Consider the following 56006-nt stretch of genomic DNA (forward strand, 5'->3'; position numbering starts at 1 on the left):
GCAGAACCGCGATCGTCATGCCGCGGTCCAGCCGCCGTCGACCGACAAGTTCGCACCCGTGATCTGCGCCGCGGCATCGCTGCACAGGAACAGCGCGGTGGCGGCGACCTGTTCGGGGGTCACGAACTGCTTGGTCGGCTGGCCCGCCAGCAGCACGTCGTTGATGACCTGATCGCGCGTCAGCCCACGCGCCTTCATCGTGTCGGGAATCTGGTTCTCGACCAAAGGCGTCCAGACATAGCCGGGCGAGATGCAGTTGGCGGTGACGCCGAACGTCGCCAGTTCGAGCGCGACCGTCTTGGTGAAGCCGGCCAGGCCATGTTTGGCGGTGACATAGGCCGACTTGAACGGCGAGGCGACGAGGCTGTGCGCCGAGGCGGTCTGGACGATCCGCCCCCATTTCTTTTCCTTCATGTACGGCACCGCGAGGCGGGTCGTGTGGAAGGCCGCGTTGAGGTTCAGCGCGATGATGAGATCCCATTTGTCGAGCGGGAACTCCTCGACCGGCGCGACATGCTGCATGCCGGCGTTGTTGATCAGGATGTCGACGCCGCCGAACGCGTCGGCGGCCTCCCGCATCATCGCCTCGATCTGGTCGACCTTGGTGAGGTCATGGCCGGAATAGAGCGCCTTGCCACCGCTGGTCGCCTCCAGCGCGGCGCGCTCCTTCTCGACCGCGTCCGCATCGCCGAAACCGTTGATGACGATATTCGCGCCTTCGCCCGCCAGCGCCTTGGCGTAGGCCAGGCCGATGCCCGAGGTGGAGCCGGTGATGAGGGCGGTCTTGCCTTTCAAGAACATCGAGTGACTCCAGTTATACGAGATTGCAGGAATAGCCGCTCCCCGTTCGCCCTAAGCTTGTCGAAGGGCTGTCCTTTTCTTTGTGCCGCTTGGGATGGGGCACGAAAGAAGGGCAGTGCTTCGACAAGCTCAGCACGAACGGGGGAGGGGGCACATTTCACCTCACCCCCGCGTCAAATCGAACGCTGCCGTCCGCCCGTCGAGGATGTTGCTCGCCACCAACCGCGACTTGGCCATCGTTTCGGCCACCGCGGCACGGCCGGCGGTCCAGTGTTCGCGCATCGTGCGGGCGGAGAATTCGAAGTCGCGCGCGCCGCCTTCCCAAGCGTTGGCGCGGTAGATCAGGTGGACCAGGCTGACCGGCATCTCGTCCGCCGCGCTCGCCAGCGCCGCGACATCGGGATCGTCGCGCAGGTCGGGCGGCAGCTTCGCGATCAGCTTGCGGATCGCCTCGCGTTCCTGGCGCAGGCGCAGCCGTTCGGCCGACACCTGACGCGTCCGGCTGGAGAAGCGGATTTCCTTTTCGCGCGCCATCACGTCCATGATCGTCTTCGGCCGGTCGGCGCTGGCGGAGAATAGATCGACCTGAAAAACCAGCATTTCCGCGCTCTGGTGATCGAGCACATGCGTCAGCGGGGTGTTCGACACGATCCCGCCGTCCCAATACCAGCGCCCGTCGATCTCAACCGGGGGGAGGCCCGGCGGGAGTGCCCCCGACGCCATGATGTGGCGCGCGTCGATCCGGTCGGTCGTCGTATCGAAATAGCGGAAATTGCCGCTCTCGACATCGACCGCGCCGACCGACAGTCGCACCGGACCCGTGTTGAGCAGGTCCCAGTCGACGAGCAAGTCGAGCGTCTTCGCCAGCGGCGCAGAATCGTAGAAGCTGAGCGCGGCTGGCGATCCCGGCGCGGCGAGCGCGGGCGGCATGCCTCGGGGCGTGAAGAAACCGGGCACGCCGGTCATCATCACCGACATCGCCGACCATTCATGGACGAATTCGCGGACCTGATCCTGCGGGAAGATCGGGAAGCTGGGCAGCGCCGAAGTCGCGGTGTCCCAGAACGCCTTCAGCCGTTCCACGCGCCGCTCGGGCGGATTGCCGGCGACGATCGCGGCATTGACCGCCCCGATCGAGATGCCTGCGACCCAGTCGATCTCGATGCCGGTGTCCGCGAGCGCTTCGATCACGCCGGCCTGATAACTGCCGAGCGCACCGCCCCCTTGCAGGACCAGTGCGACGCACTCCGGCAACGGCAGCGCGGCGTCGCGCTGTCGCAAGGGGCGGCGGGGATCGGCATCAGCCATCGGCGCCCTCAATGGCTCCGCTGGCAGTTGGTTGCAACCTCCCGGGACCTTTACGCATTTACGTGACGCAAAAGTAATGAATGAAGGGGGCAGGCGTTATGCGTCTCGACGATCTCGATCCCAGCGATAACGTCCGCGATCTCGGGTCGGGCGGCGGCGGTGGCGGCGGCATTCCGATCCTGGGGATGCTCCTGCCCTTCCTGTTCCGCGGCAAGCTGGGCTGTGGGTCGCTTGTCCTCGTCGCCATCGTCGGCGCGTTTCTGCTGTTTTCCGGCGGGCTGGGCTCGCTGACCGGCGGCGGTGGCGGTGGTCAGCGCACCGGCGGGTCCGAAACCGCCGGAAAGGCAGGCGCGCAGGTCTGCAATACCGCCGATCGCCTGCTGTCGTGCCGCGTGCTCGAATCGACCGAACAGGTCTGGGAAAAGGTCTTCGCCGCGAACGGCCAGCGCTATCAGGCACCGACGCTCAGCTTCTACCAGGGCGGCGTCCAGTCGGGCTGCGGTGCCGCGTCCGCAACGGCGGGGCCATTCTATTGCCCGGCGGACAACAACCTGTACCTCGACACGACCTTCTTCGACGAATTGTCCAACCGCTTCGGCGCGAAGGGCGATGCCGCGCAGGCCTATGTCATCGCGCATGAGGTCGGCCACCATATCCAGAACCTGACCGGCGCCGCACAGCAGGTGTCGCAGATCCAGCGCAGCGGCGACCAGCGGGCAGGCAATGCGGCCTCGGTGCGCCTCGAACTTCAGGCCGACTGCTATGCCGGCGTCTGGGCCAAGCAGAGCGGCCGGCTGGAGCCGGGCGACATCGAAGAAGGCCTGACCGCCGCCAACGCGATCGGCGACGACACGCTGCAAAAGCAGAGCGGCGGTGCAGTCGTGCCCGACAGCTTCACGCACGGATCGTCCGCCGAACGCGTCCGCTGGCTGAAGCGCGGGCTCGACTCCGGCGACCCGGCGCAGTGCGATACGTTTTCGGGGGCGGTGTGAGGGCGGATCGCCGGGCTTGTCGCGGCCCGGCGGTCGGGTTTAGAAGCGGCTATCGACCGAGTGGCATCTAGGGTTCCGGGCGAGAGCCGCTGGACCGAGCGATGCAGAGACCGCGGGTGTTCCCCGGCTGCACCCAAGGGATAAAAGCCCAGGGGCGGAGACGTCGAGATCAACCGGTGCGTCCGCGCGCCAAAGGGGGGTCTTCATGTCGCTAGTCTCGTTTACGCTCGTCGTCCTCGCCGCCTTCGTCCACGCCGGATGGAACCTGCTTGCCAAGCGGGCCGCGTCGGTCGGACCGGTGTTCGTCTTCGCCTATAATTTCGTCGCCTGCGCAGTGTACGGTCCGTGGGCGATCTATCGCCTCGCCCATGACAGCAGCCATTGGAGCGGGGCGGGTTTAGCGCTGGTCGCACTAAGCGGGATATTGCACCTCGCCTACAGCCTATGCCTGCAGCGGGGCTATCATGTTGCGGACCTGTCGATCGTCTATCCGGTCGCACGGGGTACCGGGCCTTTGCTGTCAACTATCGGTGCCTTCCTGATCCTGAGCGAAGTCCCGAGTCTGCTCGGATTATCCGGGTTGGGGCTGGTCGTAGTCGGCATATTGATGATCGCGACCGGCGGCGACTGGCGCGCGTTTCGGCGGCCGGGCGGGCAGGCGGGTGTGCGCTGGGGAGCCGCGACCGGCGGGTTGATCGCATCCTACACCGTCGTCGATGCTTATGCGGTGAAGGCGATCGGTATCGCGCCGGTGGTGCTAGACTGGCTCGGTAATCTGATGCGCTTTACCCTGCTGGCGCCGGTTGCCGCGCGGAACCCCGGGCGTGCGGTCGCAGCGATGCGGGGGCATTGGGGAACCGCGATCGGTGTGGGGGTGCTGTCGCCGCTTTCCTACATCCTCGTTCTTGTCGCATTGAAGGACGGCGCGCCGCTCAGCCTGGTGGCCCCGATGCGAGAGATGTCGATGATGGTCGGCGCTCTGCTGGCGATGCTGGTGTTGAAGGAGCGGGTCGGGACCGGGCGGCTGATCGGTTGTGCGCTGGTTGTCGGCGGAGTCGCACTGCTGGCGACTCAGTAAAGCTCTTGACCCGCTCGCCTGCTTAGGAAAAGATTGCTGTACGGGCCTTATCCGCGGACGCCCGTTCAGACGGCGACCGTCCAAGTTCCGCTCCACCGGTCGCGCCTGCGACCTTGGGAGCGTGTATGATGACTGAGACTAGCCCCGCCCGTCCCCCCGCCATCGGCCTGACGGCGCTTTTCCTGAAATTCCTGCGCTTCGGTGCCCTCGCTTTCGGTGGACCGGTCGCGCAGATCGCGATGGTGTGGGAAGCGCTGGTCGAGCGGGAAGGGTGGATCGATCGGGCGCGGTTCAACCGGTTGCTGGCGGTACTTCAGGTGTTGCCGGGGCCGGAGGCGCATGAGTTGTGCGTCCATCTGGGCATGGTCGCACGCGGGCGGATGGGCGGGTTGCTCGCGGGGCTGGGGTTCATGCTGCCGGGCTTTGTCCTGATGCTGCTGGCCGGCTGGGCCTATACCGCGTTCGTCGCCGGGCATGTCGCGCTGGGCAGTGCGCTGCTCGGCGTGCAGATCGCGGTATTGGCGATCATCGCGCGAGCGGTGGTGCGGATCGGCGGGCATATTTTGGAGGATCGCTGGCTGTGGGGCATCGCCGGGGCGTGCCTCGCCGCGACGCTGGCGGGCGTGCCGTTCGCGATCCTGCTGGCGGCGGGCGGGGCGACCTATGCGCTGGCCGAGCGGCCGCTGTGGGTGGCGGGCGTCGTCGCGGCGGCGGTGCTGGCGGTGGTCCTGCTCGCGTCGATGCCTGCGCAGTCCGTTGCGGCGGCTGGACCGGCGGGGGCAGTCACCACAGCGATGCTGTTCGTCGCGGGGCTGAAGGGCGGGCTGTTGACCTTTGGCGGCGCGTACACCGCGATACCCTATGTTCGCGCCGATACCGTCGGGCGCGGGTGGCTGAGCGATGCGACCTTCCTCGACGGCATCGCGCTGGCCGGAGTATTGCCGGCGCCGCTGGTGATCTTCGCGACCTTCGTCGGCTATGTCGCCGGGGGCCTCGGCGGCGCGGTGGCGATCACGCTCGGGATGTTCCTGCCCGCCTTCGCCTTTTCGCTGATCTTCTTCGAACGACTGGAGGCGATCGTCGAGCGGCCGGCACTTCACCGGCTGCTGGCGGGCGTCGCGGCGGCGGTGGTCGGGATCATCGCAGCGACCTGGGTGCAGATCGGCGGGGCGACGGTAGCCCGGGTCAGTCAGGTGCCGGTCGCGATTGCGCTGTTCGGCGCGGCGCTGGCTGTTGTGTGGCGGGTGAAGGGGGCGTGGGTGACGCCCGTCGTGCTGGCGGTGGCGGGTGTCCTGGGCTGGGTGGTGGGAGTCTGACCCTTCTTCCCCTTGCAGGGGAGGATCCCAGCAAACAAAACGGCCCGGGCATCGCTGCCCGGGCCGCCTGCGTGACCCGTCCGGCTTGGGACGGACGGACCAACCCGATCGTCCGGCCTCAATAGGTGCCGGAGAAGCTCTTGTTCAGGTTCGTCTTGCCGCTGTCGTCGGTGTCACCGCTGCCGGTACGGTTGCTGGCCGTATTGGTATCCCCGAACATCGCGCCCGACTCTTCCTCGTCGCGCCACTGCTTCTTGGCCTCGTCCGACGACTTGGAGATCTTCACCTTGTCGTCGACTGACGAGATCCAGCTCGATGGGATCGAGTGGTGGCGGCCGCCCGCGTCGACGTCGGTCTTCGTCAGGATGATGCGGTCGCCGCGGACCTTGTCGACGGTGCCGACATGCGTGCCGTCCGAACCGACGACTTCCATATGCTCGGTCACCTTCGAGAGCGAATCGCGCTGGGTCTGGCGGTTGGAGCGCCAGCTGCTGAATTCGTTCTCGAACTTCTTGCCGTTCTCGCGGCGATATTCGCTGTAGTCGCGGTCGAGCGCGTCGATCTGGCCACGGCGCCAGTTGTGGTAATCGTCGTCGCGACCATAAGCGGTCGTGTTGCCCATGCGCTCGTCATAGCGCTGGTCATATTCGCGGCGACGCTCGGCGTCCTCGTCACCGAACCACGAGCGGACTTCGTCGCCGGCGCGCGCCATGAAGCCGCGGTCCTGATAGTCGTAGCCCTGCGGCGCCCGACCATAGTCGCGCTGGCCGCGGTTCTGGTTGCCCTGGCTCTGCTGACCGGTCCAGCTGTTGCCGCGGTCGTTGTGCTGGCGACCCCAGTCGCGGTCACGACCGTAGCTGTCGCGGCCATAGTCGCCGGTCTCGGTGAAACGGTGACCGTCATGGCCGTACGAGCCATGCCAATCACTGCTGCTGCCGCTATTGCCGGTGCTGCCGCCGCCGAAGCGCTGCTGGCCATAGCTGCCGCGGTTATAGTCGCGGCCCTGGTTCATATCGCGATTGCCGCCGTAATAGTCGCGGTTCTGCGAACCATAGCTTTCACGTCCGCCCGAACTGTTCGAGCGGTCGTCGCGGCTGCCATAGCCGGTGCCGCCGCCGCGGAAGTTGCGGTCCTCGCGCCCAGTCATATCGCCTGCGGCACGATAATCACGTGCGCTGGAATAGGTATAGTCGCGGCCCGATCCGTAATCGCGGCCGTAATCCTGCGGATCGCGATCGTAATTGTTCGGGGAATCATAGTTGCGGTCGTTCGCCATCTGACAAGCCTCCTGCACAAGCATACGGGACGCACGGATGAGCATCTTACCCTCTCCGGCGCCTGCTATCGTCAAAAGGGTCGACGAGGCGGATTTGTTCCTGATGCAAGGCAATCCGAACCGACGAGGCGAGGCGTAGCTGCGCCCATCGCCCGCGTACGAAAACACACGCGCAGGCGTTGCATCGCGACCAGCATGTGGCTAAGGGGGCGAGCCCGGCGGCGCTAACAGGTGCGGCCGGCTTCGAGAGTGCGGGGCTGTAGCTCAGATGGGAGAGCGCTGCAATCGCACTGCAGAGGTCAGGGGTTCGATTCCCCTCAGCTCCACCACCCGCTCTCGACACAGACGCACTCGCCCTGCCTGACGCTGCAAGCCCATTTGGAAACGGGTTCCCTGGCGCCTCGCACGCGCTTTTGATCCTTGTTCCAAATTAGGTTGCCCAAATGCCGTTCGAAAATCTGCCTACCGTCCTCGCCGACGCGCTGACCGCGCGTGGCTATGAAGCGCTCACCCCTGTCCAGGCCGAAGCCACCGCCGATGAAGCGGTCGGTCGCGACCTGATCGTCTCCGCCCAGACCGGATCGGGCAAGACCGTCGCCTTCGGCCTCGCCGCCGCGCCCGACCTGCTGGTCGACGGCAAGCTGCCGCTCGCCGGTGCGCCCCTCGCGCTCGTCATCGCGCCGACGCGCGAACTGGCGTTGCAGGTCAGCCGCGAACTCGGCTGGCTCTACGCCGGCGCGAACGCACGCATCGCGACCTGCGTCGGCGGCATGGACGCCAGCCGCGAGCGGCGTGCGCTGAACGGCGGCGCGCATATCGTCGTCGGCACGCCGGGGCGTCTGCGCGATCACCTGGAGCGTGGGGCGCTGGACCTCGGTTCCTTGCGCGTCGCGGTGCTCGACGAAGCGGACGAGATGCTCGACATGGGCTTCCGCGACGATCTGGAGGGCATCCTTGATACGACGCCGGAGGGGCGTCGGACGCTCCTGTTCTCGGCGACGATGCCTAAGCCGATCGTCGCGCTCGCCAAGCGTTACCAGCGCGACGCGCTGCGCATCTCGACGGTGGGGGAGAACCGCGGGCACGGCGACATCGCCTATGTCGCGGTGCCGGTCGCGCCGTCGGATATCGAACACGCCGTCATCAATCTGCTGCGCTTCTACGAAGCGGAAACGGCGATGCTGTTCTGCGCCACGCGCGACAATGTCCGGCACCTGCACGCCAGCCTGGTCGAGCGTGGCTTTGCCGCCGTCGCGCTGTCGGGCGAGCATAGCCAGAACGAGCGCAATTCCGCGCTGCAAGCCCTGCGCGATCGTCGTGCCCGCGTCTGCGTCGCGACCGACGTCGCCGCGCGCGGCATCGACCTGCCGACGCTCAGCCTCGTCGTCCATGTCGAAATGCCCCGCGATGCCGAGACGTTGCAGCACCGCTCCGGCCGCACCGGTCGCGCCGGCAAGAAGGGGACGGCGGTCCTGATCGTGCCCTATCCGCGCCGCCGCCGCGTCGACATGATGCTGAAGGGCGCGCGGATCAACGCCGAGTGGCGCGACCCGCCGACCGTCGAGGACATTCGCGCGCAGGACCGCGAACGGCTGCTCGCCGACCTGCTCGCGCCGGTCGAGGTGGACGAAGAGGATACGGCGCTGGCCGAGCGCCTGATGGCGGAAAAGACCCCGGCGGAAATCGCCGCCGCGCTGGTCCGCGCGCACCGCGCCGCACTGCCGGCGCCCGAGGAACTGGTCGATCGCACCGCGCTGTCGCCGCTGGAGCAGAAGGGTCACCGCGCCGGCTTTGACGACACGGTGTGGTTCCGCATGGACATCGGCCGTCGCCAGAACGCCGATGCGCGCTGGATCCTGCCGCTGATCTGCCGCCGCGGTCATGTGACCAAGGCGGAGGTCGGCGCGATCCGCATCGGCCAGATGGAAACGAGCTTCCAGATTCCCCGCAGCATCGCCGACCGTTTCTACGACGCGGTGAAGCGCAGTGCGGGCGAGGACGAAGTCACCATCATCCCCGGCGACGGCCCGCCTCCCCAGGGCGGCGGCAGCGCTCGCCAGCGCGGCGGCCCGAACCGCCCGCAGCAGCGTCCCGGCGGCGGCGCACCCTATCGCGCGAAGCCAGCCGGGCCGCGCGGCCCGCGGCGGGGCTGAGGACTGAACTAAGGAACGTATTCTCCCCGTTCGTGCTGAGCTTGTCGAAGCACCGTTCTTTGAGCCGCGAGCACTGACTTTGCGGCACGAAGAACGGTGCTTCGACAAGCTCAGCACGAACGGAATATGGAGCGTTGCATCTTTGACGGCCCGTCCAAATCCCCTATCGCCCCCGCCATGCTCCGTATCCTCGTCGACGCCGATGCCTGCCCGGTGAAGGAAGAAATCTACCGCGTCGCCTGGCGCACCGACGTTCCCGTCGCGATCGTCAGCAACAGCCGGATGCGCGTCCCCGACCATCCGCTGGTCAAGCAGGTGACCGTGTCGGACGGGTTCGACGCCGCCGACGACTGGATCGCGGACAACAGCGACGGTCGGGCGATCGTCGTCACCGCCGACATCCTGCTGGCCGACCGCTGCATCAAGGCCGGTGCGACCGTGTTGGCCCCGAACGGCAAGCCGTTCACCGCGAGTTCGATCGGTACGGCGGTCGCGACGCGGGCGATCATGGCCGACCTGCGGGCCGGGGCTATGGGCGATCCCATCGGCGGGCCCAAGCCCTTCGCGAAGGAAGATCGCTCGCGCTTCCTGTCCGCGCCTGACGCCGCCATCGTACGCTTGCGGCGCTGAATCCCGTTTCAACCGTTCGTGTCGAGTAGGCATCGAGCTTGTCGAGATGGCGTATCGAGACGCATTTCTCGATACGCGCTCTCGACAGGCTCGATCGCTACTCGAAACGAACGGAGTTTGCTTGACCGACCCGACCCCGATTCCCGCCGCGACGGTCGTGATCTTCCGCGACCGCGCCGGCGCGCCGCCGGAAATGTTGATGGTCGAACGATCGGCGGCGATGGTCTTTGCCGGAGGGGCGATGGTGTTTCCCGGCGGTCGGGTCGACCCCGGCGATCACGCCTTGGCGGTGGCGCTGGGGCTGGATGACGAAGAGGGTGTGGGCCGGATCGCGGCAGCCCGCGAATCGATCGAAGAGGCGGGTGTCGCGCCGGGCGTAATGCCGGGCGACTCGGACACGATCGCGCGGTTGCGGACGCTGCTGCACGGCGGTGCCACGATGGGCGCGGCGCTCGACGCGGTCGGCGCGACCTTCGACCCGCATGCGCTGTTGCCCTTCTCGCGCTGGCTGCCGCTCGGCATGCGGCACCGTATCTTCGATACGCATTTCTATCTCGCGCGACTGCCGGACGATGCGCCAGAGCCATCGGTCGACGCCACCGAGAACAGTCGCCTCGTCTGGACCACGGCCGCCGACATGCTGGCCGAGGCCGATGCGGGGCGAGCGACGATCATCTTCCCCACGCGCCGCAACCTCGAACGGCTGGCGCTGTTCGCCGATTTTGCCGCCGCCGCCGCCGATGCCCGCGCCCACGTCATCCGCCCGATCACGCCGTGGTTCGAGGATCGCGACGGCGTGCGGCACCTCTGCATTCCCGCAGACCTGGGCTACCCCGTCACCGCCGAGCCTGCCGACACGGTGCGCCGCGCGTGAAGGGTGTGCGCCAGTTCCTGATCGCGATGACGGTCGCGGCGGTCGCGCTGGCCGTGGTGTTCGGCATCTACGCCGTGGTGAAATCGCGGCCGCAGGACCTGCCGTGGACGCCCCTCGACCTCGCCGAAAAGCCGGGAATGTTCACCGGGCGCAAGCTGGCCGCGCTGGGCGATGATTTCCCCGAGTGCCGCGCGCTCCTCGACAGGGCGGGGGTGCGCTATACTGCGCTCGAACCGCTGCGACCGGCGGAGTCCGCGTGCGGCTATGCCGATGGCGTGCGGCCGACCGGCGGGGCGGCGGCGTTGCGCTATGCGCCGGCGGGGCTCGGCATGGCGTGCCCGGTCGCGGCGGCGATGGCGATGCTGGAATGGAACGTCGTCCAGCCCGCGGCAGAGAAGCATTTCGGGTCGCCGGTGCGGACGATCGAGCATTTCGGCAGCTATAACTGTCGCCGGATGTACGGGCGCAGCGCGGGCGACTTCAGCCAGCACGCGACGGCGGATGCGATCGATATTGCCGGCTTCGTGCTGGCGGACGGGACGCGGATCAGCGTGGTGCGCGACTGGGACGGATCGGGCGCGAAGGGCGCCCAAAAGGCGGCGTTCCTGCGCGAGGTGCGCGACGGTGCCTGCCAGCTGTTCGCGACCACGCTGTCGCCGGACTATAATGCGGCGCACCGGGACCACTTCCATCTCGACCAGGCTGACCGCGGCGCGATGGGTTTCAGGGCCTGTCGTTGACAGCCGGCGCTCCCGCGTAGGCGGGAGCCCAGGGCCGCGGGCCGGCTCGTTTGCGACTCTGGGCTCCCGCCTGCGCGGGAGCACGCCAAGTCATTCGACCGTCTGTTCGATCACCCCGAAGATCGGATGATGCTTGTCATCCTCCGCCCAGATTCGAACCGTGTCGCCCTTCTTCAGAAACGGCGTCTCCGCCTTTCCGCGCAAGATCGTCTCCACCGTGCGTACCTCAGCCAGGCAGGAATAGCCGACCCCGCCGTCCGCGATCGGCTTGCCGGGACCGCCGTCCGCGTCGCGGTTGCTGACGGTGCCCGAACCGATGATCGTCCCCGCGCCCAGTTTGCGCGTCCTGGCCGCATGCGCGATCAGCGTGCCGAAGTCGAAGGTCATGTCCTCGCCTGCCTCGGCGCGGCCGAATGGCTGGCCGTTCAGGTCAACCATCAGCTTGCGATGGAGCTTGCCGTCGCGCCACCAATCGCCCAGCGCGTCGGGGGTCACGAAGACCGGGGAAAAGGCGCTTGCCGGTTTGGACTGGAAGAAGCCGAAGCCCTTGGCCAGCTCGCCGGGGATCAGGTTCCGCAGACTGACGTCGTTGGTCAGCCCAACCAGCAGGATCGCATCCAACGCCTGTTCCCGGCTGGCGCCCTGCGGCACGTCGCCGGTCACGACGACCACTTCCGCCTCCAGATCGCAGCCCCACGCCTCGTCGGCCAGCGGGATCCCATCGCGCGGCCCCAGGAATCCGTCGGACCCGCCCTGATACATCAGCGGGTCGTGCCAGAAGCTTTCGGGCATCTCCGCCGAGCGCGCCTGCCGAACCAGCGCGACATGGTTCACATAGGCCGATCCGTCCGCCCATTGATAAGCGCGGGGCAGGGGGGCGGCAGCGTCGTGCTCGTGGAAGCGGATGCGCGGGATGACTTCGTGGTCGAGATCGGTCTGGAGATTGCGCAGGTCGGGCAACACCCGGTCCCAGTCGTCCAGCGCGGCTTGCAGCGTCGGGGCGATATGCGTCGCATCCGCGCACCACGCGAGATCGTTCGACACCACCACCAGTCGGCCGTCACGTCCGTGCTTCAGGCTCGCAACTTTCATGCATCGTCTCCCAGCTTTGCGCGTTTCATGCCTTCCGCAACGGCCGGTGTCGATGACCATGTTGACAGATGCACACGACTGACCGACCAGCCGATCGCATGGGGCTGCGCTTTCTCGATCATGGCGGGGAAATGGGACAGCGGATTCGTGACCGTGACTGGTCGCAGACTCCGCTGGGTGACCTCGTCGACTGGCCGCCGACGTTGCGCTCGGTACTGGGCGTCTGTTTGTCGTCGAACCATCCGACCTGCGTCTATTGGGGGCCGGAGATGCGGCTGCTCTACAATGACGCCTGGTCGGTCATCCCGGCCGAGCGGCATCCCGGTTGCCTCGGCGAGCCGGCGGCCGAGGTGTGGCACGACATCTGGGATGTGGTCGGGCCGGAATTCGCATCGGTCTACGCGACCGGCGAAAGCATCTCGAATTTCGATCAGCCGCTGACCTTCCTGCGCGACGGCGTGCCCGTGCAGACGTGGTTCAATTACACGCTGTCGCCGATCCGCGACGAGCATGGCGAGATCGTCGGCGTCTTCAACCAGGGCAATGAGACGACGCGGCTGGTCCTGGCCGAGCGCGAGACGAAGCGCGAACTGGGCCGGCTGCGCGAGCTGTTCCAACAGGGGCCGAGCGCGGTCGCGCTGCTCCACGGGCCTGACTTCACCTTCGACTTCGCGAACGAAGCCTATAGCGCCTTGGTCGGGCACCGCGACATCATCGGCAAGCCGCTGGTCGAGGCTTTGCCCGAGGTCGGCGAAACCGGCTTCGACGAGTTGCTGCGCGAGGTGTGGCGCACCGGACAGCCCTATCGCGCGGAGTCGGCGCCCGTGCCGATCTTCGCCGCCGGCGGCGGACTGGGCGAGGTGCGGCTGCTCGATTTCGTCTATCAGCCGATCCGCAACGTCGACGGGCAGGTCACCGACATCTTCGTCCAGGCCAACGACGTCACCGATCGCGCCCGTGCAGAGGAGGCGCTGCGCAAGAGCGAGGAACGGTTGCAGCTGGCGCTCAGCTCGTCGCTCAGCATCGGCACCTGGGACTGGGACGTCACGACCAATCGCGTGACCGCCGATGAACGCTTCGCCCGGTTGTACGGGGTCGATCCGGCAGTGGCGAAGGCGGGGGGCGAGATCGATCGCTTTTTTGCCGGCATCCACCCGGAGGATCTCCCGCGCGTACAGGCGGCGATCGACGCGACGCTGAAGACCGGCGCACCGTTCATCGAGGAATATCGCCTGGTCCGCACCGGCGCCGCCCCCCGCTGGGTGGTGGCGCAGGGGCGGGCACAGTTTGATGCGGAGGGCCGGGCGGTCCGCTTTCCGGGCGTCAGCTTCGACATCACGACGCGCCGGACCGCCGAAGAGGCGGCGCGCAATGCTGCCCGCGAATTGCGAGCGGCGACCGAAGCGCAGGATTTCCTCTATCGCCTGAACGACCAGATGCGCCGGCTTGGGCTGCCGGAGGACATCATGCGGATCGCGTCTGCGGCGCTGGGCCGACGCATGGGAGCGGATCGCGTCGGCTTCGCACGGATCGACGGCGGCATGTTGCGGTTCGAGAGCAGCTGGACCAGCGATGCCCTGTCGCCGCTGACCGGCGATCTGCCGCTCGATCGGCTGGGGGCGCGTGTCCTTGCGAACTACCGCGGTGGCGAGACGCGGATCGTCAACGACTATGAGCGCGAGGAACGCCAGCTTCATTCCGATGGCCCGACTCAGCACGGCGCGGGTGCCGGGGTCGGCGTGCCGTTGCTGCGGTACGGCCGCTGGGTCGCGGTCTTCTACGTCAACCAGGACCGTCCGCGGCAATGGAGCGCGGACGAGATTTCGCTGATCGAGGCGGTTGCGGAGGCCGCCTGGGACGCGGTTGATCGTGCGCAGGCGGTCACGGCACTTGCCGAAAGCGAAGCGAAGTTCCGCGCCATCGCCAATTCGATCGACCAGATGATCTGGTCGACCCGCGCCGACGGATTCCACGATTATTTCAACGAGCGCTGGTACGATTTTACCGGCGTGCCCCACGGATCGACCGATGGCGAGGGCTGGGCGGGCATCTTCCACGAAGAGGATCAGCCGCGGGCGTGGGAACAGTGGAACTACAGCCTGCAGACAGGCGACCCGTACCGCATCGAATATCGGCTGCGGCACCGGTCGGGGGTCTATCGCTGGGTGCTGGGCAGCGCGTTGCCGGTGCGCGATGCGAACGGGCGGATCACGCGCTGGTTCGGCACCTGCACCGACATCCAGGAGATCGTCGAGGCGCGCGACGTGCTGGCGCGGTCGCGCATCGATCTGGAAAAGGCGGTGGCCGAACGGACCGAGCAGTTGATGGCGGCCGAAGCGCAGCTGCGACAGGCGCAGAAGATGGAGGCGGTCGGCCAGCTGACCGGCGGCATCGCGCATGATTTCAACAATATGCTGGCGGTCGTGATCGGCGCGCTCGATCTGCTGGAGCGCCGCGTCGCGCAGGGCCGGTCGGATGTCGGCCGCTATGTCGAGGCGGCGCGCGATGGCGCGACGCGGGCGGCGGCGCTGACCCAGCGGTTGCTCAGCTTCTCGCGCCAGACCACGATCGACCCCGCGCCCACCGACCTCAATCAGCTGGTCGATGGGATGACCGAGCTGCTCGACCGGACGCTGGGCGAGGGCATCCAGGTCGAGACGCGGCTGGCGAGCGACGCCTGGTTCGCGCGCACCGACCGCGGACAGCTGGAAAATGCGCTGGTCAACCTGGCGGTCAACGCGCGCGATGCGATGCCGCGCGGCGGTCGGGTTACGATCGAAACCGCGAATCGCACGATCGATGCGACATTGGCTGCGGCGGCCGGCACCACGGCTGGCGACTATGTCATGATCGCGGTGTCGGATACCGGCGTCGGCATGGACGAAGCCACGGCGGCGCGCGCCTTCGACCCGTTCTTCACCACCAAGTCCGTCGGCAAGGGCACCGGCCTGGGCCTCAGTCAGGTCTTCGGCTTCGTCCGGCAATCGGGCGGGCACGTCACGCTCGATACCGCGCTTGGCGAGGGGACCCGCATCACCATCCTGCTGCCGCGCGATGCGAGCGGTGTGGCGCCGGCCGTGACCGTGCCGGCCACCGCCGACGCGCCACGCGCACGGCCGGGCGAATCGGTGCTGGTCGTCGAGGACGAGGACCGCGTCCGCAACTTCTCGATAGAGGCGCTGGAGGAACTCGGCTACCGGGTCGCCTCGGCGCCGGACGGGCCAAGCGCCTTGCGGCTGATCGATCAGGGACTGGCGCCCGACCTGCTCTTCACCGACATGGTGATGCCGGAGATGACCGGCCGCGAGCTCGCCGCCGCGGCGCTCGATCGCCGCGCGGATTTGTGCGTGCTGTTCACCAGCGGATACACGCGCGAAGAGGGCGAGGCGGCCGAGGCGGTCGGTCCGCAAGTGCTGCGCAAGCCGTTCGACGTGACGACATTGGCGATGCGCGTGCGCCAAACGCTCGACGCAGGCGCCCCCGTAAGCTAGGGGCACGCCGGTTTTCCAAGATCGGGGATACGGGATTTGGCCAACGTCGCGGTGATCGGCGCCCAATGGGGTGACGAGGGCAAGGGCAAGATCGTCGACTGGCTGGCGGAGCGCGCCGACATGGTCGTGCGGTTCCAGGGCGGTCATAACGCCGGCCACACATTGGTCGTCGGCGAGAAAGTCTACAAGCTGTCGCTGCTCCCCTCAGGCATCGTCCGCGGTACGCCCAGCGTCATCGGCAACGGTGTCGTGCTCGACCCCTGGCATCTGCGCGACGAGATCGCCAAACTGACGGGGCAGGGTGTCGCGATCTCGCCCGACACGCTGATCATCGCCGACACCTGCCCGCTGATCCTGCCGTTCCACCGCGATCTCGACGCGCTGCGCGAGGATGCCAGCGGCGCGGGCAAGATCGGCACGACTCGGCGCGGCATCGGCCCGGCCTATGAGGACAAGGTCGGGCGTCGCGCGATCCGCGTCTGCGACCTGGCACACCTCGACGCACTTGGACCTCAGCTTGACCGCCTGACCGCGCATCATGATGCGCTGCGGGCCGGTTTCGGTCAGCCGCCGATCGACCGCGAGCGATTGCTGAACGAATTGCGCGAGATCGCCGACTTCGTGCTGCCCTATGCCAAGCCCGCGTGGAAGCTGTTGGCGGAGGCCAAGGCCAAGGGGCGGCGGATGCTGTTCGAAGGCGCGCAGGGCGTGCTGCTCGACATCGATCACGGCACCTACCCGTTCGTCACTTCGTCCAACACCGTCGCCGGAACGGCCGCCGCTGGTTCCGGCCTGGGGCCGAGCGCGGTCGGCTTCGTGCTGGGCATCGCCAAGGCCTATACCACCCGCGTCGGATCCGGCCCGTTCCCGACCGAGCTGGAGGACGAAACCGGCGAGCGGCTGGGCGTGCGCGGCCATGAATTCGGCACGGTCACGGGCCGCAAGCGCCGTTGTGGCTGGTTCGACGCGGTGCTGGTGCGCCAGTCGGTGGCGGTGTCGGGCGTGACCGGCATTGCGCTGACCAAGCTCGACGTGCTCGACGGGTTCGAGGAAGTGCGGATCTGCACCGGCTACAAGCTGGGCGACCAGATGCTCGACCATTTCCCCGCACATGCCGCCGATCAGGCGCAGGTGGAGCCGGTGTGGGAAACCATGCCCGGCTGGGCGGAAACGACGGCCGGCGCGCGCAGTTGGGCCGAGCTGCCGGCGCAGGCGATCAAGTACATCCGCCGCGTCGAGGAACTGATCCAATGCCCGGTGGCGCTGGTGTCGACCAGCCCGGAACGCGACGACACGATCCTGGTGCGCGATCCGTTCGCGGATTGAGCCGCGGACCTATCGATCGTCATTCCCGCCCGCGCCGGAATCACGGATTCAGAGTGCAATGCGACTAGTTTTGTTCACCCTCGTTCGCCCTGAGCGAAGTCGAAGGGCGGCCCTCCACAAGGTGCTTCGACTGCGCTCAGCACGAACGGGTTGTTAAAGCCGATCGCCTTTCACGCCGAAACAAAACCGCCGCGCCGATCACCCGATCGACGCGGCGGTCCTGTTTTCACGCCTCAGCGCTTAGCGCGGACGCTTCTTGTCCTTCTTCGGCTTCTCGCCGTCAGTCGGCGTCATCGCCGGATCGTCGGTGGTCGTCGGCGTGCTGTTGGTGGTCGAATCCGTTGGTGCCGTCGTCGTCATCGGATCGGCAGGCGTCGCGGGTATTGCCGGATCGGCCGGAACCGCCGGCGACATCATGGGATCGGCTGGCGTCGCCGGGGTAGCGGGCGTCGCCGGATTGGCCGGCATCGTCTGTGTCGTGCCCGGCATCGGCGTGGTCTGCGGCGTCGTCGTCTGAGCGACGGCAGCGGTGGACAGGCCGGCGGCAATCACGCCGGCAATGAGCATCTTGGTCATGGCATTCTCTCCTCGAATTCCGTGACCTACCAACGCGCGGGATGGGAAAAGGAGAGTCCGCCTACCCCTGTTCAGCCACGCCCTACCCGCATTGTGCGCGGTGGAGCAGCTTCTGGTCGGCCAAAACCAGCGCCATCATCGCCTCGACCACCGGCACGCCACGAATGCCGACGCAAGGGTCGTGGCGGCCTTTCGTCGCGATTTCGGTCGCATCGCCCTCGCGCGTGATCGTTTCGACCGGGGTCAGGATCGAGCTGGTCGGCTTGAACGCGACGCGCAACCGCACCGGCTGGCCGGTTGAGATGCCGCCCGCGATGCCGCCCGCGTGGTTGGCGAGGAATTCCGGCCCCGCGGCGCCGGGGCGCATCGGATCGGCATTCGCCTCCCCCGACAAAGCGGCGGCGGCGAACCCGTCGCCGATCTCCACGCCCTTCACCGCATTGATCGACATGGCGGCGGCGGCGAGTTCAGAATCGAGCTTGGCATAGAGCGGTGCGCCCCAGCCTGCCGGCACGCCTGTAGCCTCGCACGCGACGACCGCACCCAGCGACGAGCCAGACTTGCGCGCGCCGTCGACCAGCGTTTCCCAGCGCGCGGCGGCGTTCGCATCGGCGGCGAAGAACGGGTTCTGATCGATCTGGCCGGCATCGAAGCCGGTCGCGACATCGCCGCCGATCGCCTCGACCCAGCCGGTGATCGTCACTTCGGGGATCACCAGCCGCGCGACCGCGCCCGCCGCGACCCGCGCCGCCGTCTCGCGCGCCGACGACCGTCCACCGCCGCGATGGTCGCGGAAGCCGTATTTCGCGTCATAGGCATAGTCGGCATGGCCGGGCCGATAGGCGAGCGCGACGTTCGAATAGTCCTTCGATCGCTGGTCGACATTGTCGATCATCAGGCTGATCGGCGTGCCGGTGGTCCGCCCCTCGAACACGCCCGACAGGATGCGGACCGCGTCGGGTTCGCGGCGCTGCGTCGTGAAGCGGCTCGTGCCCGGCCGGCGTTTGTCGAGCCACGGCTGGATGTCGCCTTCCGACAGCGTGATGCCCGGCGGGCAGCCGTCGATCACGACGCCCAGCGCCGGGCCGTGGCTCTCGCCCCATGTCGTGAAGCGAAACACGCGGCCGAATGTGTTGTAGCTCACGCCTCTTCCCCCAGGCTTGCAAACGCCTTTGCATGCACCGCGACGCCGCGCACGCCGCACGGCATCTTCCCGTCCTGCAACGGCAGCGCCATCAGATAATCGCCGGCATAGGGGCTGTCGAAACCCTTCGCCCAATCGACCGAAAAACCGTGGCGGCCGTAGAAGTCGGGCTCGCCCAGTACGAAACACAGCACGACGCCCGCCGCCGCCAGATCCCGCAGGCCCGTGCGGATCAACAGGTCGGCGATGCCGCGCCGGCGGTGTGCTGCGGCCGTCGCGATCGGCGCCAGCGCGACGGCGGGGACGGGCTTTCCGTCGACCTCCACCGCCATCCGGCTGAAAGCGATCATGCCGGCCAGCGCACCCGTCTCCTCGTCATCCGCGACGAGTGTCAGCACCATGTCGCCGTCGATGCACAGCCGGCGGACCAGCATCGCCTCGGCCGGTTCGGGAAAAGCGGCGGCGAGTAGCGCCTCGATCGCCGCGACGTCCCCACCGGTCGCGGCGCGGATCGTGTAGCTCACGCCAGCGCGATGTCCGGGGCGTCCTCCGCCTTCATGCCGATGACGTTGTAGCCGGCATCGACGTGGTGGATCTCGCCGGTCACGCCCGACGACAGGTCGCTGAGCATGTAAAGGCCGGCGCCGCCGACATCCTCGATGGTCACCGTCCGGCGCATCGGCGCGTTCAGTTCGTTCCATTTGAGAATATAGTTGAAATCACCGATCCCGCGCGCCGCCAGCGTCTGGATCGGGCCTGCCGAGATCGCGTTCACGCGGATGTTGTCGCGGCCCAGGTCGACCGCGAGATACTTCACGCTCGTCTCCAGCGCGGCCTTGGCGACGCCCATGACGTTGTAGTGGGGGATGACCTTTTCCGCGCCGTAATAGGTCAGCGTCAGGATCGACCCGCCGTTCGGCATCATCTCGCGTGCGCGCTTGGCCACCGCGACCAGCGAATAGGCGGAGATGTTCATGGTCATCAGGAAGTTGTCGAGCGTCGTGTCGTAATAGCGCCCACGAAGCTGCGACTTGTCGGAGAAACCGATCGCGTGGACGACGAAGTCGATCGTCGGCCATTCCGCCTTCAGCGCGTCGAAGGTCGCGTCGAGCGCGTCCATGTCGCTGACGTCGCAGTCGAACAGGCGCGCCACGCCCAGTTGTTCGGCGAGCGGTCGTACGCGCTTTTCCATCGCCGCGCCCTGATAGCTGAAGGCGAGCTCCGCGCCCGCGTCGCTCAACTGCTTGGCGATCCCCCAGGCCAGCGACTTGTCATTGGCCAGGCCCATGATCAGCCCGCGCTTCCCCTGCATCAATCCCGTCACGCCGCCGACCCTTCCACTTCCGTCCTTGTTTCGGGGGCGTCTACCGCAGGTACGGGCGGTTCCGCCAGTGCCGCGTTCAGATGCGCGCCGAAGACGATGCCCAGGCCGATCAGGAAGAAGAAGAGCAGCATGACCACGACCCCGGCAAGACTGCCATAGGTCAGGTCGTAGCCGCCAAGCAGCGACAGAATCTTGGGCAGGAGCGCCGTCATCGACACCCACCACACCGCGGTGAACAAGGCGCCTGGCCATTTCGGGCAGTTGGAATAGCGGTATTTCGACGGCGTGACGGAGTAGAACAGCATGTAGAGCGCGCCGAACATGACGACGCCGGGGATTGCGCGGCTGATCCCGATCCAGCCGGCGACACCTTCGGCAAAGGGCAGCAGCTGATAGATGAACTGCTCCGCCGCGGTCAGCAGGCCCTGCACGAGGAAGCTGACGAGCGCGAGCACGACCGAGCCGACGATCACCGCGACCGACCCCAGCCGGTATTTCCAGAAGGGGTTGGCGAAGACGGTGCCATAGGCGCGGCGGAAGATGTCGCGGATCGTCTCGATGAAGCTGCCGACGGTCCACAGGCCGATGAGTCCGCCCAGCAGCAGCAGATTGCCGGTGCGCGCCGTCAGCACGTCGGAGATGGGCTTGCGGAGCAGGTCGGCGACGTCGGGCGGCAGGACGTTGAGGAAGGAGACGACCGTCTGCCGCGCCTCCTCGCTCTGTCCGAAGATCGAGGCGATGGCGGCGGTCACGATGAAGAACGGGAACACCGTCATCAGCGAGAGATAGGCGAGGTTGCCGGCGTGGATGAAGCCGTCGTTGTAGACGCCGATCAGGACGCGTTTCAGCACCTCCCATGCACGGCTTCCGGGGCCGAGCTTCTTCCATTCGGCCTGCATGCGCGCGCGGGCGCGGTGGCTGTGGTGCGCGCGCGCCTCGGGCGTCTGGGGGGCGATGACGTCGGTCACGTAAGGGCTCAGACGCCCAGGCGCGCCCTCGGGTTCCCGCTGTTCCTGCCCGACCAGCTCTCGACGAAGGCGGTCAGTTCGGCGTCGTCGGCGGGTAGCTCGATCATCAGCGTGACCAGCTGATCGCCGCGCTCGCCGCCCTTCTTGTGGAACCCGCGGCCTTTGAGACGCAGCGTCTTGCCCGACGACGCGCCCTTGGGGACGGTCAGCATGACATTGCCCTCGACGGTCGGCACCGGCACCTTGGCGCCCAGCACCGCTTCGGCGAGGCTGACCGGCAAGTCGAGCCGCACATCGTCGCCGTCGCGGGTGAAGAAACGGTGCTGGCCGACCTCGATCGAGACGATCGCATCGCCATTGCCGCCGGGGCCGGGATCGCCCTTGCCCGACAGGCGCATCTGCGTGCCCGTCTCGACACCGGCGGGCAGCTTCAGGTCGATCGTCTTGCCGTCGCGCAGGGTAATCCGCTGGGTTGCGAGCGATGCTGCGTCCTCGAAGCTGACGACCAGGCGATAGGGCACGTTGGCGCCCTTGGGCTGCGGGCGCCGGCCGAAGCCGCCCTGAAAGCCGCCACCGCCGCCACGCGCGCCGCTGAAGATGCTTTCGAAGATGTCGGAGAAATCGCCCGAGTCGCCGCCGCCGAAATCGGCCGAGAACCCGCCGCCGCCCGGTCGCGCGCCGGCACCCGGGCGCGGGCCGTAGCCGAAGGGCGCGGTCGGGTTACCGTCGCCGTCGATCTCGCCACGGTCGAAGCGGGCGCGCTTGTCCTTGTCGGTCAGCAGGTCATAGGCCTGCGTCACTTGGCTGAACCGCTCCGACGCCTTCGGATTGTCCTTGTTGCGGTCGGGATGCAGCTCCTTGGCGAGCTTGCGATACGCCTTCTTGATCTCGTCTTCGCTGGCGCCGCGGGCGACGCCCAGGGTCTGGTAAGGATCGGCCATCGATATCCCTGTGTCGGTAGTTCGCGTCTATTTAGGGCAGAAGGCGAGAAGAAGAAGGGATTTTGGTGTGCCCTGCGGGCACAAGGCGCAAAGGCGCTAAGGTGTCTCGCCCGCGGTTGTCGATCGGAAGACACCAACAGCGCTCAATGAAGGGCTGCTTCGCAGCCAAGAGTCCAGCCCCCTTCGCGCCTTGTGCCCCGCAGGGGCACCCGAACCAATCTTCTTTCTTCTTCTACCGACCCCGCGCCGCCGTCGCCGCGATGGCGTCCGCGATGTCGTCGATCAGCGGCAGGGGCAGGTCGTGGCCCATGCCCGGCAGGATGACGAGTTCCGCACCCGGAATCGCCGCCGCCGTATCGCGACCGCCTTCGACGGGGACCAGAGGATCGGCGTCGCCGTGGATGATGGTCGTCGGCGCGGTGATACGGCGCAGCCGCTCGCGGCGGTCGCCGTCGGCCAGGATCGCCGACATCTGGCGCATGGCGCCGGCGGGCGCGAAGCTGCGGTCGATGTCGCGCTCCACGCGGGTGCGCAATCGGTCGAGATCGTAGGGATAGGCCGGGCTGCCGATGACCTGCGCTGTCCGCATCCCATGGGCGACGATCGTCTCGCGATCGGCGGACATCGGGCGCCCGGTCAGCACCGCCATCGCCTCGGGCCGGGCGGGGGGTAGCGAGGGGTTGCCGCTGGTCGACATGATCGAGGTCAGCGACCGGACGCGCGTCGGATGATCGGCGGCGACCAGCTGGGCGATCATGCCGCCCATCGACGCGCCGACGATATGCGCGCTGGGGACGCCGAGCGCATCGAGCAGCCCGACCGCGTCGGCGGCCATATCGCTCAGGGTATAGGGCGGCGCGAACCCCCGTCCGCTCATCATCGCCATCATCAGCTGCGCGAGGTCGGGCAGACCGGCGCGATCGAACTTCGTCGACAGGCCGACGTCACGGTTGTCGAACCGGATGACGCGAAAGCCGCGGGCGACCAGCGCGTCGATCAGCTCGTCCGGCCATAAGGTTAGCTGCGCGCCGAGACCCATGATGAGGAGGATCGGCTGGGCGGCGGGGTCGCCGGCGTCCTCATATTCGAGCGTGATGCCGTTGGCGATGATGGCGGTCATGCGGATCTTTCTTGGGGTGATTCCGCCCTCTGTAGGCGTCATCCCCGCGGAGGCGGGGATAAATTCTGGCTGACGGTGCGCATGGAGCCGAAGCGCCAGCCAGAATTGACCCCCGCTTGCGCGGGGGTGACGATCGTTCGTCGGTGAAGTTACTTCGCCCCGAACCCGCCATAGAGCAGGCCGAAGAAATCGCCTTTGTTCCACCGCGGCCGCTCCGCGCCATCGGCGATCTCGCGCGCGATGGCGTAGTTCACGTCGACGAAGCGGACGCCCTGGCTCCAGTCGAGTGCCGGCATCTGCCAGACCTCGTCGCTGGGCTTGTGATAATGGTTCTTGAAGAAGTCATCGACCGCGGCCTTGCCCGGACCCGCCTGGCCCGGCCATAGGAAGACGCTTGGGATTCCCTGCTGGACGAAGCGATAATGGTCGCTGCGGGTGAACAGGCCCTGTTCCGGCATCGGATCCGGCGAGAAGCCCACGCCGATCGAGGCGGCCGCCTTGCGCACGATCGGGCCGAGCGTCGAGCGGTCGGCACCGAAGGCGATCACATCCTCGAACTTGTAGGTGATGATCGGCATGTCGAGGTTGACGTCGGCAACCATCGCCCCCTTTGGCACGGTCGGGTTGTTGGCGAAATATTCCGCGCCGACCAGGCCCTTTTCCTCCGCCGTGACGGCCAGGAACAGGATCGAGCGCTTGGGCGGGGTGCCGCTCGCCTTGAACTTCTTGGCTTCCTCGATCAGCGAGGCGATGCCGACCGCATTGTCCTCGGCGCCGTTGTAGATGGTGTCGCCGTTGACCGCGCGGCCGACGCCGACGTGGTCGAGATGGGCGCTGAGGACGACATATTCGCCCTTCAATTTCGGATCGCCGCCCGGCAGCAGGCCGACGACGTTGGAGCTCGGAAGCGGCGTCCATTCGGTGTTGATGGCTGCGGCGATCCTGCCCGGCAGGACGGTCGCCTTGAAGCGCGTTTCGGCGGAGCCAGCGCCCTTCACGACGTCCGTCCATTTCAGCCTGGAGCCGGCGAACAGCGTCTGCGCGAAGGCCTGGCTGATCATGCCCAGACCGGGCGCGCGGGGTGCGGGGTCGAAGCCGACGCCGCCCTTTTCCCACGTCACGCGCGACCGCTGGTAGCCGGCAGCGGCCATGGTGATCATGCCGGCGGTCGGTTCGATCGTCAGCACGCCGACAGCGCCCTTGGCCATCGCGATCGCGCGCTTGGTCGCGGTGCTGCCGAAGTGGGCACGCAGTTCCGGGTGCAGGCTTTCGGGCGCGCCGCCGAACATCAGCACGATCTTTCCCTTCACATCGACGCCGGCATAGTCGTCGCGCTTGCTGCCGGGCTCGACGATGCCGAAGCCGACGAAGGCGAGCGACGCGTCGACGCTGGTCACCGGCTTCGACGGGTTGGTGCCGGGGACATAGTCCTTGCCGAACGCCATCGGCACCGGGGCGCCCTTCGGCGGCTGATAGGCGAAGCTGCCCTGATCCTTCGCCTTGACGGTGATCAGCGGCACCTTCTGCAGGTAGCTGCCGTCGTCGCCCATCGGGCGCAGGCCGGCCGCGTAGAACTGCGATGCGACATATTGCGCGGCGATGTCATATTCCGGGCTGCCCGCATCGCGGCCCTTCATCGCGTCCGACGCCAGGAACATGACGTGCGCCTTCATCGCCGCTTCGGCCGCCGGCAGCGCAGCGTTGGTGATCGCGTTGCGCTGCGCCGGGTCCGCGGCGGGGGCGGCGGCGGGAGACGCAGGCGCGGCTGCTGGCGTCGAGGCGGTCTGGGCGACGGCGGGGATGGCGAGCACGAGCGACAGCGCCGCGGAGGTCGCGAAACGGAGTTTGGCCAAGGTCTTGGAGTCCCTTACGGAGAATTCGGATGACTGATGCGTAGCAACGCTGTGACGGCATGTGCAATTCGCAGGCTGTCAAATGCGCATAAGGGGCATATGAACCGCATCATGGACGTCCAGAGCACCGCCGCCGCCGCCCCCCGCATCATCCGCCGCAGCGACTATCGCGCGCCGGACTGGCAGGTCGAGACGATCGACCTGACCTTCGACCTCGACCCTGCGCAGACGCATGTGACCGCGGTGATGCGGGTGGTGCGCAGCGGCGATCACGACCGGCCGCTGCGACTCGATGGCGACGGCCTGCGCCCGCTGTCGGTTGCGGTCGACGGAGTGGCGGTCAACGATTGGGTGCTGGACGACGGCGCGCTGGTCGTGCCGTTGTCGGGGGCTGCGCACACGGTCGAGACCGTCGTCGACATCGCGCCGGAGACGAACACGCAGCTGATGGGCCTCTATGCCAGCGGCGGCCTGCTCTGCACCCAGTGCGAGGCGGAGGGGTTTCGCCGCATCACCTTCTTCCCCGATCGGCCCGACGTGCTGGCGACCTATCGCGTGCGGCTGATCGCGGACAAGGTGCGCTTTCCGGTGCTGCTGGCGAACGGCGATCCGGTCGGCCAGGGCGATCTGGAGGGCGGGCGCCACTGGGCGGAATGGCACGACCCGTTCCCCAAGCCGAGCTATCTGTTCGCGCTGGTTGCAGGCGATCTGGTCGCCAATCGCTCGACCTTCGTCACGCGGTCGGGCCGCGAGGTGCAACTGGGCATCTGGGTCCGGGAGGCCGACCTCGCCAAGACCGACCACGCGCTCCAGGCGCTGGAGACGTCGATGCGCTGGGACGAGCGCGTCTATGGTCGCGAATATGATCTCGACGTGTTCAACATCGTCGCGGTCGACGATTTCAACTTCGGCGCGATGGAGAACAAGGGGCTGAACATCTTCAACAGCCGCTACATCCTCGCCGACCCGGATACCGCAACCGATTACGACTATGACGGCATCGCCGCGGTCGTCGCGCACGAATATTTCCACAACTGGTCGGGCAACCGCATCACCTGCCGCGACTGGTTCCAGCTGTCGTTGAAGGAAGGCTTCACCGTCTACCGCGATCAGGGCTTCTCAGCGGATCAGGGGTCGGCCGCGGTCAAGCGGATCGAGGACGTGCGGGGGCTTCGCGCCGCGCAGTTCCCGGAGGATGCGGGGCCGCTCGCGCATCCGGTGCGCCCGGACGAATATATCGAGATTTCGAACTTCTACACCGCGACCATCTACAACAAGGGCGCCGAGCTGATCCGCATGATGGCGACGATCCTCGGGCCGGAGCGGTTCCGCACCGCCACCGACCTGTATTTCGATCGCTTCGACGGGCAGGCGGCGACCTGCGAGGATTTCGTGGCGTGCATGGAGGAGGGCGGCGGGGCCGACCTCGCCCAGTTCCGCCTGTGGTATTCGCAAGCCGGAACACCGCGGGTGACCGCGCGACTGGCACATAGCGGGGGGCGCGCGACGCTGCACCTGTCGCAGCGCGTGCCGCCGACGCCGGGGCAGCCCGACAAGCAACCGATGGTCCTGCCGCTCAGGATCAAGCTGTTCGGCGGTGAGACGGGCGCGGCGCTGACCGAGGAGCAACTGTTCCTGCTCGACAGCGCCGAGGCGGAAATCGCGTTCGAAACGGTGCCCGAGCGTCCGGTGCTGTCGATCAACCGCGGCTTTTCGGCGCCCGTCATCGTCGAGACCGACCGCACGGCGGAAGACCTCGCCTTCCTGAGCGCGCACGACGACGATCCGTTCGCGCGGTACGAGGCGATGCAGCAGCTGATGCTCGACACGCTGGTCGGCGCGGTCGCGACGGGGCGCGGCGATCACCGGGCGGTGGTCGACGCCGTCCGCAACACGCTGACCGACCCCGCGCTCGACCCCGCCTTCATCGCGGAGGCTGTGCTGCTGCCGTCCGAAAGCTTCATGGGCGACCAGATGGCGGTGGTCGATCCCGACGCCATCTATCACGCGCGCGAGGCGCTGCGCAGCGAGCTCGGCCGCACTCTCGAGGAGGAGTGGCGCGCGGCCTATGCGGCAAGCCATGCCGAGCGGTTCGAATATTCTCCTGCGGCCAAGGGGCGTCGCCGGCTGCGGTCCGTCGCGCTGGGCTACATCACCGCAGCCGGTGCGAGCGATGCGGCTGCGCTGGCGTTCGCGCAGTTCGACGCGGCGGACAATATGACCGACCGCCAGGGCGCGTTGGTGACTTTGGTCGGCGGCACGTCGCCGGAGCGGGAGGCCGCACTCGACATCTTCTACAACCGCTACGCCGACAATCCGCTGGTGCTCGACAAATGGTTCCAGGTTCAGGCGCTGTCGTCGCGCGACGATGCCGCCGCCGCGGTAGAGGAACTGGCGCTGCACCGCGACTTCTCGCTGGCCAACCCCAACCGCGCACGGGCACTGGTCGGTGCGTTCGGCGTTAACCAGCGCGCGTTCCATGACGTGTCCGGGCGCGGCTATCGCTTCCTCGCCGACCAGCTGATCGCGCTCGACAAGCTCAACCCGCAGACCGCCGCCAAGCTGCTGCCGCCGCTCGGTCGATGGAAACGCTTCGACGCAGGCCGCGCGGCGCTGATGCGCGGCGAACTGGAGCGGATATTGGCCACGCCGGGGTTGTCGAAGGACATGTTCGAACAGGCGTCGAAGAGCTTGGACTGAGGGGCTCATCCCACCGTCGGCATCTCGGTGAAAGCGACACCGCGGCGTCAGTTCCGTCGGTGCTCCCGCGCAGGCGGGAGCCCAGAGCCAAACAATACAACGGCTTGCCGCGCTCGTGGCCCTAGGCTCCCGCCTGCGCGGGAGCACCGAAAGGGCGTTCGCAGAGATCCCGCCTGTGCGGCGACGGTGACACCCGCTCCCCACACCGCTACCCGGCTAACGTGTTCCGTCTCGCCCGCCCGCTTCCCCTGCTCGCCGCGCTCATTGCGACCCTTGTCACACTCGCGCTGCTGCGGCCGGTCGACCATGACGAGAGCCAATATGTCGCCGCAACGCTGCTGACGGCCGGCGAGTGGTTGCCGTATCGTGACTATGCGTATCTCCAGACCCCGCTCCAGCCCTTCGCCTTTGCGCCGATCGCCTGGGTAAGCGGCTGGCTGGTGTGGCCGGCGCTACGGATCATCAACGCCCTGCTCGGCGCGCTGACGGTCGCGGCGGCGTGGCGGGCGATGCGGGTGGCGGGCGTCGATCCGCGCGTCGCGACGGCGGGTGCGGCGCTGTTCGCGGCGAGCGACATCCTGCTGTTCTCGGCCGGCACCGCGCGCAACGATGCGCTGCCGGCCGCGTTGCTGGCGATGGCGCTGGTGCCGATGCTGCGAGCGGAGCGGGGTGAGGGATCGCGCGGCGGGGCGGTGCTGGCCGGGGTGCTGCTCGGCGCGGCGGCGGCGGCGAAGCTGTCCTATGCGCTGCCGGCGGCGGTGTACGGCGTCTATGCGCTGGTCGTGCGGCGGCATCGGCCGGGGTGGGTCGCGCTTGGCGCTCTGCCGGCGATAATGCTGGTCGGCTGGCTGGCGGCGACCTCGCCGGTAGGGTTCGTGTTCGGCGTGCTGACGTTTCCCGCCGCGGCGCCGGCCGAATATTATGAAGCGGCGGGGCGGGGGTGGAAGCTCACGCTCGGCGCGCGCGTGGTGGATCTGGTGAAGTTCCTGGCTTTGGGGCCGGGGCTTCTGGCGATGGCGATCCTGCTGCTCCCTTTGCTGAAGGGGAGGGGGTGGGTTGCGCTCCGCGGGGCGGATCGCCTGTTGAAGCCTACCCACCCCCAGCCCCTCCCTATCCAGGGAGGGGAGCGTCGCTTGCTCGACCTGCTTATCCTCGCCGGCCTTGTCGCGGCGGTGCTGCCGTCGCCGGTGTGGCGGCAGTATCTGTTGCCGATGCTCGTGCCGCTGTTCGTCCGCCTGGGGATCGCATGGCAGGCGCGTCCGCCGTCCCGAAACTGGCGGATTGCCGCGGTCGTCTTTGCCTGCGCCGGGCTCGCTCCGAGCGTCGAGGCGCTGGCGAAGGGCGGCAATCTCGGCGAAGGCCTCGCCGTCGCCCGCGCGATCGGGCCTCGCGAGGGCGTCGCGACCCTGTCGCCGCAGTTGCTCGGCCGTGCGCCGGATGCGCGCTTTGCGACCGGCCCCTTCTACTTTCGCAGCAGCCACCTGCTCGACGCTTCGCAAGAGCGCGCTTTACGCCTGATTTCGCAGGCTCGGCTCGATGGGCTGGCCGCCAATCCGCCGCGCTTCATCCTCGTCGGCGGCGAGGGGCGCTGGAGCAGCGGGGAGGATGCGCTCGATGGCGTGCTGGAACGCTGGGCGATCACCAACGGCTACCGGCTGGAACAGCGGATCGGTACGCGGTTCCGGCTCTATGCGCGCAGTCGCCTGTCGGTGGTCCCGCCGTCGATCCTGGCGCGGTAATAGTCGACCAGGATCGCGGCATGGTCGCGGTCGGTGCGCACCTTGCTGGCGGCGTGAACGCAGGCGGCGCGCAGGATCGTCGGGTCGCGGCGAAACAGCCGCGCGATGGCGCCGGCACCGCTGCGAGCGTCGCGCGCGCGGTAGGTTTCGGCGAATGGCGGCTCGGCGATGTCGAATGCGCCGCCCACGTCGGGCACGATCAGCGGCAGGCCGCTCGCCACCGCCTCCAGCGCGACCAGCCCGAACGGTTCGGCGTCGGAACCGTGGATCAGCGCGTCGGCACTTGCCATGATCCGGGCGAAGCGCAGCCGGTCGTAGACGGGCCTGAACAGGCGGATGTGCGGGCTGCCCGCCGCGCGCCGGGCGAGCTTCTGGTGATCGACGCCCTGACCGAGCAGGATCAGCCCGACCGGCATCCGCTCGCCCGCGCGCTCGACCGCGTCGATGACGGTCGGCCAGCGCTTCTCCGGGTGATGCCGCCCGACGCCGAGCAGCAGCTTCGCCTCCGGCGGCAGGCTGCATTGGGCGAGCAGCGCGGTGCGTAGCCGTTCGTCGCGCAGGTCCGGCGAGAAATAGCCGCGGTCGATCCCGAGCGGCATCGCGGCATCGACCGTCAGGCCGCGGCGTTCGTGCCGGCGGGCAAGCTCGCCGCCATTGGTTACGAACAGGTCGAACTTGGCCAGGAACCGGTCCATGTAACGCGTATACCAGGCGCACCAGCGCTCGACCGTCTCGGTCTGCGCGACGCCCTCCAGCCAGCGCACCGCATAGGCGCCCATATTGTCGTTGTGCGCGAAGAAGACCTTGAGCGCGCGGCCCTGCCATTCGGCGACGATCCAGGCCGGACGCCACGGCGACGACACCTCGACCACGTCGGGATCGAGCTCGTCGAGCAGCCGCGTGATCGGTTCGGCATCCCAGAACATGCCGTAGCTGCGGTCGAAGGGCAGGCGCGGCGCCTTCACCCAGATGATCCGCCCGCCGCCGGGACGATCCTCGACCCGGTCCTCATATCCCGGTGCGATGACGATCAGTTCATGGCCCATGTCGGCCAGAATGCCCATCTTGCGGTCGAGATAGGTGCGAACGCCGCCGCCGGTCGGCGAATAGAATTCGTTGACGTCGACGATGCGCATCCGCCTCAACCCTCGTAGGGCGCGAAGCCGGACAGGCCGCGCAGATATTGGGCGCGGATCGTCACCTGGGTAACGCCTGCGCCGACAGTGACGATCGCCTGGTCGACTTTCGGGCGATTGCGGCCGAGCTTCGCCGAGCCGACGAAGCCCGCGCCGTCGCGCCAGAAGTTGAACTTGTTCTTGCCGTCGCGATCATGCGTGAAGAGCAACGCATAGCGGCCCGGCACGGGTGCGCGGATGCACAACACGACGGGGCCGCTGGCCGGCGGCTGGCCCCAGGCGCGGCGAAAGACCTTGCCCTGCTTCACTAGATCGATGTCGTCCTTCAGGAAATCGTCGGCATTAGGCGGGAACAGCTCCAGCGTCAGGCGGCCGGTGCGGTCCTTCAGGCCGGTGACGGTGACCTGCAGCGCCGGTCCGCGGACGCCCGCACAGCTGGCGGATTCCTCGACGACCTGCTGCGCGGCGGCCGGGGTGGCGAGAATGAGGGCGGCGATCAGGCCGATGGAGCGGATCATGCACGGTTCCGGACGATAAGGGTGTGAAGGCCGAACACGCCGATCAGGGCGACGTGGATGGCCAGCGTCAGCGCCGCGGTGAAGGCCATCAGGTCCGACAACGCCTCGCCTTGCCCGATCAATAGGATCGCGAAATTGGCGAAAAGAAGGTCCTTGTTCGGCACGAGCGGCAGACGCGAGACGAGCAGGCGCGCGGCCGACAGGAACAACCACATGCCCAGCGGCACCTCGGGCATCGCCAGCGCCCATGCGAGCGCGATCATCAGCGACCCGAAGGCGAGCCGCGCGCAGTGCATGTTGAAGATCCACCACAGGGTCCGCTTCGGCAGCGAGAAGACCCGGCGGGAAAAGATGAGGAAGGGCAGCGAGATGGCGAGCGTGATCGCCGCCGACCCGGCGACCATCTTGAACTGGTCGGGCGTCATCAGCCCGCGCGCGATCGGCAATGAGACGAGCACCATCGCCAGCGTGATCAGGTTGCCTGCGATCGCCGACAGGATGGTCACATCCTTCACCGCGCCGAACGGGGCGGCGACCATCTTCATCCGCGCGCGCGCCCAGACATAGAAATAGGCGTCGCCGGAATAGCCGAACACCACTTCGTTCGCGATCCGCTTCTTGACGAGCGCGACCAGCCCCGCGGCGGGCAGGCCCCACAGCTTGCGGAAGATGAGCCAGTCGAAGGTCGGCGCCGACATGTAGAGCAACGCGAAGGCGATGTAGAACAGCGGGCTCGCCGGCACATGACTCCAGAGGCCAGCCAGCCCGTGATCGAGCAGCTCGCGCCCGAGCCCCGCGACCATCAGGATCGTCAGAACGGCAGCGATAACGACCGGCCAGCGCCGCCGAATCCGCTCGATCGGTTCCAGCGCACCGACTTCGTCGGCGTGGGCACGCGGCGAATCGGCATCGCCGTTCGGCAGGTCGGGGACGGTCGCGGACAGGTGCGGCAGATCGGGTGAATTCAAGACTTGTTACTCGACGAACGCCTGCGACCTGAAAATTCTGACACTTAGGACGCCGATGCCTTCCATAGCGACAGACGGCGTCGTCGCCAAATCGATGCCGCGCGATTGCATGGCCGCAATAAACGGCGTTTTCGTGGCGACGGCCGCCTTCGATTGCACGTCGTCTCCCGCTTTGCGTAGCCATGCAGCCATTTCCACGACGTCGTTCGCGCGATAGGGGACGCGCGATGACGTTGTCACCCACCGCCCGGCATATCCTGACCTATGCCCACAATCTCGATGGCGGCGGGGTGGAGCGGGTGCTGTTGCGCCTGATCGCGACATGGATCGCGCGCGGGCGGCGGGTGACTCTGGTCGTCGGGTGCGATGCCGGGCCGCTCGCAGCGGAAATCGGGCGTGACGTGGAGGTTATCCGGCTGAAGTCGCGGGAGTATCTGGCGCTCGCGACAGCCATGCCTGCAATCGTGCGGGACACGCGACCCGATGTCATCTTCTGTCCGGGCAATCATTATACCGCGGTCGCCGCCTGGACGCGGCTGCGTCTCGGCCGAGCCTGTCCGCCGACGATCGCGAAGCTGTCCAACGCGCTCGACCGGACCGACCTGCGTGCGCCCGTGCGGGCGGCGTACGCGCTGTGGCTGGGCTGCCACGCGCGGTTCGTCGATACTCTAGTCGCGATGAGCCCGGCGATGGCCCGCGAGGCGGCGCTGAGGATGCGATTGCCGGACGCGCGTGTCCGCGTGATCCCCAACCCGGCGCCGGAACCGGAGTCGCAAGGGGCAGGGGCGACTGGCCCGGATCTGCCCGATCGCTATCTGCTCGGCGTCGGCCGACTCGCGCCGCAAAAGCGGTGGGACCGCGCGGTCGACATGCTGGCGCGGATCGACGATCCGACGATCCCGCTCGTGATCCTGGGCGAGGGGGAGGAGCGTGCCGCGCTCGTCGCGCAGGCCGAGGCGCTGGGCGTCGGGGACCGGCTGCTGATGCCGGGCCACGTCACCGATCCATTGCCGGCGATGGCCGATGCGACGGCCGTCGTGCTGACATCGGATTACGAGGGCGTGCCCGGCGTCGTGCGCGAGGCGCTAGCGGTCGGTGCTCCGGTGGTGGCGACCGATTCGACACCGGCGCTGGGCGAACTCCTGGTCGACGATGCGCAGGGCAGTATCGTGGCGCGGGACGATGAGGCGGCGCTGGTCGCGGCGGTCGAGGCCAGGCTGGCGCCGGGCGCGCCGCGACCCGCGCCGGTCGCGGCGACCGGCGATCCGGCGGGCGACTATCTGGCCTTGTTCGATTCGCTCGTGTCGTCGTCGGTCTGATCGTCGGCGTCCTCGCCCGCACGCTCGCTGCGGCGTTCCAGTGCGGCCTTGGTCATCGCAGTGATCGGATCGGCGAGCGCGAGGCCGAGGATGCCGAGCAGCGCGCTCGCCAGGATCTGCGTCCCCAGCGTCAGCGCCGGCGGCATGTCGACGGTCTTCTTGGCCACCAGCGGCAGCAGCACATAGCCGTCGAAGGTCTGGACGACGACATAGGTCGCGATTGCCCACATGCCGGTGTCGGTGCCGGCGGAGAAACCGACCGCGATCATCAACGCGCCGGAGATGAACGCGCCGATGTTCGGGATGAAGGCGAGCAGGCCGGTCAGGACGCCAAGGATCATCGCCATCGGCACGCCGCCCAGCATCAGCGCCGCCCAGGTCAGCACGCCCTCCGCCACCATGCCCAGGATGCGGCCCGCCAGCAGGCGGCGGAGCGTGTAGCTCATCCGGCGCACGGTCAGCGCGAATTCCTCGCGGTGCGCGACCGGGACCATCCACTGCACGCCGCGTTCGTAGGTGCGCGGGTCCATCGCCACGAACAGCCCGATGATCATGATCATGAACATCGTCGTCAGCGCGCCGATCGCCGTGCCGACCCACGACGTCAGCCGGCCGACCGAACTGAGCGCCTGGCGGGCCATGCCGTTGATGTCGGAGGCGCCGGGCATCAGGCCCTGGCTGCTGAGGAACTTGCTGAAGCGCGCCGCCTGACCCTCCAGCGTGGTGCGCAGCTGGGTCACCTGTTCGGTCACCTGCACACCGGTCAGGTAGAAGGTGCCGAGCAGGAAGGCGACCGTCAGCAGGCAGACGATCAGCAGCCGCCACGGCCGTCCGATCGGCAGGACGCGGCCGAGCAGCCGCACGCCCCCGTCGAGCAGCGAGGCGAAGACGAGGCCGGCGAGGATGATGAGCAGAGGCTGGGCGAGCAGCACGATCAGCGCGACCGCAGAGATCATGCCGATCCAGACCGCGGCGCGCTTCACTTCCTCGCGGATCGCCGGGTCCTGCACCTCGCTGGGGCTGGCGCCCTCGACCACGGGGACGCGGCGGCGGCCGTCGCGGATGACCATATCGCCGTCGAACGAATCGCTCATCATTGACCCTTTTGCGGATGGAGCGACAGCCCCGCGCGGCCCGACCGGAACGAACCCGGCCAGGTCAGCGGATTGAGCGTCGCCGTGCCGTCGAGCGAGAAGGTGATGAATTCGGCGCGCCCGCCGATATTCTCCCACGGCACCGCGCCGCCCAGGCCCTTATCGGGTTCGACCGGGAAGCGGCTGTCGGCCGAATTGTCGCGGTTGTCGCCCATCAGAAAGACGTGGTTCGGCTGGACGACGATCGGACCGTAGTTGTCGCCGAACGAATAGCCGCTGTCGATCGTGTCATAGGACCGGCCGTTGGGCAACGTCTCGCGATAGATCGGCAGGCGGCACATCTGGCGACCATCGGCGCCGCGGACGATCGCGTCGGGGCCATAGCTCTGGCACTGGTTGTTCGGATCGACCGGCAGCAAGCGGTCGCCCATCGCACGGCGCGGGACCGCGCGACCGTTCAGATAGACGATGCCGCCGCGCACCTCCAGCCGGTCGCCCGGCAGGCCGATGACGCGCTTGATATAGTCGGTCTTGGTCCCCGGCGGCGTCACGATCACCACGTCGCCGCGTTCCGGCAGCGAGCCCAGCAGCCGTCCGCGGACGAAGGGCATCAGGTGAAAGGTCGGCGTGACGAAGCTGTAGCCATAGGGGAATTTGGTGACGACCAGCCGGTCGCCGACCAGCAGGCCCGGCATCATCGATTCGGACGGGATATAGAAGGGTTTGGCGATCAGGCTGTGGAAGCCGAGCACCGCGATGACCAGCCACAGCAGGCCCTTCAGCTCGGCCCACCAGTCGGTCCGGCGTGGCGCGCTGTCCCCGGCAGCCGGCGGCGTCGCATTGGTGTCGCCCGGAGCCAGGGCCAGATCCTCCGCCATCAGTCTTCCTTGATCGCCTCGATGATGACGAACGCCTGCGCCCAAGGGTGGTCGTCGGTCAGCGTCAGATGTACCCGAGCGACGTGGCCCTGCGGAATCATGGCGTCAAGCCTCGCCTTCGCACCGCCCGTCAGCGCCAGCGTCGGCGCGCCGCCGGGTCCGTTCACCACGCCGATGTCCCGCATGAACACTCCATGCGCGAATCCGGTCCCCACCGCCTTGGAAAAGGCTTCCTTGGCGGCGAAGCGCTTCGCGAGCGTGCCTGCGCGAGTGAAGGGGCGGCGGTCGGCCTTGGCGCGCTCGACATCGGTAAAGCACCGCGCCTCGAACCGCGCGCCGAAGCGGTCGAGCGAGGATTGGATGCGCTCGATATTGCAGAGGTCGGAGCCGAGGCCGATGATCATGCGAAAATTCCTCCCCCAGCTTGCTGGGGGAGGGGGACCGCGCCCGAAGGGCGTGGTGGAGGGGCGGCGCGGCACGCGCCGGACGCCGCCAGCCCCTCCACCACCGCTTCGCGGCGGTCCCCCTCCCCGAGACAAGCTCGGGGAGGAATGAAGAAAGCAGTCACCGCGCCGCGTCCATCAGATCGCGCATGCGCCGCACGACCGGACCCAGCCCGTCGAAGATCGCCTCCCCGATCAGAAAATGCCCGATGTTCAGTTCACGCACCTGCGGAATGGCCGCGATGGGCACGACATTGTCGAAGGTTAGGCCGTGTCCGGCATGGACCTCGATCCCGTTCTTCGCCGCCAGCGCGGCGGCATCGGCCAGGCGGCGGAGCTCTGCCGTCTGTGCGTCACCGGACAGTTCGGCGTAGCGGCCGGTGTGCAGTTCGACCACCGGCGCCTTCAGCCGGATCGCCGCCTCGATCTGGCGCGGATCGGGTTCGATGAACAGCGAGACGCGCACCCGCGCATCGATCAGCGCCGCGACCATCGGTGCCAGATGATTGTGCTGGCCGGCGGCGTCGAGACCGCCCTCGGTCGTCCGTTCCTCGCGACGTTCGGGGACGATGCAGGCGGCGTGCGGCTGGTGGCGCAGCGCAATCGCCAGCATCTCCTCGGTCGCCGCCATCTCCAGGTTCAGCGGAACCGGCAACTCATCCGACAGCCGCGCGATATCGTCGTCGGTGATGTGCCGGCGATCTTCGCGCAAATGCGCCGTGATGCCGTCCGCCCCCGCCTCGGCCGCGAGGAACGCCGCGCGGACCGGGTCTGGATAACCGCTGCCGCGCGCGTTGCGGACGGTCGCGACATGGTCGATGTTGACCCCGAGCCGGAGGTTGGGAGCGCTCATGCTATCGCCCGGCTCCCCGGCTTCACGGCTGGAATCGCCGCCAGTTCGGGGGGCAGGGCGTCGGCGGCGTAGCTCGGCACGTCGAGGCGGATCAGCGGATAGAAGGGTACGTCGAATTCGGCCTTGCCGTTCGAACGGTCGACCAACGCGGCGGCGGCGACGACGGTGCCGCCGGCCGCGGCGATGGCCTTCATCGCCTCGCGGCTCGACAGACCGGTGGTGACGACGTCCTCCATCATCAGCACGCGGGTGCCGGGCTCCAGCCGGAAGCCGCGGCGCAGCTCGAAGGTGCCGGTCGGCCGCTCAAGGAACATCGCCGGCACGCCCAGCGACCGGCCCATCTCGTGCCCCGCGATCACGCCGCCCATCGCGGGGGATACGACCGCGTCGATCTTCAACTCCGCCGGCAGCGTCGCGGCGAGCGCGTCGGTCAGCCGCGCAGCGCGCCTGGGGTCCATCAGTACGCGCGCACACTGGAGGTAGCGCGGCGAGCGCAGCCCCGACGACAGGATGAAATGGCCCTCCAGCAACGCTTCGGCTGCACGGAATTCGTCGAGCACCTGATCTTCGGTCATGGCGCTCGCATAGGGAGCAGGAGCGCGCCTCGCAACGGCGCCAAGGTCGCTCGACGCAAAAAGCGTGACGCTGGGCGCTTGAGGCATTGGCATCCCCCGCGTATAGGCCGTCGGGATTGGGTCTTTTCCTTAAGGCCCTTAGGCGGCGCGTGCACGTCTGCCGCACACGAACAGGGACTTGGGCTAAACACAGATGCGCATGACTGGTCTGAAGACGATCATCGCCGCCGCCGGGCTTGCGCTCGCCGGTACAGGAGCCATCGCCGCTCCGGCGACCACGGCTGCACCCGCTGCGGCGACGCCGGCGACGGCCGCTACGGCTCCGGCTCCGGCGGCGGCTACCCCGGCCGACCCGCTGCTCGCCGCCGACGGCACCCCGCTGATCAAGCCGGTGCAGCATGTCGGCCAGCCGACCGACGGCTGGATGGGCATCCAGACCCAGGTTACGAAGAACGGCGAGACCGCGCGCCACTTCCACGACGTGTGGCTGGTGCCGCTGATCACCGTCATCTCGCTGTTGGTCCTCGGCCTGCTGATCTACGCGATGATCCGCTTCCGCGCCGCGCGGAACCCGACGCCGTCGAAGACCAGCCACAACACCGCGATCGAGGTGATCTGGACGCTGGTTCCGGTGCTGATCCTGGTGGCGATCGCGGTCCCGTCGATCCGCCTGCTCGCCGCGCAGTTCAAGCCGGCGCCGGCCGGTGCCGTCACGCTGAAGGCGACCGGCAACCAGTGGTACTGGACCTATGAATATCCCGACCATGGCGGCGTGGCCGTCACGGCGAACATGCTGAAGGAAAAGGGTGAGGTTCCGGCCGGCACCCGCTTCCGCACCGACGCCGACGGCCCGCGCCTGCTGGCGGTCGACAACCGTATCGTCCTGCCGGTCGGCGTGCCGATCCGCCTGCTGACGACCGCGGCCGACGTGATCCATAGCTGGGCGGTGCCTGCCTTCTGGATCAAGCTCGATGCGATTCCGGGCCGCATCAACGAAACCAGCTTCACCATCGAGAAGCCGGGCCTCTACTTCGGCCAGTGCTCCGAACTGTGCGGCGCGCGTCACGCCTATATGCCGATCGCGGTCGAGGCGGTGTCGAAGGAGCAGTTTGCGGCATGGATCGCGGCCAAGGGCGGCAAGATGCCCGGCGCTGCGGCTCCGACGACGACGGCTGCGACCGCCAACACCGGCGCTGCCGCGGCGACCGCTCCAGCCGTTCCGGGCGGCACCGCTCCGGCGGCGGAGGGGCCGACCGTGCCGGCCAACGGCTCCGACGCGCTCGTCAACGTCACCGAGACTCCCGCTACTTCGAACCAGGCCGCACCCGCCACCAAGGCGGCGTTCGGCGCCCGTGGAAACTAAGCCATGACCGATACCGCGCTAACCCCGTCCGCGTTCGACGCGCACGGCCACGGGCATGACGCCCATCATCACGATGCCGACCACAAGCCGGGCTTCTTCGCCCGCTGGTTCCTGTCGACGAACCACAAGGACATCGGCACGCTGTACCTGATCTTCGCGATCGTCGCGGGGATCATCGGCGGCGGCATCTCGGGGCTGATGCGCGCCGAGCTGATGCACCCGGGCATCCAGTATCTGCCGCAATGGGCGGGCATGCTGCACGGCGGCACCGCGACCTTCGACGAGGCGCTGCACTTCTGGAACGTGCTCATCACCGCGCACGGCCTGATCATGGTGTTCTTCATGGTCATGCCGGCGATGGTCGGCGGGTTCGGCAACTGGTTCGTGCCGATCATGATCGGTGCGCCGGACATGGCGTTTCCGCGCATGAACAACATCTCGTTCTGGCTGCTGGTGCCGTCGTTCCTGCTGCTGCTGGCCTCGCCGTTCTTCGGCGGTGCGGGTAACGGCTGGACGCTCTATGCGCCGCTGTCGACCTATGGTGAGCCGGGTCCGTCGACCGACATGGCGATCCTGTCGCTCCACCTGGCCGGCGCATCGTCGATCCTGGGTGCGATCAACTTCATCACCACCATCTTCAACATGCGTGCACCGGGCATGACGCTGCACAAGATGCCGCTGTTCGCCTGGTCGATCCTGGTCACCGCCTTCCTGCTGCTGCTCGCTCTTCCGGTGCTGGCCGCGGCGATCACGATGCTGCTGACCGACCGTAACTTCGGCACGACCTTCTTCGATCCGGCCGGCGGCGGGAACCCGGTGCTGTACCAGCATCTGTTCTGGTTCTTCGGCCATCCCGAGGTGTACATCATGATCCTGCCGGGCTTCGGCATCATCAGCCACATCGTCGCGACCTTCAGCCGCAAGCCGGTCTTCGGCTACCTCGGCATGGCCTATGCGATGGTCGCGATCGGCGTGGTCGGCTTCGTCGTGTGGGCGCACCACATGTTCACGACCGGCCTCAGCGTGAATACCAAGATGTACTTCACCGCGGCGACGATGGTCATCGCGGTCCCGACCGGTATCAAGATCTTTTCGTGGATCGCGACGATGTGGGGCGGTTCGATGCGCTTCCCGACCCCGATGGTCTGGGCGATCGGCTTCATCTTCATGTTCACCGTCGGCGGCGTGACCGGCGTCGTGCTCGCCAACGGTGGCGTCGACGACTATATGCAGGACACCTATTACGTCGTCGCGCACTTCCACTATGTGCTGTCGCTCGGCGCGGTGTTCTCGCTGTTCGCCGGCTTCTATTACTGGTTCCCGAAGATGTCGGGGAAGATGTACAGCGAGCTGCTCGGCCAGCTGCACTTCTGGGTGTTCTTCATCGGCGTGAACATCCTGTTCTTTCCGATGCACTTCCTTGGTCTGCAGGGCATGCCGCGCCGCTATCCGGATTATCCGGACGCCTACGCGCACTTCAACCAGATCGCGACCTATGGCTACATGATCATGGCCGCGGGCATGGCGATCTTCTTCGTCAACGTGATCTGGTCGCTGCTCGCCGGTCGCAAGGCCGAGGGCAATCCGTGGGGCGAGGGGGCGACGACGCTCGAGTGGACGCTCAGCTCGCCGCCGCCGTACCACCAGTTCGAGACGCTGCCGAAGGTCGACTGACCGTAAGGCGCGTCCCTTCGGGCCAAATTGCGAGACGCCCCGGCAGCGATGCCGGGGCGTTTTGCTTTGTTAAGGCGGGATGGCAAGAAGTGCCAAAAAATGGTGGCGCTTTTCGCCAATCTCCTAAGATGATTTTGCGCGGTGAGAAGGAAATCACTGAAATTCAACGCGCTACGTACTTGGCACGCCTAGTGCAAAGCTTCCGTCGAGCAGCGCGACACAGCGCAGAGCCACTCAGACGGAGACACATCATGACCAAGACCATCGCCCTGATCGCCGCCACCGCCGCCAGCCTGATCGCCACGGCCGTCCCCGCCGCTGCCCAGGGCCGCGGCTCGTTCGACCCGATCACCCTCGCCCACCGCCCGGCGAGCGGCGACTATTGCATCCGCACGGGCTGGGGTCTGGCGACCAACTATGCCAATCGCCTGATCCGCTCGGGCGACTGCCACGACGAGCGCGAATGGCGCCGCCGCGGTGTGATGATCGATACGCAGGATGTCGCCGTCGCCGTCCGCACCCAGCCGATGGAAGTCGCTTCGCGCTGATCCCGGGACTTCCCTTTCGAGCAGTTGCGCCCCGACAGCGATGTCGGGGCGCTTCGCATTTTCGGGGCGTCGCACTTCGCGTTGCGGCGGTGCGGAGCTAGAGCAGTTTCCGACCGATCTGCACCATCGTGACGGAGCCGATTTTGGTTCGTGGATAGGAGCGAGGAAGGAACGGGCTTTGCCCCCGTGACTGACGAGGGACGCCGCCACGGGGCAAAATCGGCCCGCCCCGAAGGGGTTGCGTCAGGAAGGCCGCTGGACGTCGTCGCGACGCTTGCAGGGGCAGACCAGCCCCTGCTTCACGCCGCTCCTCGCCAGCAACCTTCCTGACGCAATCACGATGTTACAGATCGGTCGGAAACTGCTCTAAGGACAGGCGATGACGCCGTTCAGCCACCGCTTCACCGCCCTGCCGGAACACATCGACGAACTGGGGCATGTCAACAATGCCGTCTGGGTGCGCTGGATCCAGGATATCGCCGTCGCCCATTGGGCGGCCGTCGCGCCCGAGGCGCACCGGGACGCCTATGTCTGGGTCGTGACCCGGCACGAGATCGACTACCGCGGCAACGTCGTCGCGGGCGAGAGCGTGACCGGCGAGACCTGGGTCGGCGACGCGCCCAAGGGCGCCCGCTTCGACCGCCACGTCCGCTTCACCGGCGACGACGGCAAGGTAAAGGTCGAGGCGCGAACGACTTGGGCTTTGCTTGACCGGGCGAGCGGGCGGCTGCTGCGGATCACGCCGGAGATCGCGGGGCCGTTCTTGCAGCGCGCTCCCGCCGACTGAATCGGCTTGGCCGCGGCGCAGGCCGGAGCCGTAGCGATGCGGCGCTGATCACAATCCGCCTCAGCGCCGCGCGGCGGGTGGTTTTGGTGATGGGGCGTGCGCAAGGCCGGGCGGGTTGCCGCCATCGTCGATGACGCGCTTCAGAAATGCCATCCGTTCGTCCGGCGTCACCGTGCCGTCGTGATTCACGTCTTCCAGCGCGAATGTCCGCGGCGCCTCGGCGATGGTTTCGGCCAGCGAGATGCGTCCGTCATGGTCAGAATTGGCGGCAGCGAACACGCGGCCGGGCACGGGCGGCAGGGGATGGGCGGCGTCGGTGCCGGGGATCGGCAGCCCGTTCATCGCATGCGTGACGAACGTCGCCATTTCCTGGGGGGTGACATATCCGTCGTGGTTGGCGTCCATGCGCTGGTGCAGCCGTGTCGCGGCGACGACGGCGCTTGGTTCGGTTTCCCGCCCGTCGAGCGCGATTCGGGGCGGGGCGGAGGCTGCGGCCTGTGTCACCGCGAACAGAAGGAGGAGCGGGAGCATAGGCGTAAGGATAGCGCGGCTATGTGTCCCGCCGCATGGCCTTTCCCGTAATGCTCAGTCGGTGGCAAAGCCGAACGGCGAGACACCAGCCTCGCGATCGTTGACGATCAAGGCCCGACCGGCCGGAGCGGCGGAGCGTTGCGGGCAATCGGGGCGTGTGCAGGCGCGGCAGCCCAGACCGATCGGCGTGGCTTCGCCGGCGAGATCCAGCCCGCGCGCGGCGGCAAGCGTCCCGGCCGAGTCCGCCGCCAGCCCGAGCGTCACCGCGAACCGCGCGCGGACCGCTCCCTGCCAGCCGCCGGGCGGCCCGACGCAGCGCGAGGAGGTGAACCAGCGGCTGCCGTCCTCCAGCGCGACCAATTGCACGATGCGTTCGTCGGGCCGCTGGAAGACGGTGAAGGTGTCGAGCAGCGGGCACAGCCCCGGCCCCTCGACGATCGGCGCGTTGCTGGCGCCGGCGAAGCGCTTCGACACCTGCCCGGCGCGATCGGTGCGCAGCATGAAGAAGGGCAGGCCCCGCGCACCGACGCGGCTGAGCGTGGTCAGCCGGTGCGCGACCTGTTCGGGCGAGGCCCCGAAGCGGCGGCGGATCAGGTCGAGGTCGTAGCCGGTCGCCTCACACGCGCGCAGGAAGCGGGCATAGGGCATCATCACCGCCGCGGCGAAATAGCCGGTCAGGTGGCGGCGATAGAGCCTGTCCGACGTGCGTTCGGTGAAGCCGGCGCCGCGGACCAGCGCGTCGATCTCCGCGCGCGCCTCGATCTGGCCGAGATGGCGGGCGAGCGCGAAGACGCGGCTCGGCGGGTCGAGCGTTTCGGACAGCTGGATCTGCCGCGCGTGGAGGTCGATGCGCACGCGGACGTCGGTCAGCACTTCCAGCGGCAGGATGCGGATCGAGAGGTGGTGCTTGACCCGCAGCCGGTCGGCCAGGCTGCCGAACAGGTCGCCGGCGCCCTGGCGAAGCTCGTCGGCAAGCGTTTCGGCCGCGGTGTCGAGATCGGCGAAATGGTTGCGCCACCGCTCGATCTCGCGGCGGACCGCGGTGCCGCTGTCGGCAGGCTCGGCCGCCGTCGCGCTGCCGCCCCCGCGGTCATAGGCGCGGGCGAAAGCCTCCGCGCCGCCGGGCGCGCCGACCAGCCATTCCTCCAGCTCGGCGCGGTCGATTTCCAGATCGGCGAAGATCGGGTCGGACAGGCGCCGGCGGATCGCTTCCGCGCCGCCGCCGGGCTCGCCTGCGGACAGGGTGCGCGGGTCGAAATCGAAGCGTTCGGCGAGCGCGAGCAGCAGGGTGGCCGAGACGGGGCGCTGGTTGCGTTCGACGAGATTGAGGTAGCTGGGTGAAATCCCCAGCATCTCCGCCATTGCCGCCTGCGTCAGGGCGCCTGCGCGGCGGAGGCGGCGGACGGCGTGTCCGGCGAAGAGCTTGCGATCAGCCATCCCAACGTTGTGAAGACTTTACAACGCGACAGCAAGTCTGTGCTTGATCAGCGACTGTAAGACCTCGTGGCTGTCAATTTCCGCCTGTCCGGTCACTTCGATCGTCGTTATTCCTGTGTCATCACCGAACACGACGAAGGGACGACACAATGACGACGACGTTCGAAGACCTGGTTCCCGCGCCGAAGGGCCGCTTCGACGGCATCGTGCGCCCCTATCCGCCAGCCGACGTCGAGCGGCTGCGCGGGTCGGTCCCGATCGAGCACAGCCTCGCCCGCCGCGGTGCGCTCAAGCTCTGGGAGCTGTTGCAGACCGAACCCTACATCAATTCGCTGGGCGCGATGAGCGGCAACCAGGCGATGCAGCAGGTCCGCGCCGGGCTGCAGGCGATCTACCTGTCGGGCTGGCAGGTCGCGGCCGACGCCAACACCGCGGGCGCCATGTATACCGACCAGTCGCTCTACCCGGCCAACGCCGGGCCGGAACTGGCGCGGCGGATCAACAACGCGCTGCTGCGCGCCGACCAGATCGAACATAGCGAGGGCGGGGCGACCCGCGACTGGCTGGCGCCGATCGTTGCCGACGCCGAGGCCGGCTTCGGCGGGCCGCTCAACTGCTTCGAGATCATGAAGGCGTATATCGCCGCAGGCGCCGCGGGCGTGCATTACGAGGACCAACTGGCCGCAGAGAAGAAGTGCGGCCATCTGGGTGGCAAGGTGCTGATCCCAACCCAGGCGCATATCCGGAACCTCGATGCCGCGCGTCTGGCGGCGGACGTCAGCGGCGTGCCGACGATCATCTGCGCGCGGACGGATGCGGAAAGCGCACGACTGATCACCAGCGATATCGACGAGCGGGACCGCGAATTCCTGACCGGCGAGCGCACGCCCGAAGGCTTCTATCGTCTGAAGGACGGCACCGGCGTCGACCATTGCATCAAGCGCGGCCTGGCCTTCGCCGAGCACGCCGACCTGCTGTGGTGGGAAACGTCGAAGCCCAACATGGACGACGCGCGCCGCTTCGCCGAAGCGATCAAGCGCGAGTTCCCGAACAAGATGCTGGCGTACAATTGCTCGCCCAGCTTCAACTGGGAAAAGAACCTCGACCGCGACGACATCGCCCGCTTCCAGCGCGAGATCGGGGCGATGGGATACAAGTTCCAGTTCGTGACACTCGCCGGCTTCCACCAGCTCAACTACGGCATGTTCGAACTGGCGCGCGGGTACAAGGACCGGGGTATGGCGGCCTATTCCGAGCTTCAACAGGCGGAGTTCGCCGCGGAAGCCAACGGCTACACCGCGACCAAGCACCAGCGCGAGGTGGGCACCGGATATTTCGATCTGGTCGCCACGACGCTCGCCGGGGGCAGTAGCTCGACCACCGCCTATTCGGAAAGCACCGAGGCCGATCAGTTCACCAAGCAAGCCGCATAAGGAGACGACCGATGATGACCCGTGAACCGCAACGCAGCCGCGCCGTCTTCTCGACCGAGGACTTCGGGCTGATGAAGGAAGCCGTCGCCGATTATGTCCGCAAGATCGCCGATGAACCAAGGTCGGCCAAGTTCAGCAATTTGTACCACCGGCTGGGCCGGCTGGGGTGATCTGAGACTTCCTGGAGAGGGTGCCTGCCCGTCCGGTCTTCGCGACCGGGCGGGCTTTTTTCCGTCACCGTCATGCCGGACTTGATCCGGCATCCAGAGCCACGAACCGCGTCGCCCGCGACTCTGGATGCCGGATCAAGTCCGGCATGACGGTGTGGGGGAAGGCGCGCGGGTCCATCACCCCACCCGTTCGCCCTGAGCTTGTCGAAGGGCCGTTCTCCGATACGCGCGTTCATCGCTCGCGGCTCAAAGTACGATGCTTCGACAAGCTCAGCACGAACGGGGTGGGTATGGTTCGCACCCCGCGCCACATGGGTTGTGAATCACCGCCCAACCACCTATCTGCCCAATCGGAATAATTCCCTCCGATTTGAGAGCCGCTCGCAACAATGCGCCTGACCGCCCAAGCCGATTATGCCGTGGTGCTGCTCGCAGCCGCCGCGCGGCATTGTGGCGTCTCCGGCCGGCTGAACGCGACGGTGATCGCCGAGGAAACCGGCCTGCCGCTGCCCACCGTGCAGAAGCTGGTCAGCCGCCTTAGCGCCGCCGGGCTGATCGACAGCGCGCGCGGCACCGGCGGGGGCTTCCGCCTCGCGCGGCCGCCGGCGACGATCACGCTCGCCGATATCGTCGAGGCGATCGAGGGGCCGATCGGGCTCACCACCTGCGTCGACCCGAATGCCCATGACTGTGCGGTCGGTGGCAGCTGTCACGTCCGCCCGCATATGTCCCACGTCAACGGCGCCGTCCGCGGCGCACTTGCGGGCGTCACGCTCGCCACCCTGTCCGCTGGAGTCCCCGCATAATGGCCACCCGCAACGCCGAGGCTTACGAGGCCGCGAACAAGAAGTACGAATGGGGCTTCAGCTCGGACATCGAGCAGGAATTCGCGCCCAAGGGCCTGTCCGAAGACACCGTCCGCTACATCAGCGCCAAGAAGAATGAGCCCGAATGGATGCTCGACTGGCGGCTGAAGGCGTTTCGCCTGTGGCAGACAATGGAAGCGCCGAACTGGGCGAAGCTGAACATCGACCCGATCGATTATCAGGACGCGTACTATTACGCGGAACCCAAGGCGAAGGCGACGATCGCGTCGCTCGACGAGCTCGATCCCGAGATCAAGCGTGTCTACGAAAAGCTCGGCATTCCGATCGAGGAGCAGAAGGTGCTCGCCGGGGTCGAAGGCGCGCGCAAGGTCGCGGTCGATGCGGTGTTCGACAGCGTCTCGGTGGCGACGACGTTCCGCGCCGAACTGGAAGCGGCCGGCGTCATCTTCCGTTCGATCAGCGAAGCGATCCGCGAATATCCCGATCTGGTGAAGAAGTGGCTGGGGAAGGTCGTGCCGATGCACGACAATTACTTCGCGACGCTCAACTGCGCGGTCTTCAGCGACGGGACGTTCGTCTACATTCCGGAGGGCGTGCGCTGCCCGATGGAATTGAGCACCTATTTCCGGGTCAATGCCGAGAACACCGGCCAGTTCGAACGCACGCTGATCGTCGCCGACAAGGGCGCCTATGTCTCGTATTTGGAGGGCTGCACTGCCCCGATGCGCGACGAGAACCAGCTCCACGCCGCGGTCGTCGAACTGGTCGCGCTCGACGATGCCGAGATCAAGTATTCGACCGTCCAGAACTGGTATCCGGGCGACGAGAACGGCAAGGGCGGCATCTATAATTTCGTGACCAAGCGCGCGCTGTGCCAGGGCAAGCGCAGCAAGGTCAGCTGGACCCAGGTCGAAACCGGCAGTGCGGTGACGTGGAAATACCCGTCGTGCGTGCTGAACGGCGAGGATTCGGTCGGCGAATTCTACTCGGTCGCGGTGACGAACAACCGCCAGCAGGCCGACACCGGCACGAAGATGATCCACAACGGCAAGGGATCGCGCTCGACGATCGTGTCGAAGGGGATTTCGGCCGGCCGCAGCGACAACACCTATCGCGGGCTGGTGCGCGTCGCGCCGAATGCGGAGGGCGTGCGCAACTTCACCCAGTGCGATTCGCTGCTGCTCGGCGACCAGTGCGGCGCGCATACCGTGCCGTATATCGAGGTGCGGAACCCGTCGGCGCAGATTGAGCATGAGGCGACGACGTCGAAGATCAGCGAGGACCAGTTGTTCTACGCCATGTCGCGCGGGCTCGATCAGGAAGCCGCGGTCGCGCTGATCGTCAACGGCTTCGCGCGCGAAGTGCTGCAGCAGCTGCCGATGGAGTTTGCGGTCGAGGCGCAAAAGCTGCTGGGCATTTCGCTTGAGGGGAGCGTGGGGTGAGCATGATCGCGATGAGTGGCAATCACATCGGGCCTTTGGTCGTGGATACGGACATCATGTTGAGTGGAAATCTCGACGGCGATGCGATCGTTCGGCCAGGATGCCGTTTCGAGATGAGCGGCAATATGCGTGGCGACATCATCCTCGAAGGCGACGCCGTAGCGGCAATGAGCGGAAATCTATCCGGCACCATCCGGCGTGCGCCGTCGGCTCAATAAAGATAGCGAAAGTCTTTCAGTGCTTAAAATCGAAAACCTCCACGCCGAAATCGACGGCAAGCCGATCCTCAAGGGCCTTAGCCTCGACGTGAGCGCGGGCGAAATCCACGCGATCATGGGGCCGAACGGCGCGGGTAAGTCGACGCTCGGCTATGTGCTGGGTGGACGGCCGGGCTATGAGGTGACCTCGGGGTCGGTGACCTTCGACGGGCAGGACTTGCTCGAGCTCGAACCGCATGAGCGCGCCGCCGCCGGCGTGTTCCTGGGCTTCCAATATCCCGTCGAAATTCCCGGCGTGTCGAACGTCCAGTTCCTGCGCGAGAGCCTGAACGCTCAGCGCGCGACACGCGACGAGAAGCCGCTGTCGGGCGGCGAATTCCTGAAGCTCGCGCGCGCCCAGGCGGACGACCTTGGCCTTCCGCAGGACATGCTGAAGCGTCCGGTCAACGTCGGCTTTTCGGGCGGCGAGAAGAAGCGCAACGAGATGGTGCAGATGGGGATCATCGCGCCAAAGTTCGCGATCCTCGACGAGACCGACAGCGGCCTCGACATCGACGCGCTGCGCATCGTCGGCGACGGCATCAACCGGATCATGCGCAAGCCCGACAAGGCGGTGCTGCTGATCACTCATTATCAGCGCCTGCTCGATTACGTGCAACCCGATCGCGTCCACGTGCTGGCCGACGGTCGCATCACGCGCTCGGGCGGGCCGGAACTGGCGCTGGAGCTGGAGCGCGAAGGCTATGGAGCGGTCGCGGCGTGATCCTCGCGGCTCTCCTGATGCTCCAGGCGGCGGCGCCGGCGATCGACGATGCGGCGGCGATCGGCCAGCGCTTGTCGACATGGCGCGGCACGCTGAAGGACGGTGTGTGCAAGACCCGCAAGACCACCGGCGATGCGGAGGTCGATCGCATCGGTTGTTCTGCGATGGAGCGGTGCACGCCGCAGTTCGAATCGCGCTACGCCGGCGCGCAGGACCGCGCGATCCGGCCCGAGGTGAAGAAGGTCATGATCGCCGCGCTGAACGGCGAACTGACCAAGTGCGTCGACAGCGAGCGCAAAGCGGGCATCGCCGCGCTGGTCGCGAAACGGGGGGCGTGATGATGATGCACGACATCCCCGCGGCACGCACAATGGATCTTCGCGCCTTTGCGCCTTTGCGTGAACCAACTCTTCTTCTCACGCAAAGGCGCAAAGGCGCCAAGAGGGCGTACTGATGGCGACGCTTGCCCTACCCAATCCGCGCGAGGAAGCGTGGCGCTGGGCCGATCTTGAGACGCTGCGTGCCGCAGCGGCGAGCGAGCGGTCGGCGGTGCCGGCGTCGGCCTCGCTCGGGCTCGATGGCGCACGGCTGGTGTTCGTCGATGGCGTGTTCGATGCTGCGCAGAGCAACCCCGGCCGGCTGGTCGTCGAGGCGCTGGACCTGACGACGGCGCATGCCTTGGGCGCGCAGGCGAGCGGGATCGGTTGGTCGCTGACGCTCGACGCGGCGCAGGCGGAGACGGCGGTCGAGATCGTCCACATCTCGACTGGTGCCGAAAATCACCTGCCCGCACGTATTCGCCTCGGAGAAGATGCGGTCGCTAGCATCATCGAAACCTATGTCGGCACCGGCTGGGCGAACCGGCTGGTGCAGGTCGAACTGGCCCGCTCGGCACGGCTGCAACGTGCGGTGCGCGTAATCGCCGACGGCGGCTTCGTCTCGACCCGCGACGAAGTGTCGATCGGCCAGGGCGCGAGCTATGTGGCGACCTATCTGGGCGCCGGCGGCATGGGCACGCGGTTCGACGCGGCGATCGCACTCGACGGGGACGAGGGCTATGCCGAAATGGGCGGCGCGCTGCTGACGCATGGGAGCCAGCGACAGGAGTGCGCGGTGCGTGTGCGCCACGCCAAGCCGCACGGCAGCAGCCACCAGACGTGGCGCGCGGTCGCAGCGGACACCTCCACCGCCAGCCTCGCCGCCGCGGTCGAAGTCGCGCGCGATGCGCAGAAGACCGATGGCGAGCAGTCCCTGCGCGGACTGCTGCTCCAGCGGACGGCGACGGTCAATCTGAAGCCCGAGCTGGAAATCTTCGCCGACGACGTGAAGTGCGCGCACGGCGCGACGGTGGGCGAGCTGGACCGGCGGGCGCTGTTCTACCTCGAAAGTCGCGGCATCACGCCGGCGCGGGCGAAGGCGCTGCTGACGCGGGCGTTCGTGGCCGATGCGCTGGACCGGATCGGGGATGAGACGGTGCGGGCGGCGTTCGTGGCCGATGCGGATCGGTGGCTGGAGGCGGCGTTGTGAGTGACGCCACGCAAATCCTCCCCGGCACGGGGAGGGGGACCGGCGAAGCCGGTGGAGGGGGGGCGCCTCAAGGTGCAGCCCTCGCGGAGAGCCCCCTCCACCCCGACGCTGCGCGTCGCGGTCCCCCTCCCCGTGCCGGGGAGGAGCTTGATACCGTATGCGACTTCCCCGCCATCCCGGAAGGCTGGGCCTACCTCGACACCGCCGCCACCGCGCAAAAACCCCGCCCAGTCATCGACGCGATCACTCGCGGCTATGCGCAGGACTATGCCACCGTCCACCGCGGCGTGTACCAGCGATCGGCCGATATGACGCTCGCCTATGAGGCTGCGCGCCGTCGTGTCGCCGGCTTCATCGGCGCACAGGAAAACGAAGTCGTCTTCGTCCGCGGCGCGACCGAGGGGATCAACCTCGTAGCGCAATGCTGGGCAGGCACGCAGCTGAAGGCCGGCGACCGCATCCTGCTCTCCGCGCTGGAGCATCATTCGAACATCGTGCCGTGGCAGATGATGGCGGAGGCCAAGGGCCTCGCGATCGACGTCGTGCCGCTGACCGCCGATCACCGCATCGATCTCGACGCGATGGCGGCCATGCTGACGCCCGCGCACAAGCTGGTCGCGCTGGCGCATGTGTCGAACGTGCTCGGTTCGGTCCTCGACGTCCGTCGCGCCGCGGATTTGGCGCACGGCGTCGGCGCGAAGCTGTTGGTCGATGGCTGCCAGGCGGTCGCGCGGCTGGGCGTCGACGTGCGCGCGCTCGATTGCGACTTCTACGTCTTCTCCGGACACAAGCTCTACGGTCCGACCGGCATCGGCGTGCTGTGGGGCCGTGCGGAATTGCTCGACGCGATGCCGCCGTACCAGGGCGGCGGGTCGATGATCGACCGGGTGAGCTTCGAGCGCACAACCTACGCGCCTGCGCCGACCCGGTTCGAGGCGGGGACGCCGCATATTGTCGGCGTGCTCGGGCTTCACGCTGCGATCGATTATGTCAGCGCGATCGGGCTGGATCGTATCCATGCGCATGAAACTGCGCTGGTGCGGACCACGCGAGAGGCGCTGGCCGGGCTCAATTCGGTCACGCTGTTCGGGCCGGAGGATTCGGCCGGGATCGTCAGTTTTGCGATTCATGGGGTGCATCCGCACGACATCGGCACCATCTTGGACGAGAGCCGGGTGGCGATCCGCGCGGGGCATCACTGTGCGCAGCCGCTGATGGACCTGCTGGGCGTGCCGGCGACCGCACGGGCGAGTTTCGGCGTCTACAATTCCCCTGCCGACGTGGATGCGTTGGTGAAGGGCATCGAGCGAGTAACGAGGATTTTCGGATGAGCACGTCGTTTGGCGTCGAGGAAGTGGATGCCGTGACCCCGCCGCCGCGCGCGCGGGTCGAGGACGCGGTGGAGGAGACAGGCGAGCGCAAGCGCGACTATCTCTCCGGCTTCCTGGCGGAAAAGCCCAAGGGGCTGAGCGCCGGCGAGCCCGGGGGCGAGACCTATGACGGGATCATCACCGCGCTGAAGGAGATCTACGATCCCGAAATCCCGGTGAACATCTACGAACTGGGGCTGATCTACAATGTCGAGGTCACCGACGACGGCCATGCGGTCGTCACGATGACGCTGACGACGCCGCATTGCCCGGTCGCCGAATCGATGCCCGCCGAGGTCGAGCTGCGCGTGGGTGCAGTGCCCGGCGTGGGGACGGTCGACGTCAACCTCGTCTGGGACCCGCCATGGGATCCGTCGAAGATGAGCGACGAGGCCAAACTCGAACTGGGGATGCTGTGATGGCGACGACGGCCCGCCCGCGGCCTGCGGTGCTCAACTTGACCCCCGGCGCCGAAGCGCGCGTCGCCGACCTGATGTCGCGCGCGCCTGCGGATGCGATCGGCGTGAAGCTGTCGACCCCGCGGCGGGGCTGTTCGGGCCTGGCCTATTCGGTCGATTACGTGACCGAGGCCAAGCCGTTCGACGAGGCGATCGTGACGCCGGGCGGCACGCTCTACGTCGATGGCGCGTCGGTGCTGTACCTCGTTGGATCGACGATGGACTGGGTCGAGGACGACTTCGCCGCGGGCTTCGTGTTCAACAACCCGAACGCGAAGGGCGCCTGCGGGTGCGGCGAGAGCTTTACGGTCTGATCAAAGCCGTCATCCTGACGAAAGTCAGGATCCAGGTTTGTTTTGCGAACCGCGGGGAAGAGTAACCCTGGATCCCCGCTTTCGCGGGGATGACGGGTGGTCAGCCCTTTGCGCGCTGCCCCACATGCCGCTCGCCCCGTGCCTCCGCCAGCGCCGCCTGTTTTGCCCGCTCGGCATAGCCTGCGCGCTGCGTCTCGTCCCGCTGGTCATGGCATGCCGGACACGCCACGCCCTCTTCGTATAGCGGTGACGCGCGGTCTTGCGCGCTGACCGGCATGCGGCAGGCACGGCACAGGCCGTGGGTGCCGAGCGCCAGCCCGTGACCCACGGCCACGCGTTCGTCGAACACGAAGCATTCGCCGCGCCACAGGCTCTCCGCCGGGGGGACATGCTCCAGATAGTTCAGGATGCCGCCCCGGAGGTGGTAGACGTCGTCTAACCCTTCCGCCTTCACCAGCGCGGTCGCCTTTTCGCAGCGGATACCGCCGGTGCAGAACATCGCGATCCGCTTGCCCTCCAGCGCCGCGCGGTTCTCGCGCACCCACGCCGGAAAGTCGCGGAAGCTGTCGGTTGCGGGATCGACGGCACGGGCGAACGTGCCGATGCGCACCTCATAGGCGTTGCGGGTGTCGACGACGACCGTGTCGGGATCGGCGATCAGCGCGTTCCAGTCCTCGGGCGCGACGTACGTCCCGGCGTCGGACGCATCGACGCCGGCCACGCCCATCGTCACGATCTCGCGCTTGATGCGCACCTTCATGCGGTGGAACGGCGCGGTCGCGGCACGCGATTCCCGGCCGGTCAGGTCCGCACAGCCGGGCAAGGTGCGGAGGTAAGCCAGAACCGCAGCGATTCCCTTGTCGCTGCCGGCGATCGTGCCGTTCAGCCCTTCGGTCGCGAGCAGCAGCGTGCCAAACACATCGTTCGCCGCACACACCGCCAACAGCGGCGGTTTCAGCGCGGCGGGATCGGCGAAGGGCGCGAAGCGATAGAGCGCGAGAACATGATAGGGCAGAGCGGCGGTCACGCGGCCGTCCCTAACGACTTAGCGGGTTTCGCTCAATCGACGACCGGCGAACGATCCAGGGCCAGGACATGGCTTGCGGCGGCGTTCTAAGCGCCCGACCGGCCGACCGATCACAACATCATGTGGGAAGTGGTGCCTAGGGACGGGATCGAACCGCCGACACTGCGATTTTCAGTCGCATGCTCTACCAACTGAGCTACCTAGGCATTCACGAGCGCTGATGGCCGCGAAAGAGCGCTGCCTTTAGGCGGGCGAATCGTCCCTGTCTAGCCCTGGATCGCTCAAGGGATCGATGGCCGGGCCGGGAATGCGATAGCCCTCGCCCAGCCACTGCAACAGATCGCGGTCGCGGCACCCCTGCGAGCAGAATGGTGCGTGAGCGGCGGCGGTCGGCGCCGAGCAGACGGGGCAGAGGTTACGCGTGGCGGGCTTGGACATGGCCGGCGGATATGGCGAGCGCCGGGTCGGGCCGCAAGGCGATGGACGCGCCGATTCGCTGTTGAAGCGCGGCGGTCCAGGCGGGATGCCCCTCGATCGCTGCGATGACGGCCGGATGCGCCGTTAGCACGCGTTCGCCGATGCCGGGGCTGCGCTCCGCCCGTCGCAGCAGCGCGCGAGCGTGCGAAAGCGCGCCATCCATCGCGACGATCTCGGGGATAGAGCGGCGGCGTCTGGGTCGGACGATCTGGACGAAACCGAAGCCGTTGACTGCGGTGCGCTCGAACGGTTGGGGCAGGAGCGCGTCGATCGCGTCTGCCGCCGCGGTGCGCGCAGCCTTGTCGGTGCCGGGCAGGTCGATGCCGATCGAGCCGGTGATGTCGAGCCGTCGAATCGCACGCGCCGCCGCCTTGGCCCCTGCGATCGAGAGGGTGGACGGCGCCAGCGTGCCGTCGATGTCGATCAGCGTCATCGCCGGCGTCAGCGCGATATCCAGGGCACCGCCGGGGAAGGCGATCTGGCCGGTCGCCGCCTCCTCAAGCAGTTCGGACCAGCCGGCAGCCTCCAGCCGGTCGGCGTCGGTATGGCGCAGGATCGTCGCGTCGGGCAGGTCGGCGTCGCCGGCACCTTCGTGCGCGTCGGGGCGGGCCGGGCGGACGCGGGCGCGCTTGGGCTTGCCCGGTTCGGAAATGGCGGGGCGGGTGATCTCGACCAACGTTTCCGCACCCTGGGTGACGCCGGCGGGAAGCGGGGCGATCAGCGCCTCACCGCCGGCCCAGGCGACGATCCCCTGGCCGCGTTCGGGCATGCGGGCAACCAGACGGGCGCGCAGCACGGTGCCGGCGATCAATTCGCCGTCCGGGAGGATGCGCGCCTCAAGGATGGTATCGCCGTCGATCAAGGCGGCGCGGGTTTCGCCGATGCCGTGTTCGATCAGCCATTCAGGCATGGGATAGGCCCGAACCATCCCGTGCTTTCACGCAGGCGCGAACGGGATTCCGAGATCGTACGACCTGTGGCCCTAGGCTCCCGCCTGCGCGAGAGCACCGGAAGGGATCATGCAAAGGCATATCCCGACGCCTCGAGCAGCGCGCGAGTTTCGAACAGCGGCAGGCCGACGACCGCGGAATGCGACCCCGACAGGAAGCGCACGAACGCCTCCGCCCGGCCCTGGATGGCATAGCCGCCGGCCTTGCCCATGCCTTCGCCGCTCGCGACGTACCAGTCGACTTCCGCGGCGCTCAGCCGCTTGAAGGCGACGACGCTGGTGACGCTGCGCACGCGCGCGCGGCCGGAGCGGTCGATTGCGCAGACGCCGGAGACGCAGCGATGCCGGCGGCCCGACAACAGGCCGAGCATTCGGCGCAGGTCGGCCTCGTCGACCGGCTTTTCGAGGATGCGTGTCCCGACCGCGACGGTGGTGTCGCCGGCCAGCACGATCTCGTCGGCGCCACGCTCCACCGCGCGTGCCTTGCCCTCGGCCAGACGCGCGACATAGGCGGCGGGGCTCTCGCCCGTCAGCGGGGTTTCATCGATATCGGGCGCTGCGACGCGCGCCGGCACGACCCCGATCCGCGCGAGCAGTTCGAGCCGGCGCGGCGAGGTCGACGCCAGGACGAGCGCGGGTGCGCTCACGAACGGGCGACTTACTGCGGTCCGGGACCGCCGCGGCCCGGCATGAAGCGATAGGTGATGCGGCCCTTGGTCAGGTCGTACGGAGTCAGCTCGACCAGCACCTCGTCGCCGACGAGGACGCGGATGCGGTTCTTGCGCATCTTGCCTGCGGTGTGGCCCAGGATCTCGTGATCATTCTCCAGCCGCACGCGGAACATCGCGTTCGGGAGGAGCTCGACCACCTGGCCGCGCATTTCGAGCAGTTCTTCCTTGGCCAAACGGCAACCTCTTGTGAATTCTGTGAGTAAAAGCAGGCCGCGCCCTTACTCCGCGGACGGCGAAAAGGGAAGGGTGCGGCGATTTACGCTGGATTGTGCTTGTCGAGGAAGGCCTGAAGCGCCCGCAGGAATTCCAGCCGGTCCTCGCCACGGGTAAAATGGTGATCGCCCAGTGGCTGTTCAATATAGGTCACGTCCTTGCCCGCCTCGCGCAGCCGCTCGGCCATTTCACGCGACTGGGCGATGGGGACGACGGTGTCGGCCTTGCCGTGCACCAGCAGCAGCGGGATCGCGGTCTTCTCCGGGCTGAAGATCGGCGACACCGCCTTGAAATCGGCGGCCTGCAGCTTCAGCCAGTCGCTGCGCGCGCCCGAATTCAGGAACTGCGAATCATAGCGGCGAAGGCGCGGCAGGTCGGACACGCCAGCATAGGATACCGCACAGCGATAGACGCCCGGATCGCGCTGCGCCGCGCGCATCGCCGCATAGCCACCATAGGATGCGCCGACGATGCAGACGCGCTTGGGATCCGCGATGCCGTCCTTCGCCAGCTGCGCGACC

57 protein-coding genes and 2 tRNA genes (2 of these 59 only partly in view) are annotated in these 56006 nt (G+C 67.6%); 28 read left to right on the forward strand and 31 right to left on the reverse strand.

Going from position 1 to position 56006, the window contains the following annotated elements; translation table 11 throughout:
- The 3 genes from ACFSC3_RS00365 to ACFSC3_RS00375 form a co-directional block, all read right to left on the reverse strand.
- Nucleotides 1-19 carry the 5' end (the start) of a DUF4893 domain-containing protein gene (locus ACFSC3_RS00365; protein ID WP_380937607.1) on the reverse strand. 611 nt of this gene lie to the left of the window's left edge, so only the first 19 of its 630 coding nucleotides appear in the window; the start codon lies at nt 17-19; the stop codon falls past the left edge of the window.
- Entirely contained in the window at nt 16-801 is a 786-nt protein-coding gene (locus ACFSC3_RS00370) for a 3-hydroxybutyrate dehydrogenase (RefSeq protein ID WP_380937609.1), read from the reverse strand. Before ACFSC3_RS00370 ends, ACFSC3_RS00365 begins: the two co-directional genes overlap by 4 nt.
- A gap of 162 nt (nt 802-963) precedes the next feature.
- Nucleotides 964-2109 carry a patatin-like phospholipase family protein gene (locus ACFSC3_RS00375; protein WP_380937611.1) on the reverse strand — a complete coding sequence of 382 codons (1146 nt, stop codon included), beginning with the start codon at nt 2107-2109 and terminating at the stop codon, nt 964-966.
- A 98-nt stretch (nt 2110-2207) separates the two neighbouring features.
- On the opposite strand from ACFSC3_RS00375, the gene ypfJ reads away from it, so the two are divergent.
- The 3 genes from ypfJ (at nt 2208) to chrA (ending at nt 5495) form a co-directional block, all read left to right on the forward strand.
- Nucleotides 2208-3101: a KPN_02809 family neutral zinc metallopeptidase gene (ypfJ, locus tag ACFSC3_RS00380; protein ID WP_380937613.1), complete on the forward strand. Its 894-nt coding sequence runs from the start codon at nt 2208-2210 to the stop codon at nt 3099-3101.
- 205 nt (nt 3102-3306) lie between these two features.
- A complete protein-coding gene (locus tag ACFSC3_RS00385) occupies nt 3307-4179 on the forward strand; it encodes an EamA family transporter (protein ID WP_380937615.1) in 873 nt (290 codons plus the stop codon).
- Nucleotides 4180-4304: 125 nt separating this feature from the next.
- Nucleotides 4305-5495, forward strand: coding sequence for a chromate efflux transporter (gene chrA, locus ACFSC3_RS00390; protein ID WP_380937617.1), 1191 nt, complete (start codon nt 4305-4307; stop codon nt 5493-5495).
- 118 nt (nt 5496-5613) lie between these two features.
- Here the strand turns inward: chrA and ACFSC3_RS00395 are convergent, their stop codons facing one another.
- Entirely contained in the window at nt 5614-6771 is a 1158-nt protein-coding gene (locus ACFSC3_RS00395) for a DUF2171 domain-containing protein (protein ID WP_380937619.1), read from the reverse strand.
- Nucleotides 6772-7024: 253 nt separating this feature from the next.
- Between ACFSC3_RS00395 and ACFSC3_RS00400 the strand changes: the two genes are divergently transcribed.
- The 5 genes from ACFSC3_RS00400 (at nt 7025) to ACFSC3_RS00420 (ending at nt 11168) form a co-directional block, all read left to right on the forward strand.
- Nucleotides 7025-7100: transfer RNA gene (locus ACFSC3_RS00400), tRNA-Ala, on the forward strand.
- Nucleotides 7101-7214: 114 nt separating this feature from the next.
- Nucleotides 7215-8924, forward strand: coding sequence for a DEAD/DEAH box helicase (locus ACFSC3_RS00405; RefSeq protein WP_380937621.1), 1710 nt, complete (start codon nt 7215-7217; stop codon nt 8922-8924).
- Between the two features lie 177 nt (nt 8925-9101).
- Nucleotides 9102-9554: a YaiI/YqxD family protein gene (locus ACFSC3_RS00410; RefSeq protein WP_380937623.1), complete on the forward strand. Its 453-nt coding sequence runs from the start codon at nt 9102-9104 to the stop codon at nt 9552-9554.
- Between the two features lie 121 nt (nt 9555-9675).
- On the forward strand, nt 9676-10428 hold the full coding sequence (locus tag ACFSC3_RS00415) for an NUDIX hydrolase (protein ID WP_380937625.1): 753 nt from the start codon (nt 9676-9678) through the stop codon (nt 10426-10428).
- 26 nt (nt 10429-10454) lie between these two features.
- Nucleotides 10455-11168 carry an extensin-like domain-containing protein gene (locus tag ACFSC3_RS00420; protein ID WP_380938520.1) on the forward strand — a complete coding sequence of 238 codons (714 nt, stop codon included), beginning with the start codon at nt 10455-10457 and terminating at the stop codon, nt 11166-11168.
- A 90-nt stretch (nt 11169-11258) separates the two neighbouring features.
- Here the strand turns inward: ACFSC3_RS00420 and ACFSC3_RS00425 are convergent, their stop codons facing one another.
- Nucleotides 11259-12260, reverse strand: coding sequence for a fumarylacetoacetate hydrolase family protein (locus tag ACFSC3_RS00425; protein WP_380937627.1), 1002 nt, complete (start codon nt 12258-12260; stop codon nt 11259-11261).
- Between the two features lie 68 nt (nt 12261-12328).
- Here ACFSC3_RS00425 and ACFSC3_RS00430 point away from each other — a divergent pair, with 68 nt between their 5' ends.
- Both ACFSC3_RS00430 and ACFSC3_RS00435 read left to right on the forward strand, forming a co-directional pair.
- Nucleotides 12329-15751: a PAS domain-containing protein gene (locus ACFSC3_RS00430; RefSeq protein ID WP_380937629.1), complete on the forward strand. Its 3423-nt coding sequence runs from the start codon at nt 12329-12331 to the stop codon at nt 15749-15751.
- Between the two features lie 36 nt (nt 15752-15787).
- Complete coding sequence (locus tag ACFSC3_RS00435) at nt 15788-17077, forward strand: adenylosuccinate synthase (RefSeq protein ID WP_380937631.1); 1290 nt, start codon at nt 15788-15790, stop codon at nt 17075-17077.
- A gap of 240 nt (nt 17078-17317) precedes the next feature.
- On the opposite strand, the gene ACFSC3_RS00440 is transcribed toward ACFSC3_RS00435, so the two are convergent.
- The 8 genes from ACFSC3_RS00440 to ACFSC3_RS00475 form a co-directional block, all read right to left on the reverse strand.
- On the reverse strand, nt 17318-17653 hold the full coding sequence (locus ACFSC3_RS00440) for a hypothetical protein (RefSeq protein ID WP_380937633.1): 336 nt from the start codon (nt 17651-17653) through the stop codon (nt 17318-17320).
- 82 nt (nt 17654-17735) lie between these two features.
- Nucleotides 17736-18797, reverse strand: coding sequence for a chorismate synthase (gene aroC / locus ACFSC3_RS00445; RefSeq protein ID WP_380937635.1), 1062 nt, complete (start codon nt 18795-18797; stop codon nt 17736-17738).
- Nucleotides 18794-19321, reverse strand: coding sequence for a GNAT family N-acetyltransferase (locus ACFSC3_RS00450; RefSeq protein WP_380937637.1), 528 nt, complete (start codon nt 19319-19321; stop codon nt 18794-18796). The genes aroC and ACFSC3_RS00450 overlap by 4 nt, the downstream gene beginning before the upstream one ends.
- Nucleotides 19318-20109: an enoyl-ACP reductase FabI gene (gene fabI / locus ACFSC3_RS00455; protein WP_380938522.1), complete on the reverse strand. Its 792-nt coding sequence runs from the start codon at nt 20107-20109 to the stop codon at nt 19318-19320. The genes ACFSC3_RS00450 and fabI overlap by 4 nt, the downstream gene beginning before the upstream one ends.
- Before the next feature lie 8 nt (nt 20110-20117).
- Nucleotides 20118-21089, reverse strand: a complete 972-nt coding sequence (locus tag ACFSC3_RS00460) for a YihY/virulence factor BrkB family protein (RefSeq protein WP_380937639.1) — start codon at nt 21087-21089, stop codon at nt 20118-20120.
- A gap of 8 nt (nt 21090-21097) precedes the next feature.
- Entirely contained in the window at nt 21098-22030 is a 933-nt protein-coding gene (locus ACFSC3_RS00465; RefSeq protein ID WP_380937641.1) for a DnaJ C-terminal domain-containing protein, read from the reverse strand.
- 232 nt (nt 22031-22262) lie between these two features.
- A complete protein-coding gene (locus tag ACFSC3_RS00470) occupies nt 22263-23150 on the reverse strand; it encodes an alpha/beta fold hydrolase (protein WP_380937643.1) in 888 nt (295 codons plus the stop codon).
- Between the two features lie 149 nt (nt 23151-23299).
- Nucleotides 23300-25003, reverse strand: coding sequence for a M28 family metallopeptidase (locus ACFSC3_RS00475; RefSeq protein WP_380937645.1), 1704 nt, complete (start codon nt 25001-25003; stop codon nt 23300-23302).
- Between the two features lie 108 nt (nt 25004-25111).
- Between ACFSC3_RS00475 and pepN the strand changes: the two genes are divergently transcribed.
- The gene (pepN, locus tag ACFSC3_RS00480; RefSeq protein ID WP_380938524.1) at nt 25112-27703 is read left to right on the forward strand and encodes an aminopeptidase N; all 2592 of its coding nucleotides are present in this window, start codon (nt 25112-25114) and stop codon (nt 27701-27703) included.
- Between the two features lie 221 nt (nt 27704-27924).
- Nucleotides 27925-29442 (forward strand): DUF2029 domain-containing protein, encoded by a 1518-nt coding sequence (locus tag ACFSC3_RS00485; protein WP_380937647.1) that lies wholly within the window; start codon nt 27925-27927, stop codon nt 29440-29442.
- On the opposite strand, the gene ACFSC3_RS00490 is transcribed toward ACFSC3_RS00485, so the two are convergent.
- From ACFSC3_RS00490 to ACFSC3_RS00505, 4 genes are read right to left on the reverse strand one after another with little or no spacing between them, the layout of a single operon-like run.
- Complete coding sequence (locus tag ACFSC3_RS00490) at nt 29391-30578, reverse strand: glycosyltransferase (RefSeq protein ID WP_380937649.1); 1188 nt, start codon at nt 30576-30578, stop codon at nt 29391-29393. The genes ACFSC3_RS00485 and ACFSC3_RS00490 overlap by 52 nt on opposite strands.
- A 5-nt stretch (nt 30579-30583) precedes the next feature.
- The gene (locus tag ACFSC3_RS00495) at nt 30584-31096 is read right to left on the reverse strand and encodes a DUF2141 domain-containing protein (RefSeq protein ID WP_380937651.1); all 513 of its coding nucleotides are present in this window, start codon (nt 31094-31096) and stop codon (nt 30584-30586) included.
- Complete coding sequence (locus ACFSC3_RS00500; protein ID WP_380937653.1) at nt 31093-32064, reverse strand: hypothetical protein; 972 nt, start codon at nt 32062-32064, stop codon at nt 31093-31095. The genes ACFSC3_RS00495 and ACFSC3_RS00500 overlap by 4 nt, the downstream gene beginning before the upstream one ends.
- Nucleotides 32065-32070: 6 nt before the next feature.
- Nucleotides 32071-32256 carry a hypothetical protein gene (locus tag ACFSC3_RS00505; protein WP_380937655.1) on the reverse strand — a complete coding sequence of 62 codons (186 nt, stop codon included), beginning with the start codon at nt 32254-32256 and terminating at the stop codon, nt 32071-32073.
- A 35-nt stretch (nt 32257-32291) separates the two neighbouring features.
- Between ACFSC3_RS00505 and ACFSC3_RS00510 the strand changes: the two genes are divergently transcribed.
- Nucleotides 32292-33383 carry a glycosyltransferase gene (locus ACFSC3_RS00510; protein WP_380937657.1) on the forward strand — a complete coding sequence of 364 codons (1092 nt, stop codon included), beginning with the start codon at nt 32292-32294 and terminating at the stop codon, nt 33381-33383.
- Here the strand turns inward: ACFSC3_RS00510 and ACFSC3_RS00515 are convergent.
- From ACFSC3_RS00515 to pyrE, 5 genes are all read right to left on the reverse strand, one after another.
- Nucleotides 33341-34477, reverse strand: a complete 1137-nt coding sequence (locus ACFSC3_RS00515; protein ID WP_380937659.1) for an AI-2E family transporter — start codon at nt 34475-34477, stop codon at nt 33341-33343. The genes ACFSC3_RS00510 and ACFSC3_RS00515 overlap by 43 nt on opposite strands.
- On the reverse strand, nt 34477-35355 hold the full coding sequence (gene lepB / locus ACFSC3_RS00520) for a signal peptidase I (RefSeq protein ID WP_380937661.1): 879 nt from the start codon (nt 35353-35355) through the stop codon (nt 34477-34479). The genes ACFSC3_RS00515 and lepB overlap by 1 nt, the downstream gene beginning before the upstream one ends.
- Nucleotides 35355-35759: a holo-ACP synthase gene (gene acpS, locus ACFSC3_RS00525; protein ID WP_380937663.1), complete on the reverse strand. Its 405-nt coding sequence runs from the start codon at nt 35757-35759 to the stop codon at nt 35355-35357. The genes lepB and acpS overlap by 1 nt, the downstream gene beginning before the upstream one ends.
- A 160-nt stretch (nt 35760-35919) precedes the next feature.
- Complete coding sequence (locus ACFSC3_RS00530) at nt 35920-36651, reverse strand: pyridoxine 5'-phosphate synthase (protein ID WP_380937665.1); 732 nt, start codon at nt 36649-36651, stop codon at nt 35920-35922.
- Nucleotides 36648-37226 (reverse strand): orotate phosphoribosyltransferase, encoded by a 579-nt coding sequence (gene pyrE, locus ACFSC3_RS00535; protein ID WP_380937667.1) that lies wholly within the window; start codon nt 37224-37226, stop codon nt 36648-36650. The genes ACFSC3_RS00530 and pyrE overlap by 4 nt, the downstream gene beginning before the upstream one ends.
- A 199-nt stretch (nt 37227-37425) precedes the next feature.
- On the opposite strand from pyrE, the gene coxB reads away from it, so the two are divergent.
- The 4 genes from coxB to ACFSC3_RS00555 all read left to right on the forward strand — a co-directional run bounded on the left by coxB (nt 37426) and on the right by ACFSC3_RS00555 (nt 41598).
- A complete protein-coding gene (coxB, locus tag ACFSC3_RS00540) occupies nt 37426-38589 on the forward strand; it encodes a cytochrome c oxidase subunit II (protein ID WP_380937668.1) in 1164 nt (387 codons plus the stop codon).
- A 3-nt stretch (nt 38590-38592) separates the two neighbouring features.
- The gene (gene ctaD, locus ACFSC3_RS00545) at nt 38593-40263 is read left to right on the forward strand and encodes a cytochrome c oxidase subunit I (RefSeq protein WP_380937670.1); all 1671 of its coding nucleotides are present in this window, start codon (nt 38593-38595) and stop codon (nt 40261-40263) included.
- Between the two features lie 251 nt (nt 40264-40514).
- Nucleotides 40515-40811, forward strand: coding sequence for a hypothetical protein (locus tag ACFSC3_RS00550; RefSeq protein WP_380937672.1), 297 nt, complete (start codon nt 40515-40517; stop codon nt 40809-40811).
- Nucleotides 40812-41190: 379 nt separating this feature from the next.
- Nucleotides 41191-41598 carry an acyl-CoA thioesterase gene (locus ACFSC3_RS00555; RefSeq protein WP_380937674.1) on the forward strand — a complete coding sequence of 136 codons (408 nt, stop codon included), beginning with the start codon at nt 41191-41193 and terminating at the stop codon, nt 41596-41598.
- A gap of 60 nt (nt 41599-41658) precedes the next feature.
- On the opposite strand, the gene ACFSC3_RS00560 is transcribed toward ACFSC3_RS00555, so the two are convergent.
- Both ACFSC3_RS00560 and ACFSC3_RS00565 read right to left on the reverse strand, forming a co-directional pair.
- Nucleotides 41659-42129, reverse strand: coding sequence for an EF-hand domain-containing protein (locus ACFSC3_RS00560; RefSeq protein WP_380937676.1), 471 nt, complete (start codon nt 42127-42129; stop codon nt 41659-41661).
- Between the two features lie 54 nt (nt 42130-42183).
- Nucleotides 42184-43566: a helix-turn-helix domain-containing protein gene (locus ACFSC3_RS00565; protein ID WP_380937678.1), complete on the reverse strand. Its 1383-nt coding sequence runs from the start codon at nt 43564-43566 to the stop codon at nt 42184-42186.
- Nucleotides 43567-43715: 149 nt separating this feature from the next.
- Here ACFSC3_RS00565 and aceA point away from each other — a divergent pair, with 149 nt between their 5' ends.
- From aceA to ACFSC3_RS00620, 11 genes are all read left to right on the forward strand, one after another.
- Entirely contained in the window at nt 43716-44999 is a 1284-nt protein-coding gene (gene aceA, locus ACFSC3_RS00570; RefSeq protein ID WP_380937680.1) for an isocitrate lyase, read from the forward strand.
- Nucleotides 45000-45010: 11 nt separating this feature from the next.
- Nucleotides 45011-45169 carry a hypothetical protein gene (locus ACFSC3_RS00575; protein WP_380938569.1) on the forward strand — a complete coding sequence of 53 codons (159 nt, stop codon included), beginning with the start codon at nt 45011-45013 and terminating at the stop codon, nt 45167-45169.
- Nucleotides 45170-45558: 389 nt separating this feature from the next.
- Nucleotides 45559-45975, forward strand: coding sequence for an RrF2 family transcriptional regulator (locus ACFSC3_RS00580; protein WP_380937682.1), 417 nt, complete (start codon nt 45559-45561; stop codon nt 45973-45975).
- Nucleotides 45975-47438, forward strand: a complete 1464-nt coding sequence (gene sufB / locus ACFSC3_RS00585) for a Fe-S cluster assembly protein SufB (protein ID WP_380937684.1) — start codon at nt 45975-45977, stop codon at nt 47436-47438. The genes ACFSC3_RS00580 and sufB overlap by 1 nt, the downstream gene beginning before the upstream one ends.
- Nucleotides 47435-47656: a hypothetical protein gene (locus tag ACFSC3_RS00590; protein ID WP_380937686.1), complete on the forward strand. Its 222-nt coding sequence runs from the start codon at nt 47435-47437 to the stop codon at nt 47654-47656. The genes sufB and ACFSC3_RS00590 overlap by 4 nt, the downstream gene beginning before the upstream one ends.
- Before the next feature lie 19 nt (nt 47657-47675).
- On the forward strand, nt 47676-48419 hold the full coding sequence (sufC, locus tag ACFSC3_RS00595; protein ID WP_380937688.1) for a Fe-S cluster assembly ATPase SufC: 744 nt from the start codon (nt 47676-47678) through the stop codon (nt 48417-48419).
- Nucleotides 48416-48757: a hypothetical protein gene (locus ACFSC3_RS00600; RefSeq protein WP_380937690.1), complete on the forward strand. Its 342-nt coding sequence runs from the start codon at nt 48416-48418 to the stop codon at nt 48755-48757. Before sufC ends, ACFSC3_RS00600 begins: the two co-directional genes overlap by 4 nt.
- A gap of 115 nt (nt 48758-48872) precedes the next feature.
- The gene (locus tag ACFSC3_RS00605; protein ID WP_380937692.1) at nt 48873-49946 is read left to right on the forward strand and encodes a SufB/SufD family protein; all 1074 of its coding nucleotides are present in this window, start codon (nt 48873-48875) and stop codon (nt 49944-49946) included.
- Between the two features lie 173 nt (nt 49947-50119).
- On the forward strand, nt 50120-51277 hold the full coding sequence (locus ACFSC3_RS00610; RefSeq protein WP_380938526.1) for a cysteine desulfurase: 1158 nt from the start codon (nt 50120-50122) through the stop codon (nt 51275-51277).
- The gene (locus ACFSC3_RS00615) at nt 51274-51735 is read left to right on the forward strand and encodes an SUF system Fe-S cluster assembly protein (protein ID WP_380937694.1); all 462 of its coding nucleotides are present in this window, start codon (nt 51274-51276) and stop codon (nt 51733-51735) included. The genes ACFSC3_RS00610 and ACFSC3_RS00615 overlap by 4 nt, the downstream gene beginning before the upstream one ends.
- A complete protein-coding gene (locus ACFSC3_RS00620) occupies nt 51735-52088 on the forward strand; it encodes a HesB/IscA family protein (RefSeq protein ID WP_380937696.1) in 354 nt (117 codons plus the stop codon). Before ACFSC3_RS00615 ends, ACFSC3_RS00620 begins: the two co-directional genes overlap by 1 nt.
- Nucleotides 52089-52188: 100 nt before the next feature.
- Here ACFSC3_RS00620 and trhO read toward each other — a convergent pair whose 3' ends face one another.
- From trhO to ACFSC3_RS00655, 7 genes are all read right to left on the reverse strand, one after another.
- Nucleotides 52189-53115, reverse strand: coding sequence for an oxygen-dependent tRNA uridine(34) hydroxylase TrhO (gene trhO, locus ACFSC3_RS00625; RefSeq protein WP_380937698.1), 927 nt, complete (start codon nt 53113-53115; stop codon nt 52189-52191).
- A gap of 130 nt (nt 53116-53245) precedes the next feature.
- Nucleotides 53246-53321: transfer RNA gene (locus ACFSC3_RS00630), tRNA-Phe, on the reverse strand.
- A 37-nt stretch (nt 53322-53358) separates the two neighbouring features.
- Entirely contained in the window at nt 53359-53553 is a 195-nt protein-coding gene (locus ACFSC3_RS00635; RefSeq protein ID WP_380937700.1) for a DNA gyrase inhibitor YacG, read from the reverse strand.
- The gene (locus ACFSC3_RS00640) at nt 53531-54502 is read right to left on the reverse strand and encodes a ribonuclease (RefSeq protein ID WP_380937702.1); all 972 of its coding nucleotides are present in this window, start codon (nt 54500-54502) and stop codon (nt 53531-53533) included. The genes ACFSC3_RS00635 and ACFSC3_RS00640 overlap by 23 nt, the downstream gene beginning before the upstream one ends.
- A gap of 107 nt (nt 54503-54609) precedes the next feature.
- Nucleotides 54610-55188, reverse strand: a complete 579-nt coding sequence (locus ACFSC3_RS00645) for a Maf family protein (protein ID WP_380937704.1) — start codon at nt 55186-55188, stop codon at nt 54610-54612.
- Between the two features lie 11 nt (nt 55189-55199).
- Complete coding sequence (gene infA, locus ACFSC3_RS00650) at nt 55200-55445, reverse strand: translation initiation factor IF-1 (protein ID WP_026325702.1); 246 nt, start codon at nt 55443-55445, stop codon at nt 55200-55202.
- Nucleotides 55446-55528: 83 nt separating this feature from the next.
- Nucleotides 55529-56006, reverse strand: the end of a protein-coding gene (locus tag ACFSC3_RS00655; protein ID WP_380937706.1) for an alpha/beta hydrolase family protein. Its footprint extends 1457 nt past the window's final position; only the last 478 of its 1935 coding nucleotides appear in the window; its start codon lies beyond the right edge, outside the window — the gene reads right to left on this strand; the stop codon is at nt 55529-55531.

This window comes from Sphingomonas floccifaciens, assembly GCF_042681125.1.
GTDB classification, from domain to species: domain Bacteria; phylum Pseudomonadota; class Alphaproteobacteria; order Sphingomonadales; family Sphingomonadaceae; genus Sphingomonas; species Sphingomonas floccifaciens.

What these genes read in the sequence shown, in the direction of transcription:
- ACFSC3_RS00370 (WP_380937609.1), bottom strand. Translation starts at nt 801, where the DNA reads ATGTTCTTGAAAGGCAAGACCGCCCTCATCACCGGCTCCACCTCGGGC.
- ACFSC3_RS00375 (WP_380937611.1), bottom strand. Translation starts at nt 2,109, where the DNA reads ATGGCTGATGCCGATCCCCGCCGCCCCTTGCGACAGCGCGACGCCGCG.
- ypfJ (WP_380937613.1), top strand. Translation starts at nt 2,208, where the DNA reads ATGCGTCTCGACGATCTCGATCCCAGCGATAACGTCCGCGATCTCGGG.
- ACFSC3_RS00385 (WP_380937615.1), top strand. Translation starts at nt 3,307, where the DNA reads ATGTCGCTAGTCTCGTTTACGCTCGTCGTCCTCGCCGCCTTCGTCCAC.
- chrA (WP_380937617.1), top strand. Translation starts at nt 4,305, where the DNA reads ATGATGACTGAGACTAGCCCCGCCCGTCCCCCCGCCATCGGCCTGACG.
- ACFSC3_RS00395 (WP_380937619.1), bottom strand. Translation starts at nt 6,771, where the DNA reads ATGGCGAACGACCGCAACTATGATTCCCCGAACAATTACGATCGCGAT.
- ACFSC3_RS00405 (WP_380937621.1), top strand. Translation starts at nt 7,215, where the DNA reads ATGCCGTTCGAAAATCTGCCTACCGTCCTCGCCGACGCGCTGACCGCG.
- ACFSC3_RS00410 (WP_380937623.1), top strand. Translation starts at nt 9,102, where the DNA reads ATGCTCCGTATCCTCGTCGACGCCGATGCCTGCCCGGTGAAGGAAGAA.
- ACFSC3_RS00420 (WP_380938520.1), top strand. Translation starts at nt 10,455, where the DNA reads ATGACGGTCGCGGCGGTCGCGCTGGCCGTGGTGTTCGGCATCTACGCC.
- ACFSC3_RS00425 (WP_380937627.1), bottom strand. Translation starts at nt 12,260, where the DNA reads ATGAAAGTTGCGAGCCTGAAGCACGGACGTGACGGCCGACTGGTGGTG.
- ACFSC3_RS00430 (WP_380937629.1), top strand. Translation starts at nt 12,329, where the DNA reads ATGCACACGACTGACCGACCAGCCGATCGCATGGGGCTGCGCTTTCTC.
- ACFSC3_RS00440 (WP_380937633.1), bottom strand. Translation starts at nt 17,653, where the DNA reads ATGACCAAGATGCTCATTGCCGGCGTGATTGCCGCCGGCCTGTCCACC.
- fabI (WP_380938522.1), bottom strand. Translation starts at nt 20,109, where the DNA reads ATGCAGGGGAAGCGCGGGCTGATCATGGGCCTGGCCAATGACAAGTCG.
- ACFSC3_RS00465 (WP_380937641.1), bottom strand. Translation starts at nt 22,030, where the DNA reads ATGGCCGATCCTTACCAGACCCTGGGCGTCGCCCGCGGCGCCAGCGAA.
- ACFSC3_RS00470 (WP_380937643.1), bottom strand. Translation starts at nt 23,150, where the DNA reads ATGACCGCCATCATCGCCAACGGCATCACGCTCGAATATGAGGACGCC.
- ACFSC3_RS00490 (WP_380937649.1), bottom strand. Translation starts at nt 30,578, where the DNA reads ATGCGCATCGTCGACGTCAACGAATTCTATTCGCCGACCGGCGGCGGC.
- ACFSC3_RS00495 (WP_380937651.1), bottom strand. Translation starts at nt 31,096, where the DNA reads ATGATCCGCTCCATCGGCCTGATCGCCGCCCTCATTCTCGCCACCCCG.
- ACFSC3_RS00505 (WP_380937655.1), bottom strand. Translation starts at nt 32,256, where the DNA reads ATGGCTGCATGGCTACGCAAAGCGGGAGACGACGTGCAATCGAAGGCG.
- ACFSC3_RS00510 (WP_380937657.1), top strand. Translation starts at nt 32,292, where the DNA reads ATGACGTTGTCACCCACCGCCCGGCATATCCTGACCTATGCCCACAAT.
- ACFSC3_RS00515 (WP_380937659.1), bottom strand. Translation starts at nt 34,477, where the DNA reads ATGAGCGATTCGTTCGACGGCGATATGGTCATCCGCGACGGCCGCCGC.
- lepB (WP_380937661.1), bottom strand. Translation starts at nt 35,355, where the DNA reads ATGGCGGAGGATCTGGCCCTGGCTCCGGGCGACACCAATGCGACGCCG.
- acpS (WP_380937663.1), bottom strand. Translation starts at nt 35,759, where the DNA reads ATGATCATCGGCCTCGGCTCCGACCTCTGCAATATCGAGCGCATCCAA.
- ACFSC3_RS00530 (WP_380937665.1), bottom strand. Translation starts at nt 36,651, where the DNA reads ATGAGCGCTCCCAACCTCCGGCTCGGGGTCAACATCGACCATGTCGCG.
- pyrE (WP_380937667.1), bottom strand. Translation starts at nt 37,226, where the DNA reads ATGACCGAAGATCAGGTGCTCGACGAATTCCGTGCAGCCGAAGCGTTG.
- coxB (WP_380937668.1), top strand. Translation starts at nt 37,426, where the DNA reads ATGACTGGTCTGAAGACGATCATCGCCGCCGCCGGGCTTGCGCTCGCC.
- ctaD (WP_380937670.1), top strand. Translation starts at nt 38,593, where the DNA reads ATGACCGATACCGCGCTAACCCCGTCCGCGTTCGACGCGCACGGCCAC.
- ACFSC3_RS00550 (WP_380937672.1), top strand. Translation starts at nt 40,515, where the DNA reads ATGACCAAGACCATCGCCCTGATCGCCGCCACCGCCGCCAGCCTGATC.
- ACFSC3_RS00555 (WP_380937674.1), top strand. Translation starts at nt 41,191, where the DNA reads ATGACGCCGTTCAGCCACCGCTTCACCGCCCTGCCGGAACACATCGAC.
- ACFSC3_RS00560 (WP_380937676.1), bottom strand. Translation starts at nt 42,129, where the DNA reads ATGCTCCCGCTCCTCCTTCTGTTCGCGGTGACACAGGCCGCAGCCTCC.
- ACFSC3_RS00565 (WP_380937678.1), bottom strand. Translation starts at nt 43,566, where the DNA reads ATGGCTGATCGCAAGCTCTTCGCCGGACACGCCGTCCGCCGCCTCCGC.
- aceA (WP_380937680.1), top strand. Translation starts at nt 43,716, where the DNA reads ATGACGACGACGTTCGAAGACCTGGTTCCCGCGCCGAAGGGCCGCTTC.
- ACFSC3_RS00575 (WP_380938569.1), top strand. Translation starts at nt 45,011, where the DNA reads ATGATGACCCGTGAACCGCAACGCAGCCGCGCCGTCTTCTCGACCGAG.
- ACFSC3_RS00580 (WP_380937682.1), top strand. Translation starts at nt 45,559, where the DNA reads ATGCGCCTGACCGCCCAAGCCGATTATGCCGTGGTGCTGCTCGCAGCC.
- sufB (WP_380937684.1), top strand. Translation starts at nt 45,975, where the DNA reads ATGGCCACCCGCAACGCCGAGGCTTACGAGGCCGCGAACAAGAAGTAC.
- ACFSC3_RS00605 (WP_380937692.1), top strand. Translation starts at nt 48,873, where the DNA reads ATGGCGACGCTTGCCCTACCCAATCCGCGCGAGGAAGCGTGGCGCTGG.
- ACFSC3_RS00615 (WP_380937694.1), top strand. Translation starts at nt 51,274, where the DNA reads ATGAGCACGTCGTTTGGCGTCGAGGAAGTGGATGCCGTGACCCCGCCG.
- ACFSC3_RS00620 (WP_380937696.1), top strand. Translation starts at nt 51,735, where the DNA reads ATGGCGACGACGGCCCGCCCGCGGCCTGCGGTGCTCAACTTGACCCCC.
- ACFSC3_RS00635 (WP_380937700.1), bottom strand. Translation starts at nt 53,553, where the DNA reads ATGTCCAAGCCCGCCACGCGTAACCTCTGCCCCGTCTGCTCGGCGCCG.
- ACFSC3_RS00640 (WP_380937702.1), bottom strand. Translation starts at nt 54,502, where the DNA reads ATGCCTGAATGGCTGATCGAACACGGCATCGGCGAAACCCGCGCCGCC.